At 67.8% G+C, this 49,329-nt stretch carries 44 protein-coding genes, 1 pseudogene and 1 riboswitch; of the genes and pseudogenes, 23 read left to right on the top strand and 22 right to left on the bottom strand.

What is annotated here, in order from left to right; genetic code table 11:
• Positions 1-301 (bottom strand): annotated as a pseudogene (locus ACIP8W_RS29450) (hypothetical protein); the annotation flags it as partial.
• A 517-nt stretch (positions 302-818) separates the two neighbouring features.
• Here ACIP8W_RS29450 and ACIP8W_RS29445 point away from each other — a divergent pair.
• Positions 819-1,646, top strand: coding sequence for a hypothetical protein (locus ACIP8W_RS29445; protein ID WP_401958883.1), 828 nt, complete (start codon positions 819-821; stop codon positions 1,644-1,646).
• On the opposite strand, the gene ACIP8W_RS29440 is transcribed toward ACIP8W_RS29445, so the two are convergent.
• The 4 genes from ACIP8W_RS29440 to ACIP8W_RS29425 all read right to left on the bottom strand — a co-directional run bounded on the left by ACIP8W_RS29440 (position 1,634) and on the right by ACIP8W_RS29425 (position 4,469).
• Positions 1,634-2,434, bottom strand: a complete 801-nt coding sequence (locus ACIP8W_RS29440) for an aldo/keto reductase (RefSeq protein ID WP_401958884.1) — start codon at positions 2,432-2,434, stop codon at positions 1,634-1,636. The genes ACIP8W_RS29445 and ACIP8W_RS29440 overlap by 13 nt on opposite strands.
• Positions 2,368-3,561 carry a JmjC domain-containing protein gene (locus ACIP8W_RS29435; RefSeq protein WP_401958886.1) on the bottom strand — a complete coding sequence of 398 codons (1,194 nt, stop codon included), beginning with the start codon at positions 3,559-3,561 and terminating at the stop codon, positions 2,368-2,370. The genes ACIP8W_RS29440 and ACIP8W_RS29435 overlap by 67 nt, the downstream gene beginning before the upstream one ends.
• Before the next feature lie 72 nt (positions 3,562-3,633).
• Positions 3,634-3,804 (bottom strand): hypothetical protein, encoded by a 171-nt coding sequence (locus ACIP8W_RS29430; RefSeq protein ID WP_401958888.1) that lies wholly within the window; start codon positions 3,802-3,804, stop codon positions 3,634-3,636.
• A gap of 182 nt (positions 3,805-3,986) precedes the next feature.
• On the bottom strand, positions 3,987-4,469 hold the full coding sequence (locus ACIP8W_RS29425; RefSeq protein WP_402205386.1) for an ATP-binding protein: 483 nt from the start codon (positions 4,467-4,469) through the stop codon (positions 3,987-3,989).
• A gap of 174 nt (positions 4,470-4,643) precedes the next feature.
• Here ACIP8W_RS29425 and ACIP8W_RS29420 point away from each other — a divergent pair, with 174 nt between their 5' ends.
• Both ACIP8W_RS29420 and ACIP8W_RS29415 read left to right on the top strand, forming a co-directional pair.
• Complete coding sequence (locus ACIP8W_RS29420) at positions 4,644-5,405, top strand: DUF5919 domain-containing protein (RefSeq protein WP_402205384.1); 762 nt, start codon at positions 4,644-4,646, stop codon at positions 5,403-5,405.
• A complete protein-coding gene (locus tag ACIP8W_RS29415) occupies positions 5,392-5,859 on the top strand; it encodes an NUDIX hydrolase (RefSeq protein WP_401958704.1) in 468 nt (155 codons plus the stop codon). Before ACIP8W_RS29420 ends, ACIP8W_RS29415 begins: the two co-directional genes overlap by 14 nt.
• Positions 5,860-5,948: 89 nt before the next feature.
• On the opposite strand, the gene thiC is transcribed toward ACIP8W_RS29415, so the two are convergent.
• Positions 5,949-7,772, bottom strand: coding sequence for a phosphomethylpyrimidine synthase ThiC (thiC, locus tag ACIP8W_RS29410; RefSeq protein ID WP_402205382.1), 1,824 nt, complete (start codon positions 7,770-7,772; stop codon positions 5,949-5,951).
• Positions 7,765-7,909: riboswitch (TPP riboswitch) on the bottom strand. (Overlaps the previous gene by 8 nt.)
• 70 nt (positions 7,910-7,979) lie before the next feature.
• Between thiC and ACIP8W_RS29405 the strand changes: the two genes are divergently transcribed.
• Positions 7,980-9,380: a YibE/F family protein gene (locus tag ACIP8W_RS29405; RefSeq protein WP_401958710.1), complete on the top strand. Its 1,401-nt coding sequence runs from the start codon at positions 7,980-7,982 to the stop codon at positions 9,378-9,380.
• Between the two features lie 85 nt (positions 9,381-9,465).
• On the opposite strand, the gene ACIP8W_RS29400 is transcribed toward ACIP8W_RS29405, so the two are convergent.
• The 4 genes from ACIP8W_RS29400 to ACIP8W_RS29385 all read right to left on the bottom strand — a co-directional run bounded on the left by ACIP8W_RS29400 (position 9,466) and on the right by ACIP8W_RS29385 (position 11,835).
• The gene (locus ACIP8W_RS29400) at positions 9,466-9,900 is read right to left on the bottom strand and encodes an SsgA family sporulation/cell division regulator (protein ID WP_401958712.1); all 435 of its coding nucleotides are present in this window, start codon (positions 9,898-9,900) and stop codon (positions 9,466-9,468) included.
• A gap of 102 nt (positions 9,901-10,002) precedes the next feature.
• Positions 10,003-10,773, bottom strand: a complete 771-nt coding sequence (locus ACIP8W_RS29395; protein WP_402150254.1) for an IclR family transcriptional regulator — start codon at positions 10,771-10,773, stop codon at positions 10,003-10,005.
• Between the two features lie 293 nt (positions 10,774-11,066).
• Positions 11,067-11,288: a DUF5326 family protein gene (locus tag ACIP8W_RS29390; RefSeq protein ID WP_401958718.1), complete on the bottom strand. Its 222-nt coding sequence runs from the start codon at positions 11,286-11,288 to the stop codon at positions 11,067-11,069.
• A 229-nt stretch (positions 11,289-11,517) separates the two neighbouring features.
• The gene (locus tag ACIP8W_RS29385) at positions 11,518-11,835 is read right to left on the bottom strand and encodes a cupin domain-containing protein (RefSeq protein ID WP_401958720.1); all 318 of its coding nucleotides are present in this window, start codon (positions 11,833-11,835) and stop codon (positions 11,518-11,520) included.
• A gap of 14 nt (positions 11,836-11,849) precedes the next feature.
• Here ACIP8W_RS29385 and ACIP8W_RS29380 point away from each other — a divergent pair, with 14 nt between their 5' ends.
• The 4 genes from ACIP8W_RS29380 to ACIP8W_RS29365 all read left to right on the top strand — a co-directional run bounded on the left by ACIP8W_RS29380 (position 11,850) and on the right by ACIP8W_RS29365 (position 15,048).
• A complete protein-coding gene (locus ACIP8W_RS29380; RefSeq protein ID WP_401958723.1) occupies positions 11,850-12,230 on the top strand; it encodes a phage holin family protein in 381 nt (126 codons plus the stop codon).
• A complete protein-coding gene (locus ACIP8W_RS29375; protein WP_401958726.1) occupies positions 12,223-13,353 on the top strand; it encodes a cystathionine gamma-lyase in 1,131 nt (376 codons plus the stop codon). The genes ACIP8W_RS29380 and ACIP8W_RS29375 overlap by 8 nt, the downstream gene beginning before the upstream one ends.
• 269 nt (positions 13,354-13,622) lie before the next feature.
• Complete coding sequence (locus tag ACIP8W_RS29370) at positions 13,623-14,516, top strand: LysR family transcriptional regulator (protein WP_401958728.1); 894 nt, start codon at positions 13,623-13,625, stop codon at positions 14,514-14,516.
• A 52-nt stretch (positions 14,517-14,568) separates the two neighbouring features.
• Complete coding sequence (locus tag ACIP8W_RS29365) at positions 14,569-15,048, top strand: NUDIX domain-containing protein (RefSeq protein ID WP_401958730.1); 480 nt, start codon at positions 14,569-14,571, stop codon at positions 15,046-15,048.
• Between the two features lie 22 nt (positions 15,049-15,070).
• Here ACIP8W_RS29365 and ACIP8W_RS29360 read toward each other — a convergent pair whose 3' ends face one another.
• The gene (locus tag ACIP8W_RS29360; protein ID WP_402150251.1) at positions 15,071-16,381 is read right to left on the bottom strand and encodes a globin domain-containing protein; all 1,311 of its coding nucleotides are present in this window, start codon (positions 16,379-16,381) and stop codon (positions 15,071-15,073) included.
• Positions 16,382-17,251: 870 nt separating this feature from the next.
• On the bottom strand, positions 17,252-17,893 hold the full coding sequence (locus ACIP8W_RS29355) for an HAD family hydrolase (RefSeq protein WP_402150249.1): 642 nt from the start codon (positions 17,891-17,893) through the stop codon (positions 17,252-17,254).
• 455 nt (positions 17,894-18,348) lie between these two features.
• Between ACIP8W_RS29355 and ACIP8W_RS29350 the strand changes: the two genes are divergently transcribed.
• The 3 genes from ACIP8W_RS29350 to ACIP8W_RS29340 all read left to right on the top strand — a co-directional run bounded on the left by ACIP8W_RS29350 (position 18,349) and on the right by ACIP8W_RS29340 (position 20,607).
• Positions 18,349-19,227 carry a GNAT family N-acetyltransferase gene (locus tag ACIP8W_RS29350; protein ID WP_401958736.1) on the top strand — a complete coding sequence of 293 codons (879 nt, stop codon included), beginning with the start codon at positions 18,349-18,351 and terminating at the stop codon, positions 19,225-19,227.
• Between the two features lie 45 nt (positions 19,228-19,272).
• Complete coding sequence (locus ACIP8W_RS29345) at positions 19,273-19,725, top strand: GNAT family N-acetyltransferase (protein ID WP_401958738.1); 453 nt, start codon at positions 19,273-19,275, stop codon at positions 19,723-19,725.
• Between the two features lie 207 nt (positions 19,726-19,932).
• Positions 19,933-20,607: a restriction endonuclease gene (locus ACIP8W_RS29340; RefSeq protein ID WP_401958740.1), complete on the top strand. Its 675-nt coding sequence runs from the start codon at positions 19,933-19,935 to the stop codon at positions 20,605-20,607.
• A 218-nt stretch (positions 20,608-20,825) separates the two neighbouring features.
• Here the strand turns inward: ACIP8W_RS29340 and ACIP8W_RS29335 are convergent, their stop codons facing one another.
• The 3 genes from ACIP8W_RS29335 to dnaB all read right to left on the bottom strand — a co-directional run bounded on the left by ACIP8W_RS29335 (position 20,826) and on the right by dnaB (position 24,866).
• Positions 20,826-22,205: a serine hydrolase domain-containing protein gene (locus ACIP8W_RS29335; RefSeq protein WP_402205377.1), complete on the bottom strand. Its 1,380-nt coding sequence runs from the start codon at positions 22,203-22,205 to the stop codon at positions 20,826-20,828.
• A gap of 131 nt (positions 22,206-22,336) precedes the next feature.
• Entirely contained in the window at positions 22,337-22,816 is a 480-nt protein-coding gene (locus ACIP8W_RS29330) for a cupin domain-containing protein (protein ID WP_402205376.1), read from the bottom strand.
• 571 nt (positions 22,817-23,387) lie between these two features.
• Positions 23,388-24,866, bottom strand: coding sequence for a replicative DNA helicase (dnaB, locus tag ACIP8W_RS29325; protein WP_401954989.1), 1,479 nt, complete (start codon positions 24,864-24,866; stop codon positions 23,388-23,390).
• A gap of 422 nt (positions 24,867-25,288) precedes the next feature.
• On the opposite strand from dnaB, the gene ACIP8W_RS29320 reads away from it, so the two are divergent.
• A complete protein-coding gene (locus ACIP8W_RS29320) occupies positions 25,289-26,626 on the top strand; it encodes an MATE family efflux transporter (RefSeq protein ID WP_401954987.1) in 1,338 nt (445 codons plus the stop codon).
• A gap of 169 nt (positions 26,627-26,795) precedes the next feature.
• Here ACIP8W_RS29320 and rplI read toward each other — a convergent pair whose 3' ends face one another.
• The 4 genes from rplI to rpsF all read right to left on the bottom strand — a co-directional run bounded on the left by rplI (position 26,796) and on the right by rpsF (position 28,512).
• Positions 26,796-27,242, bottom strand: coding sequence for a 50S ribosomal protein L9 (rplI, locus tag ACIP8W_RS29315; protein ID WP_114660199.1), 447 nt, complete (start codon positions 27,240-27,242; stop codon positions 26,796-26,798).
• 18 nt (positions 27,243-27,260) lie between these two features.
• A complete protein-coding gene (gene rpsR, locus ACIP8W_RS29310) occupies positions 27,261-27,497 on the bottom strand; it encodes a 30S ribosomal protein S18 (RefSeq protein ID WP_003967857.1) in 237 nt (78 codons plus the stop codon).
• A gap of 44 nt (positions 27,498-27,541) precedes the next feature.
• The gene (locus ACIP8W_RS29305; RefSeq protein ID WP_401954985.1) at positions 27,542-28,138 is read right to left on the bottom strand and encodes a single-stranded DNA-binding protein; all 597 of its coding nucleotides are present in this window, start codon (positions 28,136-28,138) and stop codon (positions 27,542-27,544) included.
• Positions 28,139-28,221: 83 nt separating this feature from the next.
• Entirely contained in the window at positions 28,222-28,512 is a 291-nt protein-coding gene (rpsF, locus tag ACIP8W_RS29300; RefSeq protein ID WP_006604399.1) for a 30S ribosomal protein S6, read from the bottom strand.
• Positions 28,513-28,783: 271 nt separating this feature from the next.
• Between rpsF and ACIP8W_RS29295 the strand changes: the two genes are divergently transcribed.
• The 3 genes from ACIP8W_RS29295 to ACIP8W_RS29285 all read left to right on the top strand — a co-directional run bounded on the left by ACIP8W_RS29295 (position 28,784) and on the right by ACIP8W_RS29285 (position 31,424).
• The gene (locus ACIP8W_RS29295; RefSeq protein WP_401954983.1) at positions 28,784-29,098 is read left to right on the top strand and encodes a hypothetical protein; all 315 of its coding nucleotides are present in this window, start codon (positions 28,784-28,786) and stop codon (positions 29,096-29,098) included.
• A 110-nt stretch (positions 29,099-29,208) separates the two neighbouring features.
• The gene (locus tag ACIP8W_RS29290; protein WP_401954981.1) at positions 29,209-30,327 is read left to right on the top strand and encodes a lipid II:glycine glycyltransferase FemX; all 1,119 of its coding nucleotides are present in this window, start codon (positions 29,209-29,211) and stop codon (positions 30,325-30,327) included.
• Between the two features lie 65 nt (positions 30,328-30,392).
• Complete coding sequence (locus tag ACIP8W_RS29285; RefSeq protein ID WP_402205373.1) at positions 30,393-31,424, top strand: alanine racemase; 1,032 nt, start codon at positions 30,393-30,395, stop codon at positions 31,422-31,424.
• A 96-nt stretch (positions 31,425-31,520) separates the two neighbouring features.
• Here the strand turns inward: ACIP8W_RS29285 and ACIP8W_RS29280 are convergent, their stop codons facing one another.
• Both ACIP8W_RS29280 and ACIP8W_RS29275 read right to left on the bottom strand, forming a co-directional pair.
• A complete protein-coding gene (locus ACIP8W_RS29280) occupies positions 31,521-33,011 on the bottom strand; it encodes a glycosyltransferase family 87 protein (RefSeq protein ID WP_401954977.1) in 1,491 nt (496 codons plus the stop codon).
• 143 nt (positions 33,012-33,154) lie between these two features.
• Positions 33,155-35,809 carry a transglycosylase domain-containing protein gene (locus tag ACIP8W_RS29275; protein WP_401954975.1) on the bottom strand — a complete coding sequence of 885 codons (2,655 nt, stop codon included), beginning with the start codon at positions 35,807-35,809 and terminating at the stop codon, positions 33,155-33,157.
• Between the two features lie 366 nt (positions 35,810-36,175).
• Here ACIP8W_RS29275 and ACIP8W_RS29270 point away from each other — a divergent pair, with 366 nt between their 5' ends.
• The 3 genes from ACIP8W_RS29270 (at position 36,176) to ACIP8W_RS29260 (ending at position 39,392) form a co-directional block, all read left to right on the top strand.
• Positions 36,176-36,892, top strand: coding sequence for a helix-turn-helix transcriptional regulator (locus ACIP8W_RS29270; protein WP_401954973.1), 717 nt, complete (start codon positions 36,176-36,178; stop codon positions 36,890-36,892).
• Positions 36,893-36,952: 60 nt separating this feature from the next.
• Positions 36,953-38,035 (top strand): inositol-3-phosphate synthase, encoded by a 1,083-nt coding sequence (locus tag ACIP8W_RS29265; RefSeq protein WP_401954971.1) that lies wholly within the window; start codon positions 36,953-36,955, stop codon positions 38,033-38,035.
• 94 nt (positions 38,036-38,129) lie between these two features.
• Entirely contained in the window at positions 38,130-39,392 is a 1,263-nt protein-coding gene (locus tag ACIP8W_RS29260; RefSeq protein ID WP_401954969.1) for an MFS transporter, read from the top strand.
• An 87-nt stretch (positions 39,393-39,479) separates the two neighbouring features.
• On the opposite strand, the gene ACIP8W_RS29255 is transcribed toward ACIP8W_RS29260, so the two are convergent.
• A complete protein-coding gene (locus ACIP8W_RS29255; protein ID WP_401954967.1) occupies positions 39,480-40,946 on the bottom strand; it encodes a CCA tRNA nucleotidyltransferase in 1,467 nt (488 codons plus the stop codon).
• A 212-nt stretch (positions 40,947-41,158) separates the two neighbouring features.
• On the opposite strand from ACIP8W_RS29255, the gene ACIP8W_RS29250 reads away from it, so the two are divergent.
• The 5 genes from ACIP8W_RS29250 to ACIP8W_RS29230 all read left to right on the top strand — a co-directional run bounded on the left by ACIP8W_RS29250 (position 41,159) and on the right by ACIP8W_RS29230 (position 49,237).
• Complete coding sequence (locus tag ACIP8W_RS29250; RefSeq protein ID WP_401954965.1) at positions 41,159-43,525, top strand: DUF6049 family protein; 2,367 nt, start codon at positions 41,159-41,161, stop codon at positions 43,523-43,525.
• A gap of 45 nt (positions 43,526-43,570) precedes the next feature.
• Positions 43,571-45,715: a murein biosynthesis integral membrane protein MurJ gene (gene murJ, locus ACIP8W_RS29245; RefSeq protein WP_402205369.1), complete on the top strand. Its 2,145-nt coding sequence runs from the start codon at positions 43,571-43,573 to the stop codon at positions 45,713-45,715.
• A 119-nt stretch (positions 45,716-45,834) separates the two neighbouring features.
• Positions 45,835-47,550 carry a protein kinase family protein gene (locus tag ACIP8W_RS29240; RefSeq protein WP_402205367.1) on the top strand — a complete coding sequence of 572 codons (1,716 nt, stop codon included), beginning with the start codon at positions 45,835-45,837 and terminating at the stop codon, positions 47,548-47,550.
• Between the two features lie 23 nt (positions 47,551-47,573).
• A complete protein-coding gene (gene sigM / locus ACIP8W_RS29235; protein WP_401954959.1) occupies positions 47,574-48,278 on the top strand; it encodes an RNA polymerase sigma factor SigM in 705 nt (234 codons plus the stop codon).
• A complete protein-coding gene (locus ACIP8W_RS29230; protein ID WP_402205365.1) occupies positions 48,275-49,237 on the top strand; it encodes a hypothetical protein in 963 nt (320 codons plus the stop codon). Before sigM ends, ACIP8W_RS29230 begins: the two co-directional genes overlap by 4 nt.
• Positions 49,238-49,329 lie beyond the last annotated feature (92 nt).

Here is a 49,329-nt window from a genome sequence, read left to right as displayed (position 1 = left end):
CCGTCGCCGGCGAGAAGGCCATCGCGCAGATGGTGCTCACCCTCGCGAAGGAGGTGATGGCCCTCAACGAAAAGATCGCCGAGATCGACAAGCTCTTGCCCTTGCCGGGCAGGCCGCCGACGACCATGCCGGGCACTTCGGCCATGTGCAGCTTGGCGGGCATCGCGTACTCGTCCAGGCCGAGGTTCCACACCGTCAGGTCGGTCGGCACCGAGCCGTCGGGTACCAGGGTGGTCTTCTTGGCGAGCGGCTCGTTGCGCACGGCGCGGAGGAGCAGGCGGCCGGGCTTGTCCACGGCCACCGACACCCGGGTGCAGCCCCAGGACACGGCCGGCAAAGGGGCGGGGACTACGCCAGGGGCGTGTTCAGAGTTTCCTTACTGGATTTACTGGATCAAGGGGCGCGCCGCCGCGTTGCCGCCCGCCGCTCCTGTCTTCGCCCCGCTATGGCGGCCCCTCTGGCGGCGCAAGAACGAGTCGGAAGGACGACACCGAGCCGGTAGGGCTCCAGACGAACACCGAGGCGTAGACCGTACAGGTCACGGCCGATGGCTGATCGCCGTTCGTCCGGGCTCCCCGCTGCTCGATGATCCGGGGCGAACAGAACCCGTCAAGCCCGCGCCGATCACCACCGTCACCAGGTGCAGGCCCGTACGCACGGCCTTGACCGAACCCGCCCGCCCCTAATCTCGGCAGCTATCGGGGCGCCCAGCCGGAGTGGTCACCGCTTGCCGAAAGCCCGTGCCACGAGAGCGAATCGGATGCGGCGCTACCAAGCGAAGTGCCTCCAACTTGGCCAGGAATCGCTACCGTTGACCCATGACAGATCTGCGTCGGGTGCCGGTTGACGAGGTGCTGGAACGGGTCGAGACCGCGTTAGGGACCCAGCTCGATCGTGCGACGGTTGTCCGCAAGCGTCGATCCGTAGGCGCTCGCACCGGGCGCGGCACGTGGGTGCGGATCGAGCGGCGCGGGTTGGACCGGATCGGCGTGCAGGGCGGGGACGGCACGCCGACGGCCGAGGCACTGGACGGCATCGCGAAACCCGCGTGGCTGGCCGGCCTCGCATGGCGGGATGAGGCCGAGCCGGTGATGTGGCGAGCCGACGAAACCAAGCTCCTACCAGCCGAGCCCGTGGGGTCCGCAGTCGTGGCGGACGACCCCGAGCTACCTCCCGGGTGGTGGGCACAGCTGAACGCGTCTCTCGACGCGCTCGCTCAGCAGCGGACGAACCGGATCGCCACCCCCGACACGGAGACCATCACGCAGGAGCTGGTGATCCGGACGATCCATCACGTGTTCCCAGTTGTCGATGCGACGGTGAGCGAGTGGTGTCCGGCGCATGCGGATCTGAACTGGGCGAACGTGACAGCGCCGGAGTTCTGCGTCTTCGACTGGGAGGACTGGGGGATGGCCCCGCGCGGCCTGGACGCGGCCACGCTGTGGGGGGCGTCGCTTGCCGTACCGGCGCTGGCCGATCGGGTCCGCGTCGAGCGGAGCGCCGACTTCGCGAGCCGGGACGGCAAGCTGATGACGTTGTTCGTCGCGGCGAAGATCCTCGGGCCGTACGGGCATTCCGAGGACCCGCGCCGCGATGGTGCTCGCGCGCTGGCGGAGCAGGCGGTGAAGGAGCTTCAGCTGGACTGACGCAGAAGCTGCCGGTAGGCCTGGACGACCTCGGCATCGATCTCGTGCCCCAGGCCGCCAAGCAGTTCCCGCAGGTGCTCGGCGTTGTCGGTGCTGACGGCCACTGCGTCCACTGCGGGCAGCGCGAAGGCGACCCGGAAAGCCGCCTGCACCGGTGTGGCAGCAGCTGGAGACCGCAGGAACATCCTCGGGTCCACCTTCGCCCACACGGGGGCGGTGGTGCTGCCGCCGAAGGGGCTCATGCCCCACACCGTGGTCGGCCGCCACGCGGTCACCAGGGCCTCAGCGGCGTTGAGGACGCTGCTGCTGACCAGGAGGCCGGAGCGGACCATCAGCGTGTCGGGCCGGGGCAGGTCGATGCCGACCAGCGAGCGCGGGTCCCAGGTGGAGATCCCCCAGGAACCGCACAGTCCTCTCTCCGCCGCGTCGACCAGGACCGCACACGCCTGCGACAGCGTCTCGGCATCCGGAGCGGAGTGCTCGGGGTTGTGCAGGAGCACCGTGGCCGGCTCGCGGCCGAGGTCCACCACAGCCTGCTCGGCAGCGCCCCGGAGTCGAGCAGGGTCAAGGCTGTGTCCGTCCTCGAAGTACCCGACCTTGGTGGAGATCGACAACTTCGGGAGCAGGTCGGCGGCGCCCGCCGCGAGGGTGCTGTGGGATCGGTGTCCGAGGTAGTTCGAGGCGGTGTCGAGTGCGGTGACGCCGAGGTCCAGGGCGCTGGTCAGGAGGTCGCGTCGGTGACGAGACCGGTGTAGCCCGAGGACAACTCGTCGGTCAGCGGTGCGCACAGCTCCTCCTTGATCAGGATCTCGGCAACCTCGTGGATCTCGGTCCCGGCGACGGCCGCGGCCTGGTCGAGCTGGACCGGGCGGCCGCTGAGCAGCAGCCGCAAGGCGGGCAGGGCCTTGGCGGCGAAGGTCAGCTTCTTCCCGGCCGCCCACACGTCCACGATGTCCCCGTGCTCCGCGATCCGGGGCGGGAAGTGGGCCGTGCACACCGCGCCGTGGAGCGGACCGAAGATGCCGAGGTAGGGCACGTGGCGCCCGGGAGTGGTCTGCTGACTGTGGGCGGCGAGGAAGTCCGCCGGTCCGCGCTGGCCGACGAGGCGGGTGGCGGCTTCCACGAGCGCGCCACTACCGGAACCGGAACGGTCGAGGTCGAGGCGGAAGACCTCCTGTTCACGGCACCAGTCGCCCAGCCAGGCCACCCAGGAGGCACCAGTGCGCTTGGTGATGCCGAAGGTGACGTGGAGGCTGTGACCGGCCCCGCTCCCGGTACGGGTGGCCTGGTGCCAGTGGCCGCGCGGGATGTGCATGACGTCGCCGGCCTGGAGCGTGCCGTTGAAGATCACGGTGTCGCTCGGGGTGTTGTTGGGGTCGGCATCCCGGTACATGGGCGCCGTGCGCGAGGTGCCTCGCACCTCCCAGTCCTTCTCCCCGGAGAGCTGGACGACGATCACGTCATGGTCGTCCCAGTGCAGCGGGAAGCCGGCGGCGTCGTTGGTGGTGAGGTACGCGTTCACCTGCACCCGCTCGTGCGCCCACCACTGCAAGGCGCGGCAGGTGACCTCCATGGTGGGGTCGAAGACGTTGACCTGGTCCATGATCAGCGTCGCGCCCTGCCGGAGCAGGTCGCCGAGGCGGTGCATGTTGGCCATCGGGATGGACTGTCCGCGCGGGCTGACGGTGTCGGTGAAGTACACGGCCGGGTGGACTTCCTCGCCCTTCTGGAAGGCCCGGAACTGAGGCCGGTTGAGGCTGCGTCGCATCGCGACGTCGAGCAACTTGTTGGGAGTGAGGATGCGCGACAGCAGCGCGTCGTCCTCGATCCGGCCGAGGGCGAAGCTGTTGCCGATCGGCTCGCAGCTGTCCCAGCCCAGGGCTGTCTCGATGGCGGTGACCAGACGGTGTTCCACTACGTACCTCCATGGGAGCGTGCGGGAAACGGGGCGGGAGCTGTGAAGCCCCGCCCCTGGGATGACCGGGTCCTACGCGACGTCGGTCAGGTTGCCGTCACCGCCGGGCCACGGCGAGTCGCCGGACGATCCGGCGTTGTCGGAGCGGAGGCTGTCGTACCGGTCCTGGACGGCGGTCAACTCCTCGACCGCGACCAGCAGCCCGCTCGTCTCCGGCGCCGGCTTCTTCGTGGTGTTCTCCACGTGGTGCTCCTTCCTTCATGGCTTCCGCCCACCTCTGGGCGGAAGGTCTGAGGTGAATCGCCCTGTGCTTCGGGCACTTGGGTGTGGAGCTGTGACGGCGCCGACCGTGGGGGTTGAAGCGGTCGGCGCCGCCGATCCGCCCGGCCGCGATTCCCTAGCCTGGCCAGGCGGAGCTTGAGGGGTCAGACGATCTGCGCGACGGGATCCGGCCGGGCCTGTGCGGCATGGACGAGCACGGCGAGTCGCGCGTCTCCCGTCAGCAATTGGTCGGCCGCGATCTCGAACCAGACGACCTTCCCGGCCCCTGCGGGATGCCACCCCCACGAGTGCGACAGCCCCGCGACCAGGATCAGACCCCGGCCGCCGGTCACGGTGTCCTGCGCCGAGTCCGGATTCGGGAGCCGGAGGCTGGTGTCCACGACCTCCACCCGCAAATGGATGCCTGTCCAACGCAGCGTCACCTTGCAGCGAGCCTTCGTGTGCTCCATGGCGTTCGCCAACAGCTCGCTCGTGCACAACTCGACATCGCGCAATGCGTCGTCCGACAGCGGCACGCGCCAGAACCGCGCGATCTCGACCACCAGCCGACGGGCCGACGGAACAGCCAACGGGTCCGGCTCAACGTCCCACTCCTGCGGGACCGGAAATGACGCAGCGTCAGGCATGGGAGAGCCCCCTTTCGAGCGCGTTGGCATGATCGGTGATCCCGAAGAGCTGAAGCCCTGTCACGATCTGATGCTCTCGCCGCATGCCAGGGCGTTCCTACCGCGTTTGCGGGACGTTTGGGACGCTTCATCGATACGGTTCGTCCCGTCCCCTACGGGCCAAAGAGGTGAACTATGAATCACGCTCTCCGCCGTGCGATGGCGAATGCCAAGATGACCGAAGCGCAGCTCGCAGAGGCATGCGACGTCGATGGCAAGACCGTCAGCCGATGGATCGCCAACCCCACCCGTATCCCCCACGCCCGACATCGATGGGCGGCCTGCGAGGCGCTGGGAGAGGAGGAAGCCACCTTGTGGCCAACCGCCGTCCGTTCGGCACTCAAGACGGGACCAGACCGCGAGGTCATCCAGGTGTTCCCGTATCGATCAGCCGCACCCTCCGCGCTCTGGCGGTCGCTCATCACCAAGGCGCAGCGTGAGCTGACGTTCGCCGGATACACCAACTACTTCCTGTGGTTGGAACAGGCGAACCTGGCCGGCGCGCTCCGCCGGAAGGCCCGGACCGGTTGCCGGATCCGGTTCCTCATCGGCGATCCGGACAGTCCTGTCACCCGGGCTCGCGAGGCCGAGGAAGGCGTCCCGCTCACCCTGTCCACCCGTATCGCCGTAACGCTGAGCGAGCTGCAACGGCTGCGGGACGTCGGGGACATCGAGGGGCGGTTCGAGACCGGGCACGTCAACCTGTCCGTCTTCCGGTTCGATGACGAGATGATCGTGACGCCGATCCTCGCCCGCAGGGTCGGCCATGACTCGCCGATGATGCACCTGAGGCGAGCGCAGGACGACGGCATGTTCGATCAGTTCGCCGATCACGTCGAAGAACTCTGGAGTCGCGGGCGCAACATCTGGGAGGGAGCGCAACATGGCCAGGCGTGACTACGAGGACGACCCGAACGCACCGAAGCCCAACAGCCTCGTTCCAGCCGCCTCAGTGGTCGTCGTGGACGAGTCAGGCCACATCCTGCTCCAGCGGCGTACGGACAACGGGATGTGGGCGCTGCCCGGCGGAAAGATGGAGCTGGGCGAATCACTCGCGGGGTGCGGCATCCGGGAGACCTTCGAAGAGACCGGCATCCACGTGGAGATCACGGGCATTGTGGGGACCTACACCAACCCCGGCCACGTCTTCGCCTACGACGACGGCGAAGTGCGCCAGGAGTTCTCCATCTGCCTGCTCGCTCGGCCGACGAGCGGAGAACTGCGAGTGTCCGACGAGTCGTTCGAGGTGGCCTGGTTCAAGCCGGATGACGTGGACGGCCTGGCCATGGTCCCGAGCATCCGCAAGCGGATCGACGACTGGCGGTCCGGACGGGGCCCGGCCATCCGGTAGTCGGATGCCGGGCCCTGCCAAGCCCAGTGAGCCGTGTGTGGCTGAGCCCTCCCCCGAGGACCGAGGAAGGGCTCAGCCACGCGCAGGCGTCAGTCCGCCATCGGCAGGTAGACCTTGTTGCCCTGGGCCTTGAACTCCTCGGACATCGCCTTCATGCCCTGCACAGCGGCCTCGTCGTACTCCGGCGAAGCCTCGCCGCCGCCGAACTTCTCATTGATGGATTTACTGATCTTCATCGAGCAGAACTTCGGACCGCACATCGAGCAGAAGTGCGCCGTCTTGGCCGGCTCCGCCGGGAGCGTCTCGTCATGGAACTCCCGGGCCGTGTCCGGGTCGAGCGCCAGATTGAACTGGTCCTCCCAGCGGAACTCGAACCGGGCGTCGGACATCGCGTCGTCCCACTCCTGCGCCCCCGGATGTCCCTTGGCGAGATCCGCCGCATGAGCCGCGATCTTGTACGTGATGACCCCCGTCTTCACGTCATCCCGGTTCGGCAGCCCCAGGTGCTCCTTCGGCGTCACGTAACAGAGCATCGCCGTCCCCCACCACGCGATCATCGCCGCGCCGATACCGGAGGTGATGTGGTCGTACGCCGGAGCCACATCGGTCGTCAGCGGGCCGAGCGTGTAGAACGGGGCTTCCTCGCAGATCTCCTGCTGAAGGTCGATGTTCTCCTTGATCTTGTGCATCGGGACATGGCCAGGGCCCTCGATCATCGTCTGCACCCCCAGCCGCTTGGCCGTCGAGTTCAGCTCGCCCAGCGTGCGCAACTCCGCGAACTGCGCCTCGTCGTTGGCGTCCGCGATGGAACCCGGCCGCAGACCGTCGCCCAGGGAGTACGTCACGTCGTAGGCCGCGAGGATCTCGCACAGCTCCTCGAAGTTCTCGTACAGGAACGACTCCTTGTGGTGCGCGAGACACCAGGCGGCCATGATCGATCCGCCGCGCGAGACGATGCCCGTCTTGCGACGGGCCGTCAGCGACACGTACCGCAGCAGTACGCCCGCGTGCACCGTCATGTAGTCGACGCCCTGCTCGGCCTGTTCGATCACCGTGTCCCGATAAATTTCCCAGGTCAGCTCCTCGGCCTTGCCGTCGACCTTTTCGAGCGCCTGATAGAGCGGCACAGTACCGATGGGCACGGGGGAGTTGCGCAGCACCCACTCCCGGGTGGTGTGGATATTGCGGCCGGTGGAGAGGTCCATGACCGTGTCCGCGCCCCAGCGGGTCGCCCAGGTCATCTTCTCCACCTCCGCCTCGATGGAGGAGGTGACCGCGGAGTTGCCGATGTTGGCGTTGACCTTCACCAGGAACCGCTTCCCGATGATCATCGGTTCGGTCTCCGGGTGATTGACGTTCGCCGGCAGTACGGCACGCCCGGCCGCGATCTCCTCGCGTACGACCTCCGGGGGCACGTTCTCGCGGATCGCGACGTACTCCATCTCCGGGGTGATCTCCCCTCGGCGGGCATACGCGAGCTGTGTCACCGGCTGCCCGCCCCTGGACCGCCGCGGCCTGCGCGGACGGCCGGGGAACACCGCGTCGAGGCCCCGCAGATCAGTCGCTCCGCTCCGGAGCAGCCCCCCGCGCGGCGAGGTGTGCTTGAGCCCGTCGTCCTCGGGGCGGACGGGCCTGCCCTCGTACTCCTCGGTGTCGCCGCGCGTGATGATCCAGCTCTCCCGCAGGGGCGCGAGGCCCCGGCGTACCTCGGTGTCGACAGCGGGGTCGGTGTACGGCCCCGACGTGTCGTACAGCGTCACATCCGCGCCCGTGGTGAGGTGCACCCTGCGGACCGGCACCTGGAGATCCGGACGGGAACCCCGGACATATCCCTTGTGCCAGCCGATGGACCTTACGGTCCCGTCCGGATTCCCCGAATCCGAGGCAGGCGTGCGTGTGTCCTGAACGGTCATGAGACCTACTCCCTACGCCGGCATTACCCGGTAACAGGTTCAGCGGTCGGCGCAGCTCAGGCGTCCGGGGAAAAGTCCCGGGACCCCTCGTTCAGCGCCCTCTCAGCCCGGTGCTCCGAGCTCCCGCGTGTGCAAAGGTGCCCCCACGCTAGCGTCATTTCCGGCGTGCTGAACAGAGGGCCCCACCCTTCTTGCGATGATCGGTCGGTGACCTCATCCCAGCAGACTCACGAACCGCACGGCCACTCGCACAGCCACGGCCCCGCCGCACCCGTCTCCCGACACCTCCGCAAGGTGATCGCGGCGGTTCTGATCCCGTTCGCGACCGCGGTGGTCATCGGGCTCGCCGTGCTCTGGCCGGGCGGCGCTCCGGCGCACGAACGCACGGGGGTCGGCTTCGACCGGCAGACCGAGCAGGGCCGGGTGGTGCAGATCGAGCGGGTCGACTGCAAGGACGTGAACGCCTCGCAGATCCCGTCCTCCGGCACCTCGACGCCCCAGGGACGCGAGGCGGCGCGGGGGGAGACCGGGGAGTGCAAGAAGGCGACGGTCGAGGTGACTTCCGGCAAGGAGAAGGGCCGGACCTTCGTCGAGGTCGTCCAGCCGGACGCACCACGGCAGTTTCACGTGAAACAGGGCGTCGTGGTGGCATACGCACCCGACGCGCCCCGTGATCTCCAATACTCGGTGACCGATGTGGACCGCAAGTTCCCCATGGCGCTGCTGGCCGGCATCTTCGCGCTCGCGGTGATCGCGGTGGGACGGATGCGTGGTGTCATGGCGCTGGTCGCGCTCGTCGTCTCGTTCGCCATTCTGACGCTGTTCATCCTGCCCGCGATCCTTCAGGGCTCGAACCCGCTGATCGTGGCGGTGGTCGGGGCCAGCGCGATCATGTTGATCGCCCTCTACGCCTGCCACGGTCTGACGGCCCGCACCTCGGTCGCGGTCCTCGGCACGCTGATCTCCCTGCTGCTGATCGGCCTGCTGGGATCGCTCTTCATCGGCTGGGCGAGCCTGACGGGCAACACGGACGACAACACCGGGCTGATCCACGGCCTCTACCCCGAGATCGATATGAGCGGTCTGCTGCTGGCGGGCGTCATCATCGGATCGCTCGGTGTCCTCGACGATGTGACGGTCACACAGACCTCGGCGGTCTGGGAGCTGCGCCAGGCGGATCCGACGATGGGGCCCCGCGCGCTCTACCGGGCGGGCATCCGAATCGGTCGGGACCACATCGCCTCGGTCGTCAACACGCTCGTGCTCGCCTACGCGGGTGCGGCGCTGCCGCTGCTGCTGCTCTTCTCGATCGCGCAGTCGAGCGTGGGCTCGGTCGCCAACAGCGAGCTGGTGGCGGAGGAGATCGTACGGACCCTGGTGGGTTCGATCGGTCTGGTCGCGTCGGTCCCGGTGACCACCGCGCTGGCGGCCCTGGTGGTCTCGGCCGACCGGCAGACCCCTGGGAACACGGCTCAGCCGACCCCCACGGGCTCCGGACCGGACACAGACGGTCCGGCACCCGCGGGGCGGGAGGAGACCCTCTCCACACCGGTGCCGAGCATCTCGGCACGCACGCTCGGCGGCCGGGGCCGCCGCCGCAAGAAGTAGCCGTACGGTCCCGGAGGGGGCCGGGAGGCCCGAGGCCGTACCACCCGCTGTCGGTACGGCCTCGAAACCACCCGGACGGCCCCGTTCAGCCTGCGTTCTCCTCGGCAAGGATGCGTCCGAGCGCATCCTCCAGATTGCCCTCGAAATCGCTGAGCGTCCGCTCCTGACCGAGCGGCACCAGTCGGTCCGTACGGTCGAGGAAGGCGACCAGCGGTGCGGCGCTGACCCTGAACAGCGCGTGGTCTTCGCCCACTTGAAGCCTCATATGAACATCGGAGAGATCCTCCGGTGTGGTCGGGGAGATATGCACATCACCGTCTCCACTGGGTGTATTGATGCCGTCGAGCAGTAGCTCGCGGCCGAAAGTCCAGGTGACAGGGGCGTCTCCGGGCAGATGAAAAGTCATCCGCACCGCGTAGGGATCCCTCATCTCGTAGTGGAGTTCCACCGGGATACGGAACGAGAGCTCCTCGGAGACGAGGAAGCTCATCAGGACCTCGGCCTGGACCGACTCGCGCATCGTGTACTCCGGAGTAGATGAAGCAGTGGCTGGGAATGATCCCCGTTGACCCTCTTGACGCAATCGTCCTGTAAGCGCTAGCAGATCACAAGGAGTAATTTTTCAGATACTGATAGAGAAGTCGAGTGCACTCAGCAACGATCTACTCTCTCTGCGTAACCGTTCGATTGCCGGAAGCAGCCGCCCTTGGCGCTGAAGAGGTACAGAAATAGCCAAAGCGGCCACCGCGGATCCAGCGGTGACCGGGACGGCGGCACAGACGGTGCCGAGCACATACCCCTGCCGCTCCACCACCGGATCCGCCCGCCCCCGAGCGGCGAGACGCTCCATCAGCGCCGGGCGGTCGGGCACGGAGTACGGGGTGAGCGGACGGACGGGATAGCGGTCCAGATGGTCCCGGAGCGACGCCTCGTCGAGCTGTCCGAGCAGACACTGCCCGATCGCATGGGCGTGCGCCGTCTCGCGGAAGTCCGCCCACTCGTCCACCGCGGGCGCCTCGGGGCTGTCCGCCACGGCGACGACTTCGATCTCGCCCTCGTGATAGACCGCGAAGTACACCGGGACACCGAGGGTGTCGTGCCAGCGCCCGAGCGAATCGGCGATCCTGCCCCGCCAGTCCTGCGGAGCCTCGCCCCGGGCCAGCCGCTGCACGGCGCCGCCGAGCACGAAGACACCTCGCTCGCGGCGGAGATAGCCCTCATGGGTCAGCGTGCGCAGCAGGTGGTAGGCGGTGGCGAGTGGCAGTCCGGTCTCGCGCGCCAGCTGTTTGGCCGGGGCTCCGTCCGGATGGGAACCCGCCGATTCCAGCAGTCGCAGCGCTCGCTGCACCGAACCGATCAGGGTAGGGGCCGCGGTAGTCGTAGCTGTGGCCAAAGGTCACCCCCAGGCGTGGTGACGGGCGGGGGCCCGCCCGCGGGGGCCGCCCCCGCGCGCCCGCCGCACCCCTGGGGACCGGGAATCCGGGGACCGAAGGAACCTGACGCGGACCCGAGAAACCCTGAGGCCCCACCCGGAAAGATCGCACAAACCCATGGTCAGGGCGATCGTCAATGATGTTTTCCCAGGGTGCGGCAGAGATTTGCCACTCTAGGGGCAGGTCAGGGTCAGGGATGGTTTCCCCTTCACCTTTCCCTCTCGCGGGCTAACCGTCATACGGGCCGACAGCCCTACCAGTCGCCCCGGGAGGACGACGAGGACGACATGAACTTGCGTACGACATAGATCAGACCGCCGACCAGCGCCACGAAGATCAGCACCTTGAAGAGCACCCCGATCACGAACGCCAACACACTCATGATCAGCCCGCCGAACACCACGATGACGATCGCCGGCACCGCGATCCACTTCACCCACCACGGCATTCCCGTGAGTATCTCCCGCACCGCCATCGCCCTTACCTCGCTTCACCGAGTGACTCAAGAATCCGCCGTACACCCTCGATGCTAGAGCCGGGACGGCGCCCGCGGGGGGCCCGTACCCCCCGCTCTCCCCTGATCCGCCCCTGAGGCGCGCCTGAGGGTCGGAGTAAGGGCCGGGGCGGGGCCGGAGCGAGAACAGGGGCGGCCGGGAACGGGGACGGACAGGCGCAGGCGCCGGGGCAGACGGGCGCCGGGGCGGTCAGCCCTCGGGTGGCGAGAACACCACCATCACCCGGAGATCCTCCGTGATGTGGTGGAACTTGTGCGCGGTACCCGCCGGCACATAGACGACACTGCCCCGGCCGACCTGCGTCGTCTCCATCCCGACCGTGATCGACGCCCGCCCGCTGACCACGAAATACACCTCGTCCTGCCGGTGCGGCTGCTGCGGGTCGGTCGTACCCGCGTCCAGCGCGTACAGCCCCACGGACATGTTGCGCTCACGCACGAACTGCAGATACGCGCCGTCGTTGGCGGCACGCTCCGCCTCCAGCTCATCAAGTCGGAATGCCTTCATGCCACGATCAGACCATGAAGAATTTCGTAGTCAAGACGATCGCCAACGCGGCAGCCCTGGCAGTGGCGATCTGGCTGATCCAGGACATCACCCTGACCGGCGAGAGCACCGGCAAGAAGGCCCTGACGCTCATCCTCGTCGCGCTGCTCTTCGGCGTGGTCAACTTCATCGTCAAGCCCGTGGTGAAGCTCCTCACCCTGCCCCTGTTCATCCTCACCCTCGGGCTGATCACCCTGGTGATCAACGCCCTGATGCTGCTGCTGACCTCCTGGCTCGCGGACAAGCTCGACCTGAGCTTCCATGTCGACGGCTTCTGGACAGCCGTACTCGGCGCTCTGATCATCTCGATCGTGTCCTGGGCGCTCAACATCGTGCTCCCCGACGACAATGACTGACCGCCCCCTCGGCGACGGCACCCGAGCCGTCCGAGCCGGACTCCCCGACCCCGTCAAATACGAACCGACCCTGCCGGGCCCCGTCTTCGCCGCCCACTTCCACCTGCCGGGCGAGCCGACCGGACCGTACACCTACGGCCGGGACGAGAACCCGACCTGGACGCATCTCGAACGCGCCATCGGCGAACTGGAAGCGCCCGGGGAGACCGTCGAAACGGTCGCCTTCGCCTCCGGAATGGCCGCGATCTCCGCTGTCCTCTTCTCCCAGCTGCGCGCCGGCGACGCCGTCGTCCTGCCGGACGACGGCTACCAGGCCCTGCCCCTGCTCCGCGAGCGCCTGGAGGCGTACGGGGTGGAGGTACGCACCGCGCCCACCGCGGGCGACGCCCAGCTGCGGGTCCTCGACGGCGCGCGGCTGCTCTGGATCGAGAGCCCGTCCAACCCCGGCCTCGATGTCTGCGACATACGCCGGCTGGTCGGCGAGGCACACGCCGCCGGAGTCCTCGTCGCCGTCGACAACACCCTCGCCACCCCGCTCGGCCAACGCCCGCTCGAACTCGGCGCGGACTTCTCGGTGGCCAGCGACACCAAGGGCATGACAGGCCACGGCGATATCCTCCTCGGCCATGTGACCAGCCGCGATCCACGACTGGCAGCGGACGTACGGCGCTGGCGCAAGGTCGTCGGAGCGATCCCCGGGCCGATGGAGGCCTGGCTCGCCCACCGCTCCCTGGCCACCCTCCAGCTGCGCGTCGACCGGCAGTGCGCCAACGCCCTGCTGCTCGCCCGCGCCCTGGAACAGCGCCCCGAGATCAGCGGGCTGCGCTATCCCGGACTGCCCGGCGACCCCTCGTACCCCGTCGCCTCACAGCAGATGCGCCGCTTCGGCTCCGTGGTCTCCTTCGTCCTGCCTGACCGGGACCGGGCCGAACGTTTCCTCGGCAGCCTCCGGCTCGTGGACGACGCCACCAGCTTCGGCGGCGTACGGTCCACCGCCGAGCGGCGCGGACGGTGGGGCGGCGACGCCGTACCGGAAGGCTTCATCCGCTTCTCCGCCGGGGCCGAGGACCCCGAGGACCTGACCGCCGACGTACTGCGCGCCCTGGACGAGACCGCGCGCTGACGCCGCACACCGGAGATAGCAACATACGGAACCGGGAAACCGGGATCCGGACAGCAGCCATGACAGACGGTCCGAGCCTCCCCCCTCATGGCTCGGACCGTCCCAGGTTCCACGCGCCGCACGCTTCACGCGCGGAGAACCATTTTCCCAAGGCTAGTTGACTCTGCGTCAGTGTCCAATCACAGTAGCGACAGCGACCTATCGACTTATTTATAGTTAACGGTCCGAAGCGGCCACGGGGGCGAGGCACGGAACAGGAGAGACAGCACATGGACCTGGCCCTGCTGCGCACCTTCGTCACCGTGCACCGCGCCGGCTCCTTCACCCGGGCCGCCGCACTCCTCGGCCTCTCCCAGCCAGCGGTCACCGGCCAGATCCGCACCCTCGAAAGACAGCTCGGCCGCCCGCTCTTCCTCCGCCAAGCCCGCGGCGTCACCCCCACCACCATCGGCGACGAACTCGCCCACCGCGCCGCACCCCACCTCGACGCACTCGTCGAGATCGCCGAGACCGGACTCGACGAGGACTCCGGCGTACGCACCCTCCACCTCGCCGGACCACCCGAATTCACCTCCCTGCGCGCGCTCCCCGCGCTCACCCCCCTCACCACCCAGGGCCTCGCCCTGCGCACCTCGTTCTTCAGCGGCCCCGTGGAAACCCTCGAAGGCCTCGCCGCCGGACACCACGACCTCGCCATCACCACAGCCCGCCCCCGCGGCGGACTGCTCACCGCGACCCCCCTCTGCGACGAGGAACACGTCCTGGTCGCGGCCCCCCGCTGGGCCGCCCGCCTCGGCCACGACGTACTGCGCGAGGGCCATGTCGTACTGGAACAGCTCCCGGTCGTCGAAGTACACGAATCCCTCCCCCTCGTCTCCCGCTACTGGGCCACCGTCTTCGAATCCCGCCCCGCCGCCGCGGCCACCGTCATCGCCCCCGACCTGCGCGCCGTCCTGGAATGCACCGCGGCCGGCGCCGGACTGGCCGTCCTGCCCCGCTACCTCTGCGCCAGAGCACTCGAACGCGGAGAAGTCATCGCCCTCCTCGACCCGCCCGTCCCCCCGCTGCGCACCTACTTCCTCGTCGTACGCACCGGCACCCTCGCCCTTCCGCCGATCGCTCGGGCGCACGAATGGCTGCTGCGCGCGGCGGTGGACTGGTGACAGCACCCCCCGCGGGCGTTTCAGACGGGCCCCCACGGGCCAACCTCTTCCCATGACCGAACGGCCCGTGGTCAAGCGCACCGCACGCGCCATCCTGCTGGACGGCGACGATCTGATCCTGATCAAACGCACCAAACCCGGCGTCGACCCCTACTGGCTCACCCCCGGCGGCGGGGTCGAGCCGGACGACGCCACCGTCGTCGACGCGCTCCACCGCGAAGTCGACGAAGAGCTCGGCGCCAAGATCACCGACGTGGTGCCCTGCTTCGTCGACACCGTGGAACACATCGCCGACGGCGGTGTCACCGGCGTGAAAGTGCAGCACTTCTTCGTCTGCCACCTCGCGTCCATGGACACCTCCCTGCGTCACGGCCCGGAGATCGAGGAACCGACCGGGGAGTACGAGATCGTCCGGGTGCCGTTCAGCCGCGTCGGAATCGCCGCCGTCCACCTCGTCCCGCTGTCCCTGCGGCACTACCTGGACGGCAACATCGAAGGCGTACGCGCGATGCACGCCCCCGACCTGAGCTGACCGCTCCCGCCCCCGGCCGCGCCTAGTCGGCGGCCGCCACCAGCTCCTCCAAGGAGTCGTGCCGGATCCGCTCCGACGGGATCCCGGCCCCCTTCAACGCGTCGAGACCACTGCGGATCATCCCGGGCGGACCGGACAGATACGCGTCGTACTCATGCCAGGGACCGTAGTCGCGCACCGCCTCGGGAAGCTGACCCGTAAGCCCCTGTGTGGGCCCCTCCGCGACCACCGGACGCACCGCGAGCCAGGGATGCTCGCTCTCCAGCCGCAGCATCGTCTCGATGTCGTACAGATCCTGATCACTGCGCGCGCCGTAGAACACCTCGACCCGGCGCCGGTGCCCGTGCTCGGCCACATCCTCGATGAGCGCCTTGATCGGCGCGATGCCGGTGCCGCCGCCCAGACAGAGCAGACCGTTGTCCGTACTGTGATCGACCGTCATCGAACCAGCCGGCGGACCGAGGCGCAGCACATCACCGGGGACCGCGTGATGCACCAGGGCGTTGGAGACCCACCCCGCCGGCACCGCCTTCACATGGAACGACAGCAGACCGTCCGGCCGGGGCGCCGACGCGAAGGAATAGTGCCGCCACACCCTCGGCCACCAGGGCGTCTCCAGACTCGTGTACTGCCCCGCACGGAACGGATACGGCTGATCCGGACGGATCGTGATCACCGCGATCTCGGAGGTACGCAACTCGTGCGAGACCACCTCCGCCTGCCACCAGGCAGGAGCATGCCGCTCGTTCTCCGCCGCCGCGTCGATCATGATCTGCGAGATGGTCGTGTACGTCCTGACCCACGCGTCCTCGGTCTCGTCGTCCCAACTGGTGACGGCGTAACGGGACAACGCCCCCATCAACGCCTCGCCCACAGCCGGGTAATGCGCGGCCTGCGTACCGTACTTACGGTGCCCGCGACCCAGCTGACGCAGATAACCGGTCAGCACGGCCGGAGAATCCATATGCTCGGCGGCCGTCAGCAGCGCCTTGAGCAACCGGTCTCGCTGAGCGTCCATCGCCACGGGGAACAGACCGCGCAGATCCGGATGACGGACGAAGAGCAACGAGTAGAAGTACGACGTCACCTGATCGGCGACCGGCGCGATCTCGGCCATGGTCCGGCGCACGAGAACCGCGTCGGGCGAGGCATGAGGATCGACAGGAGCCACCTCGATACGCGGAACCCCGGCCGCCCCGACCTCGGCCCTCGCACCGGCCTCGATGGCGTCCCGTACCTCGGCCCTCGCACCGGCCCCGGCCTCCGGAGGCAGCTCCGTCGGCACAGGCGCCTCCAACGGCAAGGACTCGGCGACACCCGACCCGGCAGCCACGGGCCCCCCCTCGGGCAGCCCGTCGGGCACCGAAAACGCGGACTCCGGCCGTGAAAACTCGGGCCGCGCAGCCTCGGGCCCCGGGGAATCCACCTGGACAGGATGAGACCGTACGGAATCGGGCCACAGCTCCGGCCGCGCCGCGGCGGACCGTACAGCCTCCTCCGCCGCGGCGGAGGACGGCACACCATCACCGACCTGTGTTACGGGGCCTTCGGGGACCTGAGGATGAGCGGCAGGCCCCTCTTCACCACGCGGCCCCTTGTCGCGTGGCCGGAAGGCATCGGGAACGTAATCCGCCGGAGCCGCCTGCCGGGGAACGGTATCCGCGCGGACATCCTGCCCGTCACCGCCCTCACGCCGGGGCGGCGCGGGACGAGTCCCACCGGAACCCACCGGGCGTATCGAGGCGAGAGAACGGCTCGGAACCGGTATTCGGTCCCGACCCTCCACATCCCCCTCACCGCCCGCACCGGAATCCGGCCGGCCGCCACCGCCGCCCGGAGCCCTGCGGGGAGCGAACCAGCCGCTCCCACCGGCGCTCCCGGAGGTGCCACCGTCCCCGGAAGTGCCGTTGTCGGCCGACGTAGCGGTCGGAGCGTCCATGGTGTGCCTCGCCTCGAACATCTTTCAGTCGGTCTGCGCACTTCCGCTGGCCCGGAATACGCACATAATCCCCGCTCTGACCAGAACTACCGGCAACGCCGCCCGCAGTTCCTCTCGCCGCAGCATGACAGGCCGTACCACCACAGGGGACAAAGACCTCGAAGTCCGGTCATCAGCACCGGATCTGCCGTTAGGCTGCCATCACCCTCGCGCCCATCCGCCGGATCCCCACCACGTTGTGCGCAGCACCTCCGGGTCAGAGTATTACTGCTGCGAGCACACCAGTTCATAGGCCTCCCGCGGATCGCCCCCCACATACGTATGGGTGGCAAGCCCCACCAGATGGTGGTCCGCGTTCACCGCCACCGCCCTGGGAACCGCCGCGAAGATCTCCGCGTCCGACATCGAATCACCATAGGCAACACAGTCGTCCATCCTCACCCCGAACTCCGCACACAGTCGGCCCGCGATCTCCACCTTGGACGCCGGCGTAAGAATGCCCGCCCGGTCGACCGGCTCGGTGAACGGCAGAACCGGCCAGCGTGAACCATGCGCCGCGTGTACACCCCAGCCCAACAGCCGAGAGACAAAAAAGTCGGGTGAGAGGGAGACAACGGCACAATAATCGCCCCGCTCCCGGATGTCCGCCCACACCTCACGGATACCGGCCAGCCAAGGCGCTCCCTCGAACGCCGCCGACACCTGCGCCACCGTCAGCCCGGCCCACAACTCCCTGGCCCGAACCGCGAACTCATCCGTAGCCAACCCCAAGGACAGGAACTCACTCTCCAGCTCCGCGATTTCGGCATCCAGCCCCAACTGCCGGGAGATCTCCACCGCAGCGGCCGAACCACGGATGAGCGTTCCATCGAGGTCAAAGAGATGAAGTCTGCGCACACTCGCCATGTACGCCGAGATTAGTACGTACAGCTGCTTCCGTCAGCAGATGCCCGCCCACAGAGACGCCGGGCACCGTGTTTCACGTGAAACATCTCAAGCGCCCCACCCACCGGGGTACTCCTCATCGCCCATCCCGCCGCCTCCGCAAGCTGGCCGGGAATCACCCTCGGTCTGCCGACACACAGCGCCACCGCCTCCACCACCGACGCCCCACCACCCCACAGTCCACCTACCGGGCAGTGAAGATCCCTCACCAACCGGCCGACCATCCCCATCCCTCCGCTCGCCCTCCTCACCGAAGCGTTGTTCCCATTTCGGCACCCCCGGGGGCCTCGCCCTACGCCACTGAATCTGGACCACGTACCCCTGGAACCCCACCCACCGCAGTCGACCCTTTCGACTACTCGCCACTTCCCGTAAAACGGTGGACGCACAATCACCGGCTCCGACAGCCTGACCCCATGCCGACACCGCTCATCGCCCTACCGATCCGCCCCCTGACCACCGACGACCTCGCACACTGCGCGGACCTCTCCGAAGACCGAGGCTGGGCACGCGACGAACACCGGTGGAACTTCCTGCTGACCGCAAGCACCGGATACGGCATCAACGACCCGGAAGACCCCCGGGGCAAACGCCTGGCAGCCGCCTGCGTACTGACCTCCTACGGCCCCCGACTCGCCGCCGTCGGCATGATGCTCGTCGCCGAACGCCACGCCGGACAGGGCCTCGGCCGACACCTGATGACCCACGTACTGAACGAGGCGGGCACCACCCCCCTCACCCTCTACGCCACACCGCACGGCCGCCCCCTCTACCAACAGCTCGGCTTCACCGACACCGGCGAGGCCGAGACCGTACAAGGGCACTTCCACCCCCCACGGGATACCCCCGAGAACACCACCCGCGCGATCACCACCCGCGCCGCCACCGCCGCAGACCTGCCGGCCATCATCCGACTCGACACCGAGGCCTTCGGAGTCGACCGCACCCCCACCCTCATGCGGCTTCCCGCTTACGCCGACCGGCTCCACGTCACGGAAGAAGGATCCGCCCTCACCGGATACGCGGCCGCCTCACCCAGCCCCACAGCCGATGTCATCGGCCCCCTGATCGCCCACGACACACCGACAGCGAAAGCGCTGCTCTCCTCACTGGCCACACAACCGGGCCACCCTGTACGCACAAACATCGACACTCGCCACCGGGAACTGCTGACCTGGGGCAAGGAGCATGGCCTGGAGCCGATCGCCCGGACCACCGTGATGACCCACAGGATCCCCGCCCCTCCGGGCGACTGGACCCGCCGATTCGCACCGCTGAACCTGGCGACGAGCTGACTGGCCCACCGTCTCCGGCCCCAGCCCCGGCGTACCCTGCCGATCATGAGCGACCCGGAGATACGACCCGCCGCACCCCACGACATCCCCGCCATCGTGACGATGCTCGCGGACGACCCGCTCGGCGCACAGCGCGAATCCCCCGACGACCTCACCCCGTACACCACGGCCTACGAACGCCTGGCCCGCGATCCGAACCAGCACCTCATGGTCGCCGTACGCGACGGCCGAGTGATCGGCACACTCCAGCTCACGATCGTCCCCGGCCTCTCCCGCCGCGGTTCCACCCGCTCGATCATCGAAGCCGTACGCGTCCACGCCGATGAACGCGGCAGTGGACTCGGCACCCGCTTCATCCAGTGGGCCATCGACGAATCCCGCCGCCAGGGCTGCCGACTCGTCCAGCTGACCTCCGACGCCGACCGCACCGATGCCCACCGTTTCTACGAACGGCTGGGCTTCGCTCCCTCCCATATCGGATTCAAGCTGAGTATCTGAAACCGCATCCCTTGCCAAAGTCACTCGTCGCCTCCAGCAAGGGGGCAGGGCATATGTCTGGGTCCCGTCACCCGGGAGGAACTCGAATCCAACGGATACCGCATTCTGAGCGGCGACCAACTGAGTTGCTTCAAGCAACTCAGTGGAATTAAGTCCCACAGCCGCTCCCTGGCTGTCTTCTCCCGACGCGCCGTCCTGAATACCCCGATGCTCCTCCGGGACAGCATCGTCGCACGTCAGGCACGTATCCACCTGCTCGACGTGGAAGAGAAGCACCAGCCCGAGCAGCGCTCCGATCCTGTGGACAACTTGATCCACAGGCTCGCGGACTGGGTTGACGCACGGATCACCGAAGCCGTCGACCAGCACATGGCCACCCACGACGGCACCTACACCGTACGGATCACCGAGGACATGGTCCGCACCACGATCGGCCGGGCCGTCGTCCCGGTTCTCAACATCGCCATCCAGAACGACAGCGAACAACGCGCCCGGATCGGGATGCTCGACGCCGAAGCGACCCGGCTGAAGCGCGTCCTCCGCGAGCGCGAGGCAGCAGGGTCGATGGGCGCACTCGACGCGATGGACCCGCGTCAGTTCGAACAGCACATCGCATGGCTGTGCCGACGCGACGGCTGCGACCCCGTCATGGTCACCGGCGGCCACGGCGATACCGGAGCCGACATCGTGGCCTGCACGCCCGACGGGCGACGCGTCATCGTGCAGTGCAAGGCGCGTACCCCTGCGGCGACCATCACCAGCGGCGACGTACAGCAGTTCATCGGCATGGCCAAGCTCGACTACAAAGCCGATATCGCACTGCTCGTCGCGACATGCCCTTCACCCGTGACGCCCTGCTGCTGGCCGCGCGGCACGAGATGACAGCGGTCCACCGTGGCCTGCTGGAAGCATGGAACAACGGAGCGAAGCTCCACGCGCTTCAGCACTGATACGTGAGGCTTCAGCACTGATACGCGAGGAGAGACGGGCAGACGGGCCCACAGCCGTGATGCGTGCGCGTGCGTACAGCGCGGGACTCGTGCCCCGCGCTACCGTGAAACGACCGGCAGGCCCGGTTTCACGTGAAACATCACCGGCGCCTACTCCCCGAGGCCACGCCAGCCCTCCTTGTCCACACCACCGGGAATCGCATCGACCGGCCCGTACGGCTCACGGGTGAAGACAAACGACCCGAGGTCGAGATGGCTCACCGAACCATCCGGTCGGCGGACCACCCGCAGAACCTCTCCCGCGTAATAGCCGTCGAGCCCCGTCCACTCACCATCCGCCCGTACGACGAAACGCGAACCGCGCCCACCACCCCGCAACGGATGCAGCTCCAGGCCCCGCTCCGCCGTCAGCTTCACCGCCACAGCCTGCGTACCCCAGTACCACGGTCCAGTAAGGGCCAGCAGCGTCCGGTCGACCTCGGGCAACGGCCGCCATGACTCGGGAATCCGCGGCTCGGCCTCGGCCACGATAGCGACGAGATCCGCGGCAACCGCCCCGATCCCCGGAAAGGAAGTGGCGTTGGCCAGCACAACGGCCGCCACATCGTCCTCCACACTCATCCACAGACACGCGACGAATCCAGGCAGCGAACCCGTGTGCCCGGCCAGATCCCGGCCCTTCTGACGAGCCAGCTGCACCCCGAGGCCATACCCGGCGTCCCCCTGCCCCGGCTCGGGCGCCACCGCGGGCGTCCGCAGCTCCTCCACGGACGCCGCGCTCAGAACCCGCTCGTCCCCCTCGGCGAGAAAAACGGCGAACCGGCAAAGATCCGCAGCGGTCGACCAAAGCTGACCTGCCGGGGCCATCAGCCCCAGATCCTCCATCGGCTCGGGCATCATCACATCGGCCCACGGATGCACGGCCCAGCCCTCCGCGTACGGAGCGACCGGCCGGGCACTCGTACGCGTCATGGACAGCGGCTCAAGAACCTCACGCCGCAACGCCTCCTCCCAGGAAACCCCACGCACCGCCTCGACAAGCGAACCGAGCAGCGTGTAACCGGGGTTGGAGTAGTGATGCCGTCTGCCCGCCGGATGCAGTACGGGCCCCTCCCCGAGAACGTCCGCGAGCCCGGGACGGACTGCCCCCGGAGTCCGCTCCCACCACGGGGCCGGGGACTCCGCCGCCAGCCCCGCGCTGTGGTTGAGAAGCTGAGCGACAGTCACCCCACCCACTCCGGTCCCCGGAAGATGCTTCTCCAGCGGGTCATCGAGAGCGAACAACCCCTCATCACGCAGCCGAAGCACCAGAACGGCCGTAAAGGTCTTGGTGATCGACCCAATACGGTACTGCGTATCCGTATCCGGGACATGCCCGTCCCCACAACTCCGCGAGCCCGTCCACACCATCCGCCCCTCCCGCGCCACCGCCGCAACCAGCGAGGGCGCACGCCCCTCTGCCTGCGCGAGAGCGACACGACGCGACAAAGCCCGTTGCGTACCGGGCAGCAGCTCTTCCAAAGAAGTCATGAACCACATCTACCGGTGGCACCGCCCGCTGTCACCCTCGCCCCGGACACCCGCTGCGCCGACGCGGTGAGCGAGCCGGCCAAACCCGTGAACGCGGACCGGCCGAGACGGTCACCGTTCGTTCAGCGCCATCATCCCGGCGCTGCGCGGACATGCGCGCGCTCGCCTTGCTTCCCCATGAGACTCAAGTACTCGACGGGACCAGCACCGGTGGCCCCGAACCAGTGCGGGGGGCGCGTGTCGAACTCCGCGGCCTCCCCGGGCTTGAGGATGAGGTCGTGCTCCCCGAGTACGAGGCGGAGCGTTCCGTTGAGGGCATAGACCCAGTCGTAGCCCTCGTGGGTGCGCAGATCGGGTTCGGCGGCGTCGCTTCCGGCCGGGAGGACGAACTTGTAGGCCTGGATTCCTCCGGGCCCTACGCCGACCGGGTCCGGATCGAACAGCCAAACGCGGCAGTAGTCGGCAAGGAACCTGATGTTCTCCAGCACGGCTGGGGCCGGCTCGCTCCACACCTCGTACCTCCAACCCCGCGAGGTGACCGCCTCTCGTGTCCAGGAGAACGTGAAGACCACCTCCGGCTTCTTCAACCGGTGGCGAGGCTTGACGTCCATGACCAGTGGACCTGGCATCGGTCAGCAGAAGATAGTCCGGGATGTGTTTGCGGACCTTGCCATCGATGTCGGTCTTGAGCAGGAACGGCTGGGCGACAATGTGCCGCACCTCCGGGGCGAAGTCGGCGAACAACAGCCAGCCCAGCTCCAGCCGGGACTCGTAGATCACATGGTCCCGCACGGGTCGCCGACCATTACGTACCCGAGGAGTGCTGCTGCCCCTTGTACCAGCGAAACGTCCGCCACCGCAGAACCCCCGAGCGGCACCGACTGCCACTCCAGGTTCTCCACCACGGCCTCGTCACCACGCCGAACACTCAGCCGTACCGGCGTGGCCACCGCTGTACCCATCGGACCGACCCCATGCCTTCCGAAGCACCCCCGCCGACCGCCAAACGCTGGGGTCCTGCCCTCGTCACGCACACAGAAGACGACCAGGGACAGTCCTGCAGACGAAGAGGGGAATCACTCGATCAAGAGGCATGATTCTCACCTTCGTGTCCTATTGGACACGCGGTGGACATCCCGGATGAGAAAGGACACGGCATCTGAGACCCCACAACTCCACGGCTCAGGTCTGCGCCATGTCCACGAAGCGCGAGTAGTGGCCCTGGAACGCCACCGTGATCGTCGCGGTGGGTCCGTTACGGTGCTTGGCCACGATGAGGTCGGCCTCGCCCGCACGGGGAGACTCCTTTTCGTACGCGTCCTCGCGGTGCAGCAGGATCACCATGTCGGCGTCCTGCTCGATGGAGCCCGACTCTCGCAGGTCGGAGACCATCGGCTTCTTGTCGGTGCGCTGTTCGGGGCCACGGTTCAGCTGTGACAGTGCGATGACCGGCAGTTCCAGCTCCTTGGCGAGCAGTTTGAGGTTTCGCGACATGTCCGAGACCTCCTGCTGGCGGTTCTCGGCGCGTTTCGCACCGCCGGACTGCATCAGCTGCAAGTAGTCGATGACCACCAGCTTGATGTCGTTGCGCTGTTTCAGACGACGGCACTTCGCCCGGATCTCCATCATCGAGAGGTTCGGCGAGTCGTCGATGTAGAGCGGCGCCTGTGACACATCGGGCATACGACGGGCGAGCCGGGTCCAGTCCTCGTCCGTCATCGTGCCGGAGCGCATGTGGTGCAGCGCGACGCGTGCCTCGGCCGAGAGGAGACGCATCGCGATCTCGTTGCGCCCCATTTCGAGGGAGAAGATCACGCTGGGCAGATTGTTCTTGATCGACGCGGCACGGGCGAAGTCCAGCGCGAGCGTGGACTTTCCCATGGCGGGACGGGCAGCGATGACGATCATCTGACCGGGGTGCAAGCCGTTCGTCAGGGCATCGAAGTCGGTGAAGCCGGTCGGTACGCCGGTCATCTCCCCGTTGCGCGAGCCGATCGCCTCGATCTCGTCGAGCGCCCCCTCCATGATGTCGCCGAGCGGCAGATAGTCCTCGCTGGTCCGCTGCTCGGTGACCGCGTAGATCTCGGCCTGCGCCGAGTTGACGATCTCGTCGACATCCCCGTCGGCCGCGTATCCCATCTGCGTGATCTTGGTACCGGCCTCGACGAGCCTCCGCAGCACCGCCCGCTCATGGACGATCTCGGCGTAGTACGACGCGTTGGCCGCGGTGGGCACCGACTGGACGAGCGTGTGCAGGTACGAGGGTCCGCCGACCCTGGTGATCTCGCCGCGCTTGGTCAGCTCGGCGGCCACCGTGATCGGGTCGGCCGGCTCCCCCTTGGCGTAGAGGTCGAGGATGGCCTGGAAGACGGTCTCGTGTGCGGGTCGGTAGAAGTCGTGGCCCTTGATGATCTCCACGACGTCGGCGATCGCGTCCTTCGACAGCAGCATGCCGCCGAGAACCGACTGCTCGGCGTCGAGGTCCTGCGGGGGAACCCGCTCGAAGCCCTGGGAGCCGCCGCCCCAGGAGCCGCTGTCGTCGCCGCGCTCCTGCTGGTCCCCCCGGCCCCGGCCCTCCCCACGGCGCTGCCGGGAGACAGGCAGACGGTCACTGGGACCGGCATCGGTCCAGGGGTCGTCCAATGGCTCGGGAATGCTCACCGGCCACCTCCTCACGTCCGCTCAACGGACCTCGCCGTGCCTATCTTTCTACGGCACGACACTGACAAAACGAGAGGCCTGACTCCGGTTCCGGCGCGTCGGACGCCGGTCCACGGTAGGCCCGTCAGCGACGTCAGCCAATCTTGTTATCCACAGGCCATGTGGACGACGCGCCAGATGCTGTGGAGAACTCGGACGATCCTGTGCACGGACCGGGGGACAGCACTGTGGACAAAGTCATATCGCCTTCGGCACAACCATTCTGACCTGGCATTTTTCCGTCCACCGCCTGTGGGGGAGAAAAACTTTCCCGACTGGACCAGGATCAGAACAAGCAGCGCGCCAACCGGGCCCGATCATCGGGCTTCGTAAGGGCCACTAGTATCTTGCATCACTTACCTGTGGAAGATTAGATTGAGTGCATGACACAGGCTCCCGCTCCGCCCGGGACAGGGCGCCGGCGACACGATCGAGAGATCGTCGCACTCGCCGTTCCCGCCTTCGGCGCCCTCGTCGCCGAGCCTCTCTTCGTGATGGTCGACAGCGCGATCGTCGGCCATCTCGGCACCCCGCAACTTGCCGGGCTGGCCATCGCGGCCGCCCTGCTGACCACCGCGGTGAGCATCTTCGTCTTTCTCGCCTACGCCACCACGGCCGCCGTCGCCCGGCGAGTCGGCGCGGGCGATCTCTCCGCCGCCATCCGCCAGGGCATGGACGGCATCTGGCTGGCCCTTCTGCTCGGCGCCGCCGTCATCGCCGTCACACTGCCCACCGCGCCGTGGCTGATCGGGCTGTTCGGCGCTTCGGACACCGCGGCCCCGTACGCCATCACCTATCTACGGATCTCCAGCCTCGGCATCCCCGCCATGCTGGTCGTACTCGCCGCCACGGGTGTGCTGCGCGGGCTCCAGGACACCCGTACGCCGCTGTATGTCGCCATCGGCGGGTTCGCCGCCAATGCCGTGCTCAATGTCGCCCTGGTCTACGGTGCCGGCCTCGGCATCGCCGGCTCGGCCTGGGGCACGGTGATCGCCCAGTGCGCCATGGCCGCCGTCTACCTGATGGTGGTGGTACGAGGAGCGCGCCGGCACGGCGCGTCGCTGCGGCCCGACGCGGCGGGGATACGGGCGAGCGCCCAGGCGGGCGTACCACTGCTGGTCCGTACGCTCTCACTGCGCGCGGTCCTGATGATCGCCACCGCGGTCGCCGCCCGCCTCGGGGACACGGATATCGCGGCCCACCAGATCGTTCTGTCGCTGTGGAGCCTGATGGCCTTCGCTCTCGACGCCATCGCCATCGCGGGCCAGGCGATCATCGGCCGTTATCTCGGAGCCGGTGACACCAAGAGCGCCCAGGAAGTCTGCCGCCGCATGGTGTGGTGGGGGATCGTGTCCGGGGTTCTGCTCGGCGCGCTGATCGTGCTCGCGCGGCCGCTGTTCATCCCGCTGTTCACCGGTGACCAAGCGGTGCGGGACACACTGCTCCCGGCCCTGCTGGTCGTAGCCGTCTCCCAGCCGATCGCGGGAGTCGTCTTCGTCCTGGACGGGGTGTTGATGGGCGCGGGGGACGGCCCGTATCTCGCTCGGGCCATGGTGGTGACCCTGGCCGTCTTCGCACCCGTCGCCCTGCTCGTCCCGGCCCTCGGGGGCGGGCTGACAGCCCTCTGGTGGGCGATGGGGCTGATGATGACGGTCCGCCTGCTGACGCTCTGGCTGCGTACTCGCTCCGGCCGCTGGCTCATCACCGGCGCCGTTCGCTGACGCGGGCGGGTGCCCGATCAGCCTGTGCGCCCCGTTTCACGTGAAACATCGAGGAGCCCCGAGCCGGAACCCCGCCGGCCCGAAGGCCCGGCGCCCGAACCCCGGCAGAGCGAGAGGGCCGTACCCCTGACGGGATACGGCCCTCTCCATGCTCAATCGAGCTTCGCGCTTACGCGGCGATGACCTCGATGCCGAGCTTCGCGGCAACCTCGGGGTGCAGACGCACGGACACCTGGTGCGAGCCCAGGGTCTTGATCGGCGAACCGAGCTCGATGCGACGCTTGTCGACATCCGGGCCACCGGCGGACTTGATCGCCGAAGCGAGGTCGGCCGGGGTGACGGAGCCGAAGAGGCGGCCGGCATCGCCGGAGCGAACGGCCAGACGCACCTTCACGCCTTCGAGGCGGGCCTTGATCTCGTTGGCCTGCTCGATGGTGGCGATCTCGTGGATCTTGCGGGCGCGGCGGATCTGCGCCACGTCCTTCTCGCCGCCCTTGGTCCAGCGGATCGCGAAACCGCGCGGGACCAGGTAGTTGCGGGCGTAGCCGTCCTTGACGTCGACGACATCGCCGGCGGCACCGAGGCCAGAGACCTCGTGGGTGAGGATGATCTTCATTATTCGGTCACCCTTCCCTTATCGCGCGGTAGACGTGTAGGGCAGCAGCGCCATCTCACGGCTGTTCTTGACGGCCGTGGCGACGTCACGCTGGTGCTGCGTGCAGTTGCCGGTGACGCGGCGGGCACGGATCTTGCCGCGGTCGGAAATGAACTTCCGCAGCATGTTCGTGTCCTTGTAGTCCACGTACTGGGTCTTGTCCTTGCAGAATGCGCAGACCTTTTTCTTAGGCTTGCGCACAGGCGGCTTCGCCATGGTGTCTCTCCTGTGTGATCAAGAAGTGGGGTGCGAGCCCGCCCTTAGAAGGGAGGCTCGTCCGAGTAGCCGCCGCCGGAGCTTCCGCCCCAGCCGCCTCCATTGCCCCCGCCGCCCTGCGGCTGCTGGCCGCCGCCGGCCGGTGCGCCGGTCGCCCACGGGTCGTCGGCGGGTGCACCGCCGCCGCCCTGCTGGCCACCACCGGAGCCGCCGCCCCAGTTGCCGCCACCGCCGCCCTGCTGGCCGCCGCCGTAGCCGCCCTGGCCGCCGCTACGGCCGGTGGTCTTGGTGACCTTAGCCGTGGCGCTCTTGAGACTGGGGCCGACTTCCTCGACGTCCAGCTCGTAGACCGTGCGCTTGACACCCTCACGGTCCTCGTAGGACCGCTGCTTCAGCCGGCCCTGCACGACGACGCGCATGCCCCGCTGGAGCGACTCCGCGACGTTCTCCGCCGCCTGACGCCAGACCGAGCAGGTGAGGAACAGGCCTTCGCCGTCCTTCCACTCATTGGTCTGCTTGTCGAAGATGCGGGGTGTGGACGCGACACGGAACTTCGCGACCGCCGCACCGGACGGGGTGAAGCGCAGCTCGGGGTCGTCGACGAGATTGCCGACGACCGTGATGACGGTCTCGCCTGCCATTGGGTGAACCTCTCGGCGGGGATTGCTTCTGGCTGCTTGCTGCTACTCGAATGCTCGAACCCGACGCCCTCTGAGCTGGAAGCTCAGTGGGTCTCGGGACGAAGGACCTTGGTCCGGAGGACCGACTCGTTCAGGTTCATCTGTCGGTCGAGCTCCTTGACGACCGCAGGCTCGGCCTGGAGGTCGATGACCGAGTAGATGCCCTCGGGCTTCTTCTTGATCTCGTAAGAGAGACGACGACGGCCCCAGGTGTCGACCTTCTCGACCTTTCCGTTGCCCTCACGGACGACGGAAAGGAAGTTCTCGATCAGCGGGGAGACTGCTCGCTCCTCGAGATCGGGGTCGAGGATGACCATCACCTCGTAGTGACGCATGTGGAACCCACCTCCTTTGGACTCAGCGGCCACGGTCGATCCGTGGCAGGAGGGTCGTGATGCGTAAGCAACGGTATCCGCAGCCACTGACAATCCGGCTCGGTGAGCGGGGGATCGTCTTCTGGCCTGGGCAGACACCGGTGCAGACCGTACAGACTACCCGCACACCGGCTTCCGGTTGAAATCGTGCCGCCCTTGGACGCAATCTGTACTCATCGGATGTGCGCGGCACTACGATGTGCCGCCTTCCGGCAAGGCCAGGAGGTGCCAGATGGCACAGGCAATGCGACCGAGCTCCGCGACCTCTCTCCTCGCGACGGACGGGAAACCTCATCCGCTCCAGGACACCCTGATGGCGGTGACACTGACGCTGGGCGTGCTCGCCTTCGTCTCGGCGTTCTTCCACCACCTGCATCTGCTCAGCTCATGGGTGGGACTGATCGGAATCCTCACCGGCGGTTACGGACAGTTCATCTCCGTGACAACTCGTGAACGGTTCCTCACCATCATCGGGCTGGGTGCCTCGGCGGTCGGCTTCTTCCTCGGTATGGCGCACGGCGGACTGTTCGGCGGAGTCATCGGCTAGCGGCTCTGCGGCCCACAGCCAGACGGGACGCTCCATCGGCGCAGTAGGCTTCGGCGCGAGAGCCGGAGCCCCTGTATCCATGGGGACACACCTGCCGAGGAGCGCCCCGTATGACCCTGACCCTGAGGACCATCAGCCGTGAGCAGCATCTGGCCTACATCCAGAGCCTGCCCGCGGCGAGTCACTGCCAGGTCCCGGCATGGGCTGATGTCAAGACGGAGTGGCGTTCCGAGAATCTGGGCTGGTTCGACGCGAACGATCAGCTCGTCGGTGCGGGACTGGTTCTCTACCGTCAGTTGCCGAAGATCAAGCGGTACTTGGCGTATCTGCCCGAGGGCCCGGTGCTGAACTGGTACGCGCCGAATCTGGACGAGTGGATGCAGCCGATGCTGGCGCATCTCAAGCATCAGGGTGCCTTCTCGGTGAAGATGGGACCGCCGGTCGTGATCCGGCGCTGGAACGCGGGCGCGATCAAGTCCGGTATCCAGGACCCGGATGTGAAGCGTCTGCGCGATGTCGAGGCGACGCATATCGAGCCGCGTGCCTTCGAAGTGTCCGACCGGCTGCGCAAGATGGGCTGGCAGCAGGCCGAGGACGGCGGTGCCGGTTTCGGTGATGTGCAGCCGCGTTACGTTTTCCAGGTGCCGCTGGCGAACCGTTCGCTGGACGATGTCCTCAAGGGCTTCAACCAGTTGTGGCGGCGCAACATCAAGAAGGCCGAGAAGGCCGGTGTCGATGTGGTGCAGGGCGGTTACGAGGATCTGGCCGAGTGGCAGCGGCTGTACGAGATCACCGCGGAGCGGGATCACTTCAGGCCGCGCCCGTTGTCGTACTTCCAGCGCATGTGGTCGGTCCTGAACACCGAGGACCCCAATCGCATGCGTCTTTATTTCGCCCGTCACGAGGGTGAGAACGTCGCGGCGGCGACGATGCTGATCGTCGGTGGTCATGTCTGGTACTCGTACGGTGCCTCCGCCAATCACAAGCGTGAGGTCCGGCCGTCGAACGCGATGCAGTGGCGGATGCTGCGTGACGCCTATGCGATGGGTGCCACGGTCTACGACCTGCGGGGTATCTCGGATTCTCTTGATGAGACCGATCATCTTTTCGGTCTGATCCAGTTCAAGGTGGGTACTGGCGGTGAGGCCGTCGAGTACATCGGTGAGTGGGACTTCCCGCTCAACAAGCTGCTTCACAAGGCGCTCGACATGTATATGTCGCGTCGTTAGATCGTTGCCTCCTTCTTGTTCCCACGCTTCTCCTACCGCAGCCAAGAGAAAGGTCCCGGACCGGCATGGCGCTCTCCCTCTACGTCGACACCGCGCGCTGGCGGGCGCACCAGAAGTCGGTCATCGAGCAGTTCCCCGGGCTCGTCCCGGTCTGCAAGGGCAATGGCTACGGCTTCAGCCATGAGCGTCTCGCCGATGAGACCAATCGCTTCGGCTCCGACACGCTGGCGGTCGGCACCATCTACGAGGCCGCTCGGATAAAGGACTGGTTCAGCGGTGATCTGCTCGTTCTGACGCCGTTCCGGCGGGGCGAGGAGCCGGTGCCGCTGCCCGACCGGGTGATCCGTTCGGTGTCGTCCGTCGATGGTGTGTACGCCCTGGTGGGTGCCCGGGTGGTCATCGAGTGCATGAGTTCGATGAAGCGCCACGGAGTGAAGGAGGAGGAGCTGGCCCAGTTGCACGCGGCCATTGAGGACGTGCGTCTGGAGGGCTTCGCCCTGCACCTTCCGCTCGACCGTACGGATGGTTCCGACGCGGTCGAGGAGGTCATCGCCTGGATGGACCGGCTGCGGGCGGCACGGCTTCCGCTGCACACCATGTTCGTGAGTCATCTGCACTCCGCGGAGCTGGGCCGGTTGCAGCAGCAGTTCCCGCAGACCCGTTTCCGCGCCCGTATCGGTACGCGGTTGTGGCTCGGGGACCATGACGCGACGGAGTACCGCGGTTCCGTGCTGGATGTCACCCGGGTCGCCAAGGGCGACCGGTTCGGTTACCGCCAGCAGAAGGCCGCTTCCGACGGCTGGCTGGTGGTGGTTGCCGGGGGTACGTCGCACGGTGTGGGTCTGGAGGCGCCGAAGGCGCTGCACGGTGTGATGCCGCGGGCCAAGGGGGTGGCGCGGGCGGGTCTGGCGACGGTCAATCGCAATCTGTCGCCGTTCGTCTGGGACGGCAAGCAGCGCTGGTTCGCGGAGCCGCCGCACATGCAGGTGTCAATTCTGTTCGTGCCTTCGGATGCCCAGGAGCCGCAGGTCGGTGATGAGCTGGTGGCTCATCTGCGGCATACGACGACGCAGTTCGACCGGATCGTCGACCGCTGACAGCCCCGGGAGGGCTCCTGAGGGGCCGCTGACGGCTTTTCAGCCCTCGGTGGCCCCTTTTTGCTGTCCCTGAGCCCGAAAGGGCTGTCGAGCCACTCAGGCGGCCCCTGGTGGGCGTACTCCCCATTCGACTCGCGGTCCTTCGGTCATCTGTGCGTCGGAGTGTCCGGGGTGGGGTGCCTGGCCGAGTACGAATCTGTCCTCCGCGCCGTCGAGTACGCCGCCGGAGGGGTCGTCCGAGCCGTCGGTCCGTACGCTGTCCCGCTCGGGCATCAGGACGTCGCGTACGACCAGCGCGCACAAGTACAGCGTGCCCAGCAGGTGCAGGGCGATGGCGAGCTGGTAGCCCTCCGTCGGAAGTCCTTTGTGGGCGTCGCCGCTGGTCGTGTAGGCGAGGTACAGCCAGATGCCCAGGTAGTAGAGGACTTCGCAGCCCTGCCAGATCAGGAAGTCGCGCCAGCGCGGCCGGGCGAGGGCCGCCAGCGGGACGAGCCACAGTACGTACTGTGGCGAGTAGACCTTGTTGGTGAGGATGAAGGCGGCGACGACGAGGAAGGCGAGCTGCGCGAAGCGGGGCCGGCGCGGTGAGGTGAGGGCGAGGGCGGCGATGCCCGCGCAGGCGAGCAGCATCAGCAGCATCGCGTAGGTGTTGACGCTGCCGACGTCCATGGACTTGCCGGTGCGCTGGGTGATGATCAGCCAGAAGGAGCCGAAGTCGACCTGGCGCTCCCGGCTGAAGGTGTAGAACTTCTTCCACCCCTCGGGCGCGAGCAGCATGACCGGCAGGTTCACGGCCAGCCAGGCGGCGGCGGTGGCCAGCACGGCGGTCCCGTACGCGCGGAATTTCCCGGCGCGCCAGCACAGCAGGAACAGCGGTCCCAGCAGGAGTACGGGGTAGAGCTTGGCGGCGGTCGCGAGCCCGATGAGGATGCCGAAGGCCAGGGCCCGGCCGCGTGACCACATCAGCATCGCGGCGGCGGTGAGCGCCACCGCGAGGAGGTCCCAGTTGATGGTGGCGGTGAGGGCGAAGGCGGGCGCGAGGGCGACCAGGAGGGCGTCCCAGGGGCGGCGGCGGTGGGTGCGGGCGACGCAGACGGCGATCACCGCGGCGCAGATCATCAGCATTCCCGCGTTGACCATCCAGTACATCTGTTCGCGGTACTGGATGGATCCGCCGGGCGTGAGCCAGGAGGCGATCTCCATGAAGAGGCCCGTCAGTACGGGGTACTCCAGGTACTGCATGTCGCCGGTGAGCCGGTCGAAATAGGGCACCAGGTTGTCGGCGAAGCCGCGCCCGAGGTAGAGGTGTGGAATGTCCGAATAGCAGGCGTGGGTGTACTGCGAGCTGACGCCCCGGAACCATGCCCAGTTGTAACAGGGCATCTTCTGCACCATGCCGAGCGCAAACATCCCGATCGCCACCAGCGCGACGACCTGTACGGGGGTGAGCCGGCCGCTGCCGGAGAGTGCCCGGCGTCCGATCGGTCCGCCGATCAGTTCGCTGCCGGCCGCTGCGACCTTGTCGCGCCGCGTGGGCGGTACGTCCGGCCGGTCCTGGTGCACGGTTCTCTCTTCTGCGCTCGGCATGGCGCCCATCCTGCCGTACGCCGCTGTGGGCACGGCGAGGGCCGCCGCACCGTACGTACAGAAGTCTGTACGTGGTCGGTGCGACGGCCCTCGTGGTGGGCGCCGCGGGTCCGTGGCGCCCAGGCCCGGACCGGGTTCTGGGGTCAGTCCTGGGTGGCCCCGAAGCCTCGGGGGCCGCCGAAGATTCCGCCGCCCTCGTCGGTGCTCTCCTCGGCGGTCGGGGTGGGCGAGGTGCTGGCTCCGCCCGGGTCCGTGCCGCCGCCCGCGTCAGTGCCTCCCTGGTCGCTGCCGCCGCTGGTGTTGCTGCCGCCGCTGGTGCTGGTGTCCTCGCATCCGAACAGCCTGGTGCAGGACGGGGAGGCGGACGGAGTGGCGGGGAGCGTCTCCGTGGACGGGGACTCGGAGGGCTCCTCGGACGGGGACTCGCTCGGGGACTCGGAGGGCTCCTCGGACGGGGACTCGCTCGGGGACTCGGAGGGCTCGGCGCCGCCGCCGAAGACGGCCTCGCCGATGGGCTCGGGCTTGGGGAACTTCAGGATGTCCTCGCCCTTGAGCGCCTTCTCCATGTAGTCGTGCCAGATGTCGGCGGGGAAGGACGCGCCGTGGATCTTCTCCTGGCCGCCGGTGCCGAACATCTCCTCGAACTTACGGTTCTCGTTGTTGGCGTCGTCGTCCATCCGGTACATGTCGATGGCGGTCGACAGCTGCGGGGTGTAGCCCACGAACCAGGCCGACTTGTTGCCGTCGGTGGTGCCGGTCTTGCCCGCGACCTCGCGGCCGGAGAGCTGGGCGCTGGTGCCGGTGCCCTTCTCGACGACGGTCTTCAGTACGTCGGTGACGTTGTCGGCGACCGGCGCGGAGAACGCCTGCTTCGGCTTGCCCACGTGCTGGTAGATGGTCTTGCCCTCCTTGACCACCTTGGTCACGGAGTACGGGTCGCGCTGCTGGCCGCTGTCCGCGAAGGTGGCGTAGGCGCCCGCCATCCGGATGGCGCTGGGGGAGGAGATACCGATCGAGAAGGACGGCACGCTGGACTTGGAGAGGGTGTCGTCGTCGCGGAGACCTGCGTCGACGGCGGCCTGGCGGACCTGGGGGATGCCGACGTCCATGCCGAGCTGGACGAAGGGGGAGTTGGCGGACTCCCGCATGGCCTCACGCAGGTTGATGGGACCGTACGACTTGTCGCCGTCGTTCCTCTGGAGCCACTCCTTGCCCTCTTCGTTGGTCCAGACCGACCCGTCGTATTTCTTGATCTTGAGCTTGTTGTCACCGTCGTAGATGGCCTTGTCCGGCGAGACCACGGTGCGCTCGTCATCGGACTGGTCCGGGCCGAGCTCGGGGTCGCGCTTGCCGTCCTTCATCGCCGCGGCGAGCACGAACGGCTTGAAGGTCGATCCGACCTGGGCGCCTGTCTGGTCGGCGTTGTTGGTGAAGTGCTTGGTGGCGTCCTGACCGCCGTAGATGGCGACGATCTTTCCGGTCTTGACATCGACGGAGGCACCGCCGAACTGGACATGGGTGTCGGTTTCCGGGCGCTTCTCGGGGTCGATATTGGCGTCGTAGATCTTGGTGACAGCCTTTTCGAGCTCCTCGACCTTCTTCTTGTCGAAGGTCGTGTGGATCTCATAACCACCGGTGGCGAGGATTTCCGACGTAATACCTTCCTTGTTGTTGTTGATGAAGTTCGCCTTGGCGAGGTCGACCAGATATCCGATCTGCCCGCTCAGATTCCCACTCGTCTTCGGCGGCAGAGGCTTCGGGAACTCCTTGTAATCGGCACGCTCACTGGCGTCGAGACGCCCGTCCTTCACCATCTCGTCGAGGATCCAGCTCCAGCGGTCCTTCGCCCTTTTCGTGTTCTCCTCGGCCGTGGCGTTCGCGATCCCGGTGGTACCCGCCGGGTCGTAGTAGGTCGGCCCCTTGAGCAGGGTGGCGAGGAAGGCGCACTGACTCGCGTTGAGTTCCTTCGCGTCCTTGTTGTAGTACGTACGGGCTGCGGCCTGGATCCCGGAGGCGCCACGTCCGTAGTACGAGGTGTTGAGATAGCCCTGCATGATCTCGGGCTTGCCCATCGTGTTGCCGACCTTCATGGCGATGAACATCTCTTTGAACTTACGGTCCAGAGTCTGGCTCTGGTCACCTAGCAGGGCGTTCTTGACGAACTGCTGGGTAATGGTGGAACCACCCTGAACATTTCCACCCCTGGCCATATTGAAAAGCGCCCGGCCAATGCCCTTGTAGTCAATTCCGTCGTCATCCTTGAACGACTTGTTCTCGGCGGAGATCACCGCGTTCTGCATCGCCTCGGGAATATTGTCGATCGTGATGATCTGCCGGTTGGGACCGGCTCCCGCGGAGGCCATCTGCTTGCCGTCGGCCCAGTAATAGACATTGTTCTGGGCCTCCGCCGCTTCCTTGACATCGGGCACCCCGACCGTGGCGTACGCGATGCTTCCGGCAATCAGCACCGATCCGGCGAAGCCGATACCGAGAGCCGCCGTCTGCTTCCACGACGGCATCCAGCGAAGCACGCCGGTCTTGTTGTGCCGCGGATAGTCGATCAGCCGCTTCTTGCCGGGCTCGCCGCCGCCACCGCGCCTGCCACCCCGTTGGGCAGCCCGTCTGGCCTCGGCCCTGCTGGTGGGGCGCTCCTCCTCGTACGACTCGGAGGGCGACTCGGTGGTCTCTCGGGCAGGGGCGGCGCGGCGGCCTGACGACTGCTGCGCCGCGCGCCTGGCCGCGGCGCGACCGCCCCCCTCACCTTGTGGCTGGGGCGGCTTGCGACGGTGCTCGCTCATCGAACGACTACTCCTCGGGCAGGCACGTGGGCCTGGAAGCGGCGGTTGAGTTCCGGTCCCCCGAAATCAATACGGACCGGCCCGGAGACGGGCTCATCCAACATGCATCCGGTGAGCCGACAGACTTGACACGTACCGGCATCACTCGGTTCCCGGTGGTCTGCATGCCGCACAGACTACGCACGGTCAAAACCCTCCGAGAGATGAAGTTCACCCTAAAACAGGCAAGTTGCTCCCTGAGAATTCTGGATGTGACGCCGTTCACCATGGCCCCTTGTCCCCACCGTCGCTCCGTTCTATCGTCGTGATGTATCGAGTCGATACATCGGCTCGGCATAAAAGCCCAGGACGGCGGAGGAGGCAGGGATGAGCAGACGCTCGGGCATCCTTGAGTTCGCTGTCCTCGGCCTGCTCCGCGAGTCCCCCATGCACGGCTATGAGCTGCGGAAACGGCTCAATGCGTCGCTGGGGGTCTTCCGGGCCTTCAGTTACGGGACGCTCTACCCCTGCCTCAAGACGCTGGTCGCCAACGGCTGGTTGATCGAGGAGCCGGGCAGTGCCCCGGAGGACGCGCTCGCCGCCTCGCTGGCGGGGCGCCGCGCCAAGATCGTCTATCGGCTGACACCGGAAGGTAAGGAGCACTTCGAGGAGCTTCTGTCGCACGCCGGCCCCGACTCCTGGGAGGACGAGCACTTCGCTGCTCGGTTCGCCTTCTTCGGGCAGACAGAACGCGAGGTACGGATGCGGGTGCTCGAGGGCCGCCGCAGCCGGCTGGAGGAGCGCCTGGAGAAGATGCGCGCCTCCCTGGTCCGTACGCGCGAGCGACTCGACGACTACACCCTTGAGCTTCAGCGTCACGGTATGGAGTCCGTGGAGCGCGAAGTGCGCTGGCTGAACGAGCTCATCGAGAGCGAGCGGGCGGGACAGGACCAGAGACGGTCCGCCCCGGAGGACCCCGCTGTACCGCGAGGCGCATCCGAAGAAACGGACGGCCTGCCCCGGCACCGGGATGTCGCGTCTTCCGGGGGTACGCCCCCGGGACATCCAGGACCGCCGGATCCGTCCGCGGACGACGCCACGTGAGGCCCTGCATCGCCGTAGGGCCTCATCACGAACACTGAGAACACATAGGGAGCAACCGGAATGGGTTCTGTTCGCGTAGCCATTGTCGGCGTGGGCAACTGCGCCGCCTCACTGGTGCAGGGTGTCGAGTACTACAAGGACGCCGATCCGGCGGCCAAGGTCCCGGGGCTGATGCATGTCGCATTCGGCGAGTACCACGTACGGGACATCGAGTTCGTGGCGGCTTTCGATGTCGACGCGAAGAAGGTCGGCCTCGACCTGGCGGACGCCATCGGCGCCAGCGAGAACAACACCATCAAGATCTGCGACGTGCCGTCCTCCGGCGTCACCGTCCAGCGCGGCCACACCCTCGACGGTCTGGGCAAGTACTACCGCCAGACGATCGAGGAGTCTCCCGAGGCGCCCGCAGACATCGTCCAGGCCCTCAAGGACAAGCAGGTCGATGTCCTGGTCTGCTACCTACCCGTGGGTTCGGACGCCGCCGCCAAGTACTACGCGCAGTGCGCCATCGACGCCAAGGTCGCCTTCGTCAACGCGCTCCCGGTCTTCATCGCCGGCACCAAGGAGTGGGCGGACAAGTTCACCGAGGCCGGCGTCCCGATCGTCGGTGACGACATCAAGTCGCAGGTCGGTGCCACGATCACGCACCGCGTCATGGCGAAGCTCTTCGAGGACCGGGGTGTTGTCCTGGACCGCACGATGCAGCTGAACGTCGGCGGCAACATGGACTTCAAGAACATGCTGGAGCGTGAGCGTCTGGAGTCCAAGAAGATCTCCAAGACACAGGCCGTCACCTCGCAGATCCCCGACCGCGATCTGGGCGCCGACAACGTGCACATCGGCCCGTCCGACTACGTCGCCTGGCTCGACGACCGCAAGTGGGCCTATGTCCGCCTCGAAGGCCGCGCCTTCGGCGATGTCCCGCTCAACCTGGAGTACAAGCTGGAGGTCTGGGACTCCCCGAACTCCGCGGGTGTCATCATCGATGCCGTACGCGCCGCGAAGATCGCCAAGGACCGTGGCATCGGCGGCCCGATTCTCTCCGCGTCCTCGTACTTCATGAAGTCCCCGCCGGTCCAGTACTTCGACGACGAGGCACGCGAGAACGTCGAGAAGTTCATCGCCGGTGAGGTCGAGCGTTAGACGCTCGGCTCTCCGCTGTGAGAGGGGCCCCCGGCCATGCGGTCCGGGGACCCTTCTCGTATATACCGTCGCCGCGTATGTGACTCTGGCCCACATGTCTGTCGTACGTGATCTGCGCGTACTCCTGCGCTTCAGGGACTTCCGTCGGCTGCTGTCGGTCCGTCTGCTCTCCCAGGGGGCCGACGGCGTCTTCCAGGTCGCGCTCGCCACGTATGTCGTCTTCTCCCCCGAGAAGCAAACCTCTCCTGCCTCTATCGCCTCCGCCATGGCCGTACTGCTGCTGCCCTATTCCCTGGTCGGCCCGTTCGCCGGTGTACTGCTGGACCGCTGGCAGCGCCGTCAGGTGTTCCTGTACGGGAATCTGCTGCGGGCCCTGCTGGCGAGCTGTACGGCGCTGCTGATCGTGGCCTCCGTACCGGACTGGCTCTTCTATGTCTCGGCTCTCTCCGTGACCGCCGTCAACCGGTTCGTGCTCGCCGGTCTCTCGGCCGCTCTGCCGCGTGTGGTGGACGACGAGCGTCTCGTTCTCGCGAATTCGCTCTCCCCCACCGCCGGGACGCTCGCCGCGACCTCGGGCGGCGGGCTCGCCTTCGCCGTCCGGCTGACGGCCGGGGACTCCGATGCCGCGGTGATGTTGCTGGGCGCCACGCTCTATCTCTGCGCCGCGCTCGCCTCGCTCCTGATGGGACGCGAACTGCTCGGCCCCGAGCGGTCGTCGCTCCAGCCCCGGCTGGGCGCCGCGCTAGCCTCCACCGCGCAGGGGCTCAAGGACGGGCTGGCCCATCTCGCGGAGCGACGGGCCGCGACTCGCGCGCTGGCCGCCATGACGGTGATGCGCTTCTGCTACGGGGCACTGACGGTGATGGTGCTGATGCTCTGCCGATACGCCTGGACGGAGCGGGGATCCGATGGGCTGGCGCTGCTCGGAGTCGCCCTCGGTATCTCCGGAGCGGGGTTCTTCACCGCCGCGGTCCTCACGCCGTGGGCGGTGGGGCGGTTCGGGCCGTACGGGTGGATGGCCTTGTGCGCGGGGGCGGCAGCGGTCCTCGAACCGGCCCTGGGGCTGCCTTTCGCCCCGGCTCCCCTGCTCGCGGCCGCGTTCGTCCTCGGCCTGATCACACAGGGCGCGAAGATCGCCACGGATACCGTGGTGCAGACGACGGTGGACGACGCCTTCCGGGGCCGGGTCTTCTCCCTCTACGACGTTCTGTTCAATGTCGCCTTCGTCGGGGCGGCCGCGGTGGCCGCACTGATGCTGCCGCAGGACGGCCGGTCGGCGCCGCTGGTGATCACAGTTGCCGTGCTCTACACGACCGCCACCGTCGCCCTGCTACGCGGAAGGCGGTGTTTCACGTGAAACACCGCCTCGGAAAACACCGCCTCGCATCCACCGGGAACCACGCGGGGGCCCATGTTTCACGTGAAACATGGGCCCCCGCGTGGTTCAGTTCTGTGCGGCCCACCACTCCTTGAGAGCTGCGACGGCCACGTCGTACTCCATCGGCCCGTTCTCCAGCCGCAGCTCCAGCAGGAAGCCGTACGCCTTGCCGATCACCGGTCCAGGTCCGGTGCCCAGGATCTCCATGATCTGGTTGCCGTCCAGATCGGGCCTGATGGAGTCCAGCTCCTCCTGCTCCTGGAGCTGCGCCACGCGCTCCTCCAGTCCGTCGTACGCCCGGGAGAGCGCGTTCGCCTTGCGCTTGTTGCGTGTGGTGCAGTCCGAGCGGGTGAGCTTGTGGAGCCGCTCCAGCAGCGGCCCCGCATCGCGCACATAGCGCCGTACCGCCGAATCGGTCCACTCACCCGTCCCGTAGCCGTGGAAGCGCAGATGCAGCTCCACCAGCCGGGAGACGTCCTTCACCATGTCGTTGGAGTACTTGAGCGCGGTCATCCGCTTCTTGGTCATCTTCGCGCCGACCACTTCGTGGTGGTGGAAGGAGACCCGGCCGTCCTTCTCGAAGCGCCGTGTCCGGGGCTTGCCGATGTCATGGAGCAGGGCGGCCAGCCGCAGCACCAGATCCGGCCCGTTCTCCTCCAGGTCGATGGCCTGTTCCAGAACGATCAGCGAGTGTTCGTACACATCCTTGTGCCGGTGGTGCTCATCGCTCTCCAGCCGCAGCGCCGGAAGCTCGGGCAGCACCTGGTCGGCGAGCCCGGTGTCGACGAGCAGCGCCAGCCCCTTGCGGGGGTGGGTGGCGAGGATGAGCTTGTTCAGCTCGTCCCGGACCCGCTCGGCGGAGACGATCTCGATACGGCCGGACATGTCCTTCATCGCCGCGACCACCTCGGCGGCCACCTCGAAGTCCAGCTGCGCGGCGAATCGCGCGGCCCGGAGCATACGCAGCGGGTCGTCGGAGAAGGACTCCTCCGGAGTGCCGGGGGTGCGCAGCACCCGGGCCGCGAGGTCCTCCAGCCCGCCGTGGGGGTCGATGAACTCCTTTTGCGGCAGTGCGACGGCCATCGCGTTCACCGTGAAGTCCCGGCGGACGAGGTCTTCCTCGATGGAGTCGCCGTAGGACACCTCCGGCTTGCGCGAGGTCCGGTCGTAGGCCTCCGAGCGGTACGTCGTCACCTCGATCAGAAAACGCTGATCGGTGTCGCCGACCCGGGCGTCCTTCTGAAGGCCGACCGTCCCGAAGGCGATCCCGACCTCCCACACCGCGTCCGCCCAGGGCCTGACGATCTTCAGGACATCCTCGGGGCGGGCATCGGTCGTGAAGTCCAGGTCATTGCCGAGCCGGCCGAGAAGGGCATCCCTGACCGAACCGCCGACCAGGGCGAGACCGAATCCGGCCTCCTGGAACCGGCGCGCGAGTTCGTCGGCGACGGGGGACACCCGCAGCAGTTCACTGACCGCGCGGCGTTGCACCTGGCTGAGTGCGCTGGGATTTTCTTCATTGGCGTTCGGCACAACAGAAAAGATTACGTGCCGCGGATCGTGCGGGCGTCCTGATTTCGAGCTCCCCGGGCTCCGATGCGGGGGATCGCCGCAACGCATGAGATTCTTCCGATCATGTGGAGCAGTCCCCAGCACTTCGCCACAGCGCACATCGTTACCATGCGTGGACGCATCAATCGACAACCACCAACGGCAACAGACGATGACGAGGGACGGGCGAGCGCGTGGCCGAGGCGGCAGACTTCCAGGGGATGGGCCCTTCTCCTGCCCGCCGATGGCTGCGGCGCACAGCCTCTCTGATCGCGGGCGCACCACTGCTCGCGAGCCTGCTCGCCGGTGCGACGGCCCCGACCGCCCAGGCTGCGACGGAGGCCACCGGTTCTCGTACCGTCCGTGTGGCACTGAACACACTGGCTCCGAGCGCTCCGGTCGAGGGCGACACCCTCACCATCTCGGGCACGGTGACCAACCAGGGCAGGAACGCCGTCACCGGTGCCCAGGTGGATCTGCGGGTGGGGCCCCGGCTGTCCGGCAGGACCGCCATCGACGATGTCGCCGCGCGTTCCGGCAACACCTCGGGTGATGTGGCCCCGATCGGTGGAAAGTACAAGGTCACCTTTCCGAAGCTCGCCTCCGGCATCCCCCAGGACTTCGCTCTCTCCGTACCGGTCGACAAGCTCGGGCTCGGCGAGGACGGTGTCTACCAGCTGGGTGTCTCGCTGACCGGGCGGACCGCCGGCACCTCGTACGACCGGGTGCTGGGCATTCAGCGCACCTTCCTTCCCTGGCAACCCACGGCGACAGAGGAGAAGACACAGCTCACCACCCTCTGGCCGCTGATCTCCTCGTCCCATCTCTCCGCGGAGACCGGCTCGGACGAGCAGCAGACGGCGGTCTTCGAGAACGACGATCTGGCCGAGGAGCTGGCCCCCGGCGGACGGCTGGAGCAGATGGTCGCGCTCGGCAGCCAGCTGCCCGTCACCTGGGTCATCGATCCCGACCTGATCGCCACCGCCGACGCGATGACCAGGAGCTACCGGGTCAGGAGCGGGAACACCACCGTCCCGGGCAGAAACCAGGCCGTGGCCACCAAATGGCTCAACGCCCTGGAGAAGGCCGTACAGGACGGCAAGGTCATCGCTCTGCCGTTCGGCGACCCGGACCTGGCGTCGCTGGCTCACCGCGGCAAGGACGTCTCGGGCGCGCTCAGCCATCTCCAGCCCGCCACGGACGTGGCCGCCAAGACCGTGGAGACCATCCTCCACGTACAGCCGTCCGTCGACTTCGCCTGGCCCGTGGACGGCGCGATCGATCCCGCGATCGTCGATGTCGCGACCTCGGCGGGTGCCCACAAGGTCATCACCCGCAGTGACAGCCTCCAGGACAACCTGTCGTACACGCCGAACGCCGCGCGGCCGATCGGCGGCGGAACGACGGCGGTCGTCGCCGACTACCGGCTCTCCACCGCCTTCCAGGGCGATATGACGGAGGCGAGCAGCTCCACTCTCGCCATCCAGAAGTTCCTCGCCCAGACGCTGGCCGTGACGCTCCAGGAGCCCGGCAACCAGCGCAGCATCGTCGTCGCCCCGCAGCGGATGCCGACGGCCGCTCAGGCCCAGTCGATGGCGGGCGCGCTGCGCGCACTGGACCCGGAGCGCTGGACCGAGCCGAGCGACCTGGTCGCGGCGGCCGCCGCCAAGCCCGACGCCGACGCCACCACGAAGGTGCCGAGCGCCTCGCGGTACCCGAAGAAGCTGCGCGGCCAGGAGCTGCCGATCACGGCGTTCGTGGACATCAGGACGACGCAGGAACGGCTGGACAACTTCAAGGCCATCCTCAGCTCGCCGGACCGGGTGGCCGCTCCCTTCGGCAACGCGATCAGCCGGTCGATGTCGACGTCCTGGCGCGGCAATCCGAACGGGGCCCAGCAGTACCGCAGCTCCGTGGGCGACTATCTGCTGGGCCTCACCACCGAAGTACAGCTCATCCAGAAGTCCGTCCTCACCCTGTCCGGGCGGAGCGCGACGATCCCCGTCACGGTTCAGAACAAACTGCTCCAGGGCGTTCAGGAGCTGGTGCTGCGGCTGAAGTCGGACAACCCGACCCGGCTCAAGCTGGACGGCGACCGGGCCGTCGCCGAACGGCCGATCAAGATCGACGGTGGGCACAGCCAGTCGGTGAAGTTCACCGGCGCGGGCAATGCCAACGGTCCGGTCCAGGTCACCGCGCAGCTGTACACGGTGGACGGCAAGCCGTACGGCAGCCCGATGACCTTCCAGGTCAAGGTCTCCGAGATCACCCCCACCGTGATGCTCGTCATCGCGGGCGGTGTGCTGCTGCTGGTCCTCGCCGGGGTCAAGATGTACAGCCAGCGCAAGCGGGCGGTGGCGCGCAAGGCGGCCGCGGACGGCACGGAGGATTCCGGCACGGACGAGGGTGGCGACGGCTCCGGGAACCCGCACGACGCCGAGGGCACCGCCGGCGCGAAGGACCCGAAGAGCACGGATCCCGGGCAGCCGAGTGACCCGACACCGGACACCGGACCGGAAAGCGCGGACGCGTCGGGCACGGGTGAGAAAGTGGACCGTTGAGCGATGTCGTGGCCGGTCGGCCGGGGACGATGAGGTGGGGTAACCATGAACGCGCCGTACGACGGTGACCGTGGGCAGGGCGCGGGCGGCGATCCGGCGGGACAGGGTCCGCCCGCCCCGCCGCCTGCCCCCGATCCCTATGTCCAGGATGCCTACAACCGGGATCCCTACTGGTCGCAGGACCTCTCCGCGCAGGACCCGGTGACGGAGGCGCTCTACGACCGCGCCTCCCACCCACCGCCGCCTCCCGGCACCTACCAGGAGACGCAGGAGCTGTATCAGCAGCCTCCGGCTCAGCAGTACGCCCCGGATCCCCGGCTCTGGGCCCAGACCCCACCGCCCGAGCCCGCCGCCGGACCGTCCCGGCGTCTTCCCTATGGGGACGACCCGAGGACGACGCAGTTCACGGGCGTCGACGAGCTGGTTTCGCGCGCCAGTGACGAGAGCCCCCAGCCGGACGCGTTCGCTCATCTCTACCGCGACCAGCAGGGCACCGGGCAGGCGCCGGCCGTGCCGGAGCCCGAAGCGGCCCCCGCACCGCCGCCCGCCAAGAAGTCGGGCGGCAAGGCCTCGGGGCTGCTCAAGTCGAGCGCCGTGATGGCCGCAGGCACCCTGGTCTCCCGGCTCACCGGATTCGTACGGAGCCTGGTGATCACCGCCGCTCTCGGCGCGGCACTGCTCGGTGACTCCTACACCGTGGCCTACACCCTGCCGACGATGATCTACATTCTCACCGTCGGGGGCGGCCTCAACTCCGTGTTCGTACCGCAGCTCGTGCGGGCGATGAAGAACGACGACGACGGTGGCGTGGCCTATGCCAACCGGCTGCTGACGCTTGTCATGGTCGCGCTCGGCGCGATCGTGGCGCTGGCCGTGTACGGGGCACCCCTGCTGATCCAGGCGATGTCGGACCCGATCGCCAGCGATCCCGCCGCCAATAACGTCGCCGTCACCTTCGCCCGCTACTGCCTGCCCACGATCTTCTTCATGGGTGTGCATGTGGTCATGGGCCAGATCCTCAACGCGCGCGGCAAGTTCGGCGCGATGATGTGGACGCCGGTCCTCAACAACATCGTCATGATCGCCACGTTCGGCCTGTTCATCTGGGTGTACGGCACGGCCGCCGACTCCGGAATGACCGTACGGACGATCCCGCCGGACGGTATTCGGCTGCTGGGCATCGGAACCCTGCTCGGGCTGGTCGTCCAGGCACTCGCGATGATCCCGTACCTCAGCGAGACCGGGTTCCAGTTCCGCCCCCGGTTCGACTGGAAGGGCCACGGTCTGGGCAAGACGGTCAAGCTGGCCAAGTGGACCGTCCTGTTCGTCCTCGCCAACCAGGCGGGTGTCGTGGTCGTCACCCAGCTCGCCACCGCCGCGGGCAAGGCCTCCGGCCGGGACGGCGCCGGCATCCTCGCCTACAGCAACGCCCAGCTCATCTGGGGCATGCCGCAGGCCATCATCACGGTCTCGGTCATGGCGGCCCTGCTGCCCCGGATCTCCCGCGCCGCCAGCGACGGCGACCCGGGCGCGGTCCGCGACGACATCTCCCAGGGGTTGCGCAACTCGGCGGTCGCGATCGTTCCGATCTCTTTCGCGTTCCTCGCGCTCGGTGTCCCGCTGTCGATCCTGATGTTCTCGTCGAGCGGCCTGGAATCGGCGAGGTCCATGGGCTTCATCCTGATGGCGTTCGCGCTCGGGCTCATCCCCTACTCCGTGCAGTACGTCGTGCTGCGCGGTTTCTACGCGTACGAGGACACCAGGACCCCCTTCTACAACACGGTGATCGTCGCCGCGGTGAACGCGGCGGCCTCCGCCGTCGCCTACGTGGTGCTGCCCGCTCGCTGGGCCGTGGTCGGTATGGCCGCCGCGTACGGGCTCGCCTACGCGGTCGGTGTCGGGGTGGCCTGGCGCAGGCTGCGGAACCGGCTGGGCGGCGATCTGGACGGCGGCCGAGTGTTGCGGACGTACGCCAGGCTCTGTCTGGCATCCGTTCCGGGGGCCCTGGCGTCCGGCGCGGTCGCCTACGGTGTGCTGCACTTCCTCGGAAGCGGCGCGCTGTCGGCGGTGGTGGCGCTGGCCGGTGGCGGAATCGTCCTGCTGGGGGTCTTCTTCGTCGCGGCGAAGAAGATGCGGATCGAAGAGCTCAACGCCATGGTCGGGATGGTGCGCGGACGTCTGGGACGCTGACCGGGCACCGCCTGGCACAACCATCGGCAGCCGCCGCGTGTCGTGCATAGCGCCCGACTGTGGGCACAATTGGCTTGGCTGTTGGACAGGGCGCAATGGATGGGGAGGCAGGAGCGACGGTGGCGGAACGTAGCACGGCTGCCGTCGACGTGGCCGACAACAGCGGTGATGAGCCGCTGACCGCCAAGGCGGACAAGGCCACGACCGACGGGTTGGCGAAAGCCCAGGACACGGCGGAGAAGTCCGCCCCGGACACGGGCAGTGACCGGCAGAGCACCGAGTCGGGGATCGCGACGCCCGAACTGCACAGCGGCCACAAACTCGCCAGACGCTACCGCCTGGAGGAGTGCGTCACCCGCCTGGACGGTTTCAGCAGCTGGCGCGCGGTCGACGAGAAGCTGCGCCGTGCTGTCGGGGTGCACCTCCTGCCCGCCGATCATCCGCGGGCCCGTTCCGTGCTGGCCGCGGCCAGGTCCGCCGCGCTGCTGGGCGATCCGCGCTTCGTACAGGTTCTGGACGCCGTCGAGGAGAACGACCTCGTCTATGTCGTCCACGAGTGGCTGCCGGACGCGGCCGAGCTGACCGCGCTGCTCGCCTCGGGGCCGATGGCCGCCCACGACGCCTATCAGCTGGTCAGCCAGGTGTCGCAGGCCATGGCTGCGGCCCATCGCGAAGGGCTGGCCCATCTGCGGCTGACGCCGGGAGCCGTGCTGCGGACCTCCACCGGGCAGTACCGGATCCGCGGCCTCGCGGTGAACGCCGCGCTGCGCGGGATCCGCGCCGACCGGCCGCAGCGTACCGACACCGAGGCCATCGGCGCGCTCCTCTACGCCGCGCTGACCCAGCGCTGGCCCTACGAGACGGATTCCTACGGTCTCTCCGGCCTGCCCAAGGGCGTCGGGCTGATCGCCCCTGACCAGGTCCGCGCGGGGGTCCACCGCGGTCTCTCCGAGCTGGCCATGAGGGCGCTGGTCAATGACGGTGCCACCGCCTCCCGCCAGGATCCGCCGTGCACCACCCCGGACGAACTGTGCGCGGCCATCGCGGAGATGCCCCGTATCCGGCAGCCGGAGCCCACCTTCGTGGCCCCGCCGGAGTATCAGCGCACGACCTACCAGCAGGGCAGCTACGGCCGCTCGCAGCAGGGCCTCGGGCAGGCTCCCGCCCCGCCCGTGGTGGCTCCGCCGCCCCCGCTCCAGAGCCGTACCGGCAAGCTCCTGAAGTGGACGGTCGCCGCGCTCCTCATCGCCGCTCTGGGGCTCGGCAGCTGGCAGGTCGCCGACCAGCTCCTCGACCCGCGCAACGGGAACAGCGACACCTCCCCCACCGACACGGCCACCGGGGACGGCGACAAGACACCCAAGCCGCTCAAACCCCTCAAGATCGAGGGCGCGGCCGAGTTCATGCCCAGCGGATCCGGGATAAAGCCCGAACTCGCACCACTCACCGTGGACGGCAAGAACGACACCGCCTGGATCACAGCGGAGTACCAGAATTTCGCCAACTTCGGCAATCGCCCGGACCGCCAGCAGGGCAGCGGAATAGTCGTTGACCTCGGCAGCGTACAGAGCGTGTCCGCCCTCGACATCGCCATGTACCGCAGCGGCCAGAAGGTCGAAGTTCTCGCCGCCGACAAGGACGCCTCGAACCCGACCTCCCTCTCGGACTTCCCCCAGCGTCTGACCAAGCTGGAGACAGCGGCCGGGACGCTGAAGAGCACCCTCGACAAGCCCGTGCGAACCCGGTACGTATTGATCCACATCACCGAACTGCCGACGACCGGAGTCGCCAACCGCTTCCGTGGCGGCATCTCGGAGATCCAGATCAGCGGCTGACCGGAACGGGGGGAGGGGAACCGTTGGACGACGCCACGCTTGTCGACACAAGCGACCAGAACCTTCTGAGCGCTCATGTAGCGGGTCATCCCCATGCCTTCGGCGAACTGGTCCGACGCCATCGCGACCGCCTCTGGGCGGTCGCCCTACGGACGCTGGGCGACCGCGAGGAGGCCGCCGACGCCGTACAGGATGCCCTGGTCTCCGCCTTCCGGGCGGCGCACACCTTCCGTGGCCAGTCCGCCGTGACGACCTGGCTGCACCGCATCACCGTCAACGCCTGTCTCGACCGGGCCCGTAAGGCTGCCTCGCGCAAGACCTCCCCTGTGGACGACACCGAGCGGCTGGAACAGCTCCTCGAACCGCACGAGTCCGCGGAGGCCCCCGCCGAGCGCCAGGACCTGCACCGCGAGCTGCTGGCGGCGCTGGCCAAGCTCCCCGCCGATCAGCGGGCCGCCCTGATCCTCGTCGATATGCAGGGATACCCCGTGGCGGAGGCCGCCGCCATCCTCGGAGTGCCGACCGGCACGGTGAAGAGCCGCTGCGCGCGGGGCCGGGCCAGACTTCTCCCAATGCTCACCCATCTGCGGGGGGACATCGGGGATAACAGCGGTCCGGTCAGGGGAAGGAACCGGACGCCGAGGGGATCCGTCCCACTGACATCGGTGCCAAAGGATTCAGGATCGGGCGATCCTGCTGGAGCGAAGGGCGGAGGTGGGCGCGCGTGACCTCTACGACCGACACCGCTCAGCACCCGGATGTCGAGGAGATCTCCGATCTGACGGAGGGCCTGCTCTCACCGGCCCGCACCACCGCTGTACGGCACCACCTCGACGGCTGCGCACTCTGTTCCGATGTCCACGGCTCCCTCGAAGAAATCAGAGGGCTGCTCGGTACCCTGCCGGGGCCGTCCCGGATGCCGAGCGATGTCGCCGAGCGTATCGACGCCGCTCTGGCGGCGGAGGCCCTTCTGAACGCGACAGCGCCGGACGAGGCGGCACATGTTTCACGTGAAACAACGGTTCCGGCGCCCACGACCGCCGAGCCGTTCACTCCGCCACTCGCCCCCCATCCGGCGGAATCCGCCAGGACGGACGCGATGGTACGGGCCGACCGCCCCGCCGGGCGGCCCAAGGCCGCCACCGGGCCGGGCCGTGGTGGCCGCACGCGTCGCCGCCGTATCGCTGTCCTGGGCGCCGTCTTCGGAACAGCCGCCATGGGTGTCAGTGTGTTTTTCCTCCTCCAGACGCTTCGGGGAACGGAGGACACCGCCACCAGCAGCAGGGCGGTCAGCTCTGCGGGAAGCGACAGCGACGAAGAGTTCTCGGGAAGCCCGCTCAAGGGCCGCGTGGATGTACTGCTGGCCTCCGGCTCGTCCGCCCAGGCCGACAAGGAGAGCAAGACCGACCTTCGCAGCGGTACGGCCCGGACCGAGGCCCCCGTCAATTCGCCCATGCTCCGGTCCACCCCCGAGATCCCGGACTGCATCCGGCAGGGTCTCGGCCGCACCGAACCCGCCCTCGCGGCCGAGAAGGGCGTCTACAAGGGCAGCGCGGCCTATCTCGTCGTCCTGCCGCACTCCGGGGACCGCACTCTGGTCCAGGCGTATGTGATCGACGCGACCTGTGTGGAAAACGCCTCCTCGGCCAGGGGAAAAGTCCTGCTGACGCACTCCTACCCCCGCTGACGGCGGTCTCCGTAAGCTCCCCGTGTGCGGCCAAATACCGCGCAATTTATGGCCACGGGTTTCCCCGCGTACGGCCAGATCTTCTCCCCGCT

It is taken from the genome of Streptomyces sp. NPDC088554 (assembly GCF_044752945.1).
Classification (GTDB): domain Bacteria; phylum Actinomycetota; class Actinomycetes; order Streptomycetales; family Streptomycetaceae; genus Streptomyces.
This window is presented reverse-complemented; position numbering and strand designations above follow the sequence as displayed.

Bases quoted from the DNA above. Each gene is read 5' to 3' on its own strand.
- ACIP8W_RS29445 (WP_401958883.1), top strand. From the start codon at position 819: ATGACAGATCTGCGTCGGGTGCCGGTTGACGAGGTGCTGGAACGGGTC.
- ACIP8W_RS29425 (WP_402205386.1), bottom strand. From the start codon at position 4,469: ATGCCTGACGCTGCGTCATTTCCGGTCCCGCAGGAGTGGGACGTTGAG.
- ACIP8W_RS29420 (WP_402205384.1), top strand. From the start codon at position 4,644: ATGAATCACGCTCTCCGCCGTGCGATGGCGAATGCCAAGATGACCGAA.
- ACIP8W_RS29415 (WP_401958704.1), top strand. From the start codon at position 5,392: ATGGCCAGGCGTGACTACGAGGACGACCCGAACGCACCGAAGCCCAAC.
- thiC (WP_402205382.1), bottom strand. From the start codon at position 7,772: ATGACCGTTCAGGACACACGCACGCCTGCCTCGGATTCGGGGAATCCG.
- ACIP8W_RS29400 (WP_401958712.1), bottom strand. From the start codon at position 9,900: ATGCGCGAGTCGGTCCAGGCCGAGGTCCTGATGAGCTTCCTCGTCTCC.
- ACIP8W_RS29390 (WP_401958718.1), bottom strand. From the start codon at position 11,288: ATGGCGGTGCGGGAGATACTCACGGGAATGCCGTGGTGGGTGAAGTGG.
- ACIP8W_RS29385 (WP_401958720.1), bottom strand. From the start codon at position 11,835: ATGAAGGCATTCCGACTTGATGAGCTGGAGGCGGAGCGTGCCGCCAAC.
- ACIP8W_RS29380 (WP_401958723.1), top strand. From the start codon at position 11,850: ATGAAGAATTTCGTAGTCAAGACGATCGCCAACGCGGCAGCCCTGGCA.
- ACIP8W_RS29375 (WP_401958726.1), top strand. From the start codon at position 12,223: ATGACTGACCGCCCCCTCGGCGACGGCACCCGAGCCGTCCGAGCCGGA.
- ACIP8W_RS29370 (WP_401958728.1), top strand. From the start codon at position 13,623: ATGGACCTGGCCCTGCTGCGCACCTTCGTCACCGTGCACCGCGCCGGC.
- ACIP8W_RS29365 (WP_401958730.1), top strand. From the start codon at position 14,569: ATGACCGAACGGCCCGTGGTCAAGCGCACCGCACGCGCCATCCTGCTG.
- ACIP8W_RS29355 (WP_402150249.1), bottom strand. From the start codon at position 17,893: ATGGCGAGTGTGCGCAGACTTCATCTCTTTGACCTCGATGGAACGCTC.
- ACIP8W_RS29350 (WP_401958736.1), top strand. From the start codon at position 18,349: ATGCCGACACCGCTCATCGCCCTACCGATCCGCCCCCTGACCACCGAC.
- ACIP8W_RS29345 (WP_401958738.1), top strand. From the start codon at position 19,273: ATGAGCGACCCGGAGATACGACCCGCCGCACCCCACGACATCCCCGCC.
- ACIP8W_RS29340 (WP_401958740.1), top strand. From the start codon at position 19,933: ATGCTCCTCCGGGACAGCATCGTCGCACGTCAGGCACGTATCCACCTG.
- ACIP8W_RS29335 (WP_402205377.1), bottom strand. From the start codon at position 22,205: ATGACTTCTTTGGAAGAGCTGCTGCCCGGTACGCAACGGGCTTTGTCG.
- ACIP8W_RS29330 (WP_402205376.1), bottom strand. From the start codon at position 22,816: ATGGACGTCAAGCCTCGCCACCGGTTGAAGAAGCCGGAGGTGGTCTTC.
- ACIP8W_RS29320 (WP_401954987.1), top strand. From the start codon at position 25,289: ATGACACAGGCTCCCGCTCCGCCCGGGACAGGGCGCCGGCGACACGAT.
- rplI (WP_114660199.1), bottom strand. From the start codon at position 27,242: ATGAAGATCATCCTCACCCACGAGGTCTCTGGCCTCGGTGCCGCCGGC.
- rpsR (WP_003967857.1), bottom strand. From the start codon at position 27,497: ATGGCGAAGCCGCCTGTGCGCAAGCCTAAGAAAAAGGTCTGCGCATTC.
- ACIP8W_RS29305 (WP_401954985.1), bottom strand. From the start codon at position 28,138: ATGGCAGGCGAGACCGTCATCACGGTCGTCGGCAATCTCGTCGACGAC.
- rpsF (WP_006604399.1), bottom strand. From the start codon at position 28,512: ATGCGTCACTACGAGGTGATGGTCATCCTCGACCCCGATCTCGAGGAG.
- ACIP8W_RS29295 (WP_401954983.1), top strand. From the start codon at position 28,784: ATGGCACAGGCAATGCGACCGAGCTCCGCGACCTCTCTCCTCGCGACG.
- ACIP8W_RS29290 (WP_401954981.1), top strand. From the start codon at position 29,209: ATGACCCTGACCCTGAGGACCATCAGCCGTGAGCAGCATCTGGCCTAC.
- ACIP8W_RS29285 (WP_402205373.1), top strand. From the start codon at position 30,393: ATGGCGCTCTCCCTCTACGTCGACACCGCGCGCTGGCGGGCGCACCAG.
- ACIP8W_RS29280 (WP_401954977.1), bottom strand. From the start codon at position 33,011: ATGCCGAGCGCAGAAGAGAGAACCGTGCACCAGGACCGGCCGGACGTA.
- ACIP8W_RS29275 (WP_401954975.1), bottom strand. From the start codon at position 35,809: ATGAGCGAGCACCGTCGCAAGCCGCCCCAGCCACAAGGTGAGGGGGGC.
- ACIP8W_RS29270 (WP_401954973.1), top strand. From the start codon at position 36,176: ATGAGCAGACGCTCGGGCATCCTTGAGTTCGCTGTCCTCGGCCTGCTC.
- ACIP8W_RS29265 (WP_401954971.1), top strand. From the start codon at position 36,953: ATGGGTTCTGTTCGCGTAGCCATTGTCGGCGTGGGCAACTGCGCCGCC.
- ACIP8W_RS29260 (WP_401954969.1), top strand. From the start codon at position 38,130: ATGTCTGTCGTACGTGATCTGCGCGTACTCCTGCGCTTCAGGGACTTC.
- murJ (WP_402205369.1), top strand. From the start codon at position 43,571: ATGAACGCGCCGTACGACGGTGACCGTGGGCAGGGCGCGGGCGGCGAT.